Annotated in this window: 37 protein-coding genes, 2 tRNA genes and 3 pseudogenes (1 of these 42 cut by a window edge); 20 read left to right on the plus strand and 22 right to left on the minus strand. The window is 67.5% G+C overall.

Annotated features, from left to right (window positions below; genetic code table 11):
• A protein-coding gene (gene dnaA / locus H7U32_RS04330; protein ID WP_239457497.1) for a chromosomal replication initiator protein DnaA crosses the window boundary here: on the minus strand, window positions 1–718 show its start. It extends 839 nt beyond the left edge of the window; only the first 718 of its 1557 coding nucleotides appear in the window; it begins with the start codon at window positions 716–718; its stop codon lies off the left edge, out of view.
• Window positions 719–1108: 390 nt separating this feature from the next.
• On the opposite strand from dnaA, the gene rpmH reads away from it, so the two are divergent.
• The 5 genes from rpmH to H7U32_RS04355 all read left to right on the plus strand — a co-directional run bounded on the left by rpmH (window position 1109) and on the right by H7U32_RS04355 (window position 3706).
• Window positions 1109–1243, plus strand: coding sequence for a 50S ribosomal protein L34 (rpmH, locus tag H7U32_RS04335; protein ID WP_007054596.1), 135 nt, complete (start codon window positions 1109–1111; stop codon window positions 1241–1243).
• Window positions 1244–1272: 29 nt separating this feature from the next.
• Window positions 1273–1635 carry a ribonuclease P protein component gene (gene rnpA, locus H7U32_RS04340; RefSeq protein ID WP_204468395.1) on the plus strand — a complete coding sequence of 121 codons (363 nt, stop codon included), beginning with the start codon at window positions 1273–1275 and terminating at the stop codon, window positions 1633–1635.
• A complete protein-coding gene (yidD, locus tag H7U32_RS04345; RefSeq protein ID WP_204468397.1) occupies window positions 1632–1973 on the plus strand; it encodes a membrane protein insertion efficiency factor YidD in 342 nt (113 codons plus the stop codon). Before rnpA ends, yidD begins: the two co-directional genes overlap by 4 nt.
• A 2-nt stretch (window positions 1974–1975) precedes the next feature.
• Window positions 1976–2992 carry a membrane protein insertase YidC gene (gene yidC, locus H7U32_RS04350; protein WP_204468399.1) on the plus strand — a complete coding sequence of 339 codons (1017 nt, stop codon included), beginning with the start codon at window positions 1976–1978 and terminating at the stop codon, window positions 2990–2992.
• A gap of 192 nt (window positions 2993–3184) precedes the next feature.
• Window positions 3185–3706, plus strand: coding sequence for a Jag family protein (locus H7U32_RS04355; RefSeq protein ID WP_204468400.1), 522 nt, complete (start codon window positions 3185–3187; stop codon window positions 3704–3706).
• 251 nt (window positions 3707–3957) lie between these two features.
• Here the strand turns inward: H7U32_RS04355 and H7U32_RS04360 are convergent, their stop codons facing one another.
• On the minus strand, window positions 3958–5538 hold the full coding sequence (locus tag H7U32_RS04360) for an SIR2 family NAD-dependent protein deacylase (RefSeq protein WP_204468402.1): 1581 nt from the start codon (window positions 5536–5538) through the stop codon (window positions 3958–3960).
• Between the two features lie 427 nt (window positions 5539–5965).
• Here H7U32_RS04360 and rsmG point away from each other — a divergent pair, with 427 nt between their 5' ends.
• The 3 genes from rsmG (at window position 5966) to H7U32_RS04375 (ending at window position 9148) form a co-directional block, all read left to right on the plus strand.
• On the plus strand, window positions 5966–6655 hold the full coding sequence (gene rsmG / locus H7U32_RS04365) for a 16S rRNA (guanine(527)-N(7))-methyltransferase RsmG (RefSeq protein WP_204468404.1): 690 nt from the start codon (window positions 5966–5968) through the stop codon (window positions 6653–6655).
• A gap of 264 nt (window positions 6656–6919) precedes the next feature.
• Window positions 6920–7864 carry a ParA family protein gene (locus tag H7U32_RS04370; protein WP_204468460.1) on the plus strand — a complete coding sequence of 315 codons (945 nt, stop codon included), beginning with the start codon at window positions 6920–6922 and terminating at the stop codon, window positions 7862–7864.
• A 3-nt stretch (window positions 7865–7867) separates the two neighbouring features.
• Entirely contained in the window at window positions 7868–9148 is a 1281-nt protein-coding gene (locus tag H7U32_RS04375; protein ID WP_204468405.1) for a ParB/RepB/Spo0J family partition protein, read from the plus strand.
• Between the two features lie 426 nt (window positions 9149–9574).
• Here the strand turns inward: H7U32_RS04375 and H7U32_RS04380 are convergent, their stop codons facing one another.
• Entirely contained in the window at window positions 9575–10033 is a 459-nt protein-coding gene (locus tag H7U32_RS04380; RefSeq protein ID WP_204468407.1) for a hypothetical protein, read from the minus strand.
• A gap of 101 nt (window positions 10034–10134) precedes the next feature.
• Between H7U32_RS04380 and H7U32_RS04385 the strand changes: the two genes are divergently transcribed.
• Together H7U32_RS04385 and H7U32_RS04390 are read left to right on the plus strand one after the other, a co-directional pair.
• Entirely contained in the window at window positions 10135–11214 is a 1080-nt protein-coding gene (locus tag H7U32_RS04385; RefSeq protein ID WP_204468409.1) for a hypothetical protein, read from the plus strand.
• Between the two features lie 13 nt (window positions 11215–11227).
• A complete protein-coding gene (locus tag H7U32_RS04390; protein WP_239457508.1) occupies window positions 11228–12292 on the plus strand; it encodes a DUF7601 domain-containing protein in 1065 nt (354 codons plus the stop codon).
• Between the two features lie 28 nt (window positions 12293–12320).
• Here the strand turns inward: H7U32_RS04390 and H7U32_RS04395 are convergent, their stop codons facing one another.
• The 5 genes from H7U32_RS04395 to H7U32_RS04410 all read right to left on the minus strand — a co-directional run bounded on the left by H7U32_RS04395 (window position 12321) and on the right by H7U32_RS04410 (window position 20231).
• Window positions 12321–13391 (minus strand): NAD(P)/FAD-dependent oxidoreductase, encoded by a 1071-nt coding sequence (locus H7U32_RS04395; RefSeq protein WP_204468413.1) that lies wholly within the window; start codon window positions 13389–13391, stop codon window positions 12321–12323.
• A gap of 277 nt (window positions 13392–13668) precedes the next feature.
• Window positions 13669–15255, minus strand: coding sequence for a hypothetical protein (locus H7U32_RS10720; RefSeq protein WP_239457498.1), 1587 nt, complete (start codon window positions 15253–15255; stop codon window positions 13669–13671).
• Between the two features lie 115 nt (window positions 15256–15370).
• Window positions 15371–17047, minus strand: coding sequence for a murein biosynthesis integral membrane protein MurJ (gene murJ / locus H7U32_RS10725; RefSeq protein ID WP_239457499.1), 1677 nt, complete (start codon window positions 17045–17047; stop codon window positions 15371–15373).
• Complete coding sequence (locus H7U32_RS04405) at window positions 17044–19356, minus strand: DUF6049 family protein (RefSeq protein WP_323804576.1); 2313 nt, start codon at window positions 19354–19356, stop codon at window positions 17044–17046. The genes murJ and H7U32_RS04405 overlap by 4 nt, the downstream gene beginning before the upstream one ends.
• A complete protein-coding gene (locus tag H7U32_RS04410; protein ID WP_239457500.1) occupies window positions 19353–20231 on the minus strand; it encodes an NUDIX hydrolase in 879 nt (292 codons plus the stop codon). Before H7U32_RS04410 ends, H7U32_RS04405 begins: the two co-directional genes overlap by 4 nt.
• Before the next feature lie 84 nt (window positions 20232–20315).
• On the opposite strand from H7U32_RS04410, the gene H7U32_RS04415 reads away from it, so the two are divergent.
• Window positions 20316–21746, plus strand: coding sequence for a CCA tRNA nucleotidyltransferase (locus H7U32_RS04415; RefSeq protein WP_204468417.1), 1431 nt, complete (start codon window positions 20316–20318; stop codon window positions 21744–21746).
• 50 nt (window positions 21747–21796) lie between these two features.
• Here H7U32_RS04415 and H7U32_RS04420 read toward each other — a convergent pair whose 3' ends face one another.
• The 10 genes and pseudogenes from H7U32_RS04420 to H7U32_RS04465 form a co-directional block, all read right to left on the minus strand.
• Window positions 21797–22435, minus strand: a complete 639-nt coding sequence (locus tag H7U32_RS04420; protein WP_204468419.1) for a LytR C-terminal domain-containing protein — start codon at window positions 22433–22435, stop codon at window positions 21797–21799.
• Between the two features lie 45 nt (window positions 22436–22480).
• A complete protein-coding gene (locus tag H7U32_RS04425; RefSeq protein WP_204468421.1) occupies window positions 22481–23449 on the minus strand; it encodes a 4-(cytidine 5'-diphospho)-2-C-methyl-D-erythritol kinase in 969 nt (322 codons plus the stop codon).
• Window positions 23446–24435, minus strand: coding sequence for a 16S rRNA (adenine(1518)-N(6)/adenine(1519)-N(6))-dimethyltransferase RsmA (gene rsmA, locus H7U32_RS04430; protein WP_204468423.1), 990 nt, complete (start codon window positions 24433–24435; stop codon window positions 23446–23448). Before rsmA ends, H7U32_RS04425 begins: the two co-directional genes overlap by 4 nt.
• Before the next feature lie 132 nt (window positions 24436–24567).
• Window positions 24568–26031, minus strand: coding sequence for a G5 domain-containing protein (locus H7U32_RS04435; RefSeq protein WP_204468425.1), 1464 nt, complete (start codon window positions 26029–26031; stop codon window positions 24568–24570).
• 500 nt (window positions 26032–26531) lie between these two features.
• Window positions 26532–26619: transfer RNA gene (locus H7U32_RS04440), tRNA-Ser, on the minus strand.
• A gap of 461 nt (window positions 26620–27080) precedes the next feature.
• Window positions 27081–27154: transfer RNA gene (locus H7U32_RS04445), tRNA-Thr, on the minus strand.
• Between the two features lie 148 nt (window positions 27155–27302).
• Window positions 27303–28295, minus strand: a complete 993-nt coding sequence (locus H7U32_RS04450; protein ID WP_204468427.1) for a DsbA family protein — start codon at window positions 28293–28295, stop codon at window positions 27303–27305.
• A 195-nt stretch (window positions 28296–28490) separates the two neighbouring features.
• Window positions 28491–30488 carry a protein kinase domain-containing protein gene (locus tag H7U32_RS04455; protein ID WP_440201435.1) on the minus strand — a complete coding sequence of 666 codons (1998 nt, stop codon included), beginning with the start codon at window positions 30486–30488 and terminating at the stop codon, window positions 28491–28493.
• A gap of 18 nt (window positions 30489–30506) precedes the next feature.
• A pseudogene (locus H7U32_RS04460) lies at window positions 30507–31846 on the minus strand (GHKL domain-containing protein).
• The gene (locus H7U32_RS04465) at window positions 31843–32559 is read right to left on the minus strand and encodes a LytR/AlgR family response regulator transcription factor (RefSeq protein WP_204468431.1); all 717 of its coding nucleotides are present in this window, start codon (window positions 32557–32559) and stop codon (window positions 31843–31845) included. Before H7U32_RS04465 ends, H7U32_RS04460 begins: the two are co-directional and overlap by 4 nt.
• A 333-nt stretch (window positions 32560–32892) precedes the next feature.
• On the opposite strand from H7U32_RS04465, the gene H7U32_RS04470 reads away from it, so the two are divergent.
• The 6 genes and pseudogenes from H7U32_RS04470 (at window position 32893) to H7U32_RS04495 (ending at window position 44732) form a co-directional block, all read left to right on the plus strand.
• On the plus strand, window positions 32893–35784 hold the full coding sequence (locus tag H7U32_RS04470) for a glycoside hydrolase family 3 N-terminal domain-containing protein (protein WP_204468433.1): 2892 nt from the start codon (window positions 32893–32895) through the stop codon (window positions 35782–35784).
• A 461-nt stretch (window positions 35785–36245) separates the two neighbouring features.
• Window positions 36246–38168: a bilirubin reductase, long form gene (gene bilR / locus H7U32_RS04475; RefSeq protein WP_204468434.1), complete on the plus strand. Its 1923-nt coding sequence runs from the start codon at window positions 36246–36248 to the stop codon at window positions 38166–38168.
• Window positions 38169–38510: 342 nt separating this feature from the next.
• A pseudogene (locus H7U32_RS04480) lies at window positions 38511–40942 on the plus strand (glycoside hydrolase family 3 C-terminal domain-containing protein).
• Window positions 40935–41573, plus strand: a complete 639-nt coding sequence (locus H7U32_RS04485) for a hypothetical protein (RefSeq protein WP_239457501.1) — start codon at window positions 40935–40937, stop codon at window positions 41571–41573. The pseudogene H7U32_RS04480 and the gene H7U32_RS04485 overlap by 8 nt, the downstream one beginning before the upstream one ends.
• A 346-nt stretch (window positions 41574–41919) precedes the next feature.
• Window positions 41920–43047, plus strand: coding sequence for an ABC transporter ATP-binding protein (locus H7U32_RS04490; protein WP_204468436.1), 1128 nt, complete (start codon window positions 41920–41922; stop codon window positions 43045–43047).
• Between the two features lie 257 nt (window positions 43048–43304).
• Window positions 43305–44732 carry a DUF4032 domain-containing protein gene (locus tag H7U32_RS04495; RefSeq protein WP_306452350.1) on the plus strand — a complete coding sequence of 476 codons (1428 nt, stop codon included), beginning with the start codon at window positions 43305–43307 and terminating at the stop codon, window positions 44730–44732.
• Between the two features lie 110 nt (window positions 44733–44842).
• Here the strand turns inward: H7U32_RS04495 and rlmB are convergent, their stop codons facing one another.
• A complete protein-coding gene (gene rlmB / locus H7U32_RS04500; RefSeq protein ID WP_204468438.1) occupies window positions 44843–45847 on the minus strand; it encodes a 23S rRNA (guanosine(2251)-2'-O)-methyltransferase RlmB in 1005 nt (334 codons plus the stop codon).
• 439 nt (window positions 45848–46286) lie between these two features.
• Here rlmB and H7U32_RS04505 point away from each other — a divergent pair, with 439 nt between their 5' ends.
• Window positions 46287–47711 (plus strand): MFS transporter, encoded by a 1425-nt coding sequence (locus tag H7U32_RS04505; RefSeq protein ID WP_204468468.1) that lies wholly within the window; start codon window positions 46287–46289, stop codon window positions 47709–47711.
• A gap of 289 nt (window positions 47712–48000) precedes the next feature.
• Here H7U32_RS04505 and H7U32_RS04510 read toward each other — a convergent pair whose 3' ends face one another.
• The 3 genes from H7U32_RS04510 to H7U32_RS04520 all read right to left on the minus strand — a co-directional run bounded on the left by H7U32_RS04510 (window position 48001) and on the right by H7U32_RS04520 (window position 51436).
• Window positions 48001–49428, minus strand: a complete 1428-nt coding sequence (locus tag H7U32_RS04510; RefSeq protein WP_204468440.1) for an ATP-binding protein — start codon at window positions 49426–49428, stop codon at window positions 48001–48003.
• Window positions 49429–49532: 104 nt separating this feature from the next.
• Window positions 49533–50819 (minus strand): sensor histidine kinase, encoded by a 1287-nt coding sequence (locus tag H7U32_RS04515; protein ID WP_204468442.1) that lies wholly within the window; start codon window positions 50817–50819, stop codon window positions 49533–49535.
• Window positions 50786–51436, minus strand: coding sequence for a response regulator transcription factor (locus H7U32_RS04520; RefSeq protein ID WP_204468444.1), 651 nt, complete (start codon window positions 51434–51436; stop codon window positions 50786–50788). Before H7U32_RS04520 ends, H7U32_RS04515 begins: the two co-directional genes overlap by 34 nt.
• Before the next feature lie 170 nt (window positions 51437–51606).
• Here H7U32_RS04520 and H7U32_RS04525 point away from each other — a divergent pair, with 170 nt between their 5' ends.
• Together H7U32_RS04525 and H7U32_RS04530 are read left to right on the plus strand one after the other, a co-directional pair.
• Complete coding sequence (locus H7U32_RS04525) at window positions 51607–51921, plus strand: hypothetical protein (protein WP_204468446.1); 315 nt, start codon at window positions 51607–51609, stop codon at window positions 51919–51921.
• Window positions 51922–52160: 239 nt separating this feature from the next.
• Window positions 52161–52347 (plus strand): annotated as a pseudogene (locus H7U32_RS04530) (hypothetical protein); the annotation flags it as partial.

A 52347-nucleotide genomic window follows, 5' to 3' on the forward strand; every position in this document is an offset into this window, starting at 1 on the left:
GGACCTTGAGGCTCGGATCCTTGGCCAGCGCGTAGTTGCCGATCGCGTTGAGCAGATGCGTTTTGCCCAGGCCGGAGCCGCCGTAGATGCACAGCGGGTTGTAGTTGCTGCCGGTGCCCTCGGCCACCGCCATCGCGACGGTGCGGGCGAAGCGGTTCGACGAGCCCTGCACGAAGTTGTCGAAGGTGGCGTTCTTGTTCAGATGCGTCTCGGGATCCTGGATCACCCGGTTGTTGCCGGCCGGGTAGGCCGCCGGCTGGGGCGCCGCCATCGGCGCCGGCGGCAGGCTCGCGTCGCTTAGCGCATGGGACGGGTAGGAGGCGACCGCCTCGCCCTCCGGCATCGCCGGCGTCTGCCGGGGGAACTCGACCGACGGGGCCGGCGCGATGACCGGGGCCGGTTCGGCGGCGCGGACCGGCATCGCCTCGGGGGCGATCTTGAAGGCGGGGAACATGTCCGCCCCGCTCGCCATCCGCAGCGCCTCGGCCAGATGCTGGCTCATATCCGTCTGCAGGGCCCGCTGGGTCTCGGCGTTGGCGACGCACAGCACGATCGTCGTGCCGAACACCGCCTCGGGGACCACGCCCTCGAGCCATCCCTTGTCGCGCGCGCTCAGCGCGGAGTTGTGCTTGAGGAGCGTCAGGGCGTCGGACCAGATCCGGCCCGCCTCGACGGCGGGGTCGTGGGACGATTCGGCCACGTCGGCCCCCTTTCTCATGTGCTGCGCTCCCGTGCGCGGGATGCCGCCAACGGTTAAACACCTCATTGATACTCCGAGACGTGGAAAAGTGCGCGAGTTATCCACCGTCGTTATCCACAGGCTCGCGTGTTGTCCCGCCTCGATTGTGAATAACAACCGTGTAATTTGTGGATAACTCCGGCTCCGTGCGGAGCCGCTGCGGGCCTGTGCCGGGCGGCATGCGGGGCTGCGCGCGGCCGATTGGAGACGGCCCGCTGGCCCGACGCAAGCCCCCGTTCCCTCGCCGCCGCATCGCGAACACGCGGCCGTCCCGTTGACCGTAGGGTATGGGTGAGGGTAGGTTGATAGAGCTTGACTCACGTGAGAGCCGCGCGCGAGCGTGGCTGAACAGACCTAGGAGCAACAGAAATGAAGAGGACCTTCCAGCCGAATAACCGCCGCCGTCACATGAAGCACGGCTTCCGTCTACGCATGCGCACCCGTTCCGGCCGCGCCGTGATCAACCGCCGCCGCGCCAAGGGCCGCAAGTCCCTGTCCGCCTGATCCACAGTCCGGCGAGCGGCGCGACCACGGTGGAACGGCTTACCAGCCATCGGGAATTCGTCGCCGTGCTCAAGGGTCGGCGCAGGGCGGCCCGCAACGACATCGTCGTGCACTTCCTGGTGCGCGACGATTCGCATACGGGTGCCGTTGCGCCCCAGGCACGGCGCATGGGGCTTGCCGTATCCAAATCCGTCGGCAACGCTGTGACGCGCAACGCGGTCAAACGCCGCTTCCGCGTGCTGGCGCGCCGGCATGAGGAGCTGCTGCCCGCCGGCTGCGACGTGGTGATGCGCGCCATGCCCAGCGCGCGCGACGCCGCCTTCGACTCGTTGGACGAGCAGGTGGCCTCCGCGTTCCGGGCCGTCGCCCGCAAGGCGGCGCAGGCGCGATGAGCCGCGCGGCCCGGGCGATGATCCGCGGGGTGCGCTGGTACCAGCGTCGGTTCTCGGCCAACCGTGCCGTGCCGCGCTGCAAGTATTACCCGAGCTGTTCCAACTATGCGCTCGAGGCGTTGGAGCGCTACGGCGCCTGCCGCGGCGGATTGCTCGCCGCGCTGCGCCTGCTGCGTTGCCGCCCGTGGAGCTACGGGGGCATCGACGATGTGCCGCGCCGCTATTCCGTGTTCTACCGGTTCCGATGGTCCAAGGCGCACGAGGAACCGCGCCTGGTGCCATTGGCCTGGCAATCCCGGGAGGACCGGCCGGACCAGGAGAATCAGGGAAAGGCCTGAACATGCCAATGCAAGACCAATTCATGTTGGATCAGAGCTTCTTCGGATGGCTCTATAAGATCCTCACCCCGCTGGAATGGTTGATGACGCAGATCATGAACCTGTTCCATGAGTTCCTGAAGCTGCTGGGCATGAACCCGGTCGGCTTCTCGTGGGTGCTCTCCATCGTCTTCCTCGTGCTCGTGGTGCACGCGTGCATCTTCCCGCTGTTCTACCGGCAGATGAAGTCGATGCGCAAGATGCAGGCGCTGCAGCCGAAGATGCAGAAGATCCAGAACAAGTACAAGGGCAAGACGGACCAGGCCAGCAAAGAGGCCATGAGCCGCGAGATGATGAAGCTCTACCAGGACAACCACGCCAATCCGGCGGGGTCCTGTCTGCCGATGCTCATCCAGGGCCCGGTGTTCATGTGCATGTTCTACGTGCTCTCCGCCATCCCGTACATCGCGCGCGGCAAATACGACCGCGGCACGCTCGGCGCCTTCGACAAGGCCACGGCGCAGGAGTTCGCGCAGACCACGGTGTTCGGCGTGAACGTGACCGACACCTTCACCACCGCCGGCGTGACCGGCAAGGTCGTCATGGGTGTGTTCGTGGCGCTGATGTGCGCCTGCATGTGGTTCATGCAGTTCAACTCGATGAAGCGCAACATGAACCAGGAGACCCTGGTCGGCCCGGCCGCCACCACGCAGAAGATGATGCTGTGGGTGTTCCCGATTATGTACATCTTCTCCGGCATCATGATGCCCTTCGCCGTGCTCGTGTACTGGCTGACGAACAACATCGTGAACCTGCTGCGCTCGATGTGGCAGATCCACGAGTTCCCGACGCCCGGCTCCCCCGCTGCCAAGGAGAAGGAGGAGCGCGACCACCGCAAGGAGAACGCACGCCGCGCCAAGGCCGGCCTGCCCTCCCTCGAGGAGGAGGCCCTCGTCAAGGCCAAGGAGGAGGCCGAGCAGCGCGCCGCCCAGGGCTACCAGCGCCAGCAGCCCCAGCGCAAGCGCAAGAAGAAGAAGTGACCTCCGGGCCGCCGCGGACTCGCGCCGCGGCGGCCTTCGCTTCCCAGGCGCGGATCGATCCGCATGTTCCACGTGGAACAACGATCCAAGTCCCCGGCACGGCCGCCCCAGCGCGTTCATGGGAGAACGCCGGCGAGCCCTGCCGCGGGCGATTAGACTTGACCAACAACAGCCGACCCAAGGAGTAACGACATGGCTCAGGATGACGACCGCACGATCGATCAGCTCAACGACGAGGCTGACATCGCCGCCGATTATCTCGAAGGCCTGCTCGACATCGCCGACTACGACGGCGACATCGAGATGGGCATCCGCAACGGCCGCCCGATGGTGCAGATCGTGGCCGATGACAACACCGACATCAAGCGCCTCATCGGACGCAACGGCGAGGTGGTGGATGCGCTGCAGCAGCTCACCCGCCTGGCCGTGCAGCAGAAGACCGGCGAGCGTTCCAAGCTCATCGTGGATGTGGACGGGTACCTCAAGCGCAAGCGCCAGCGCCTGCACGACATCGCGCTCGACGCGGTGGACGAGGTGCGCGACACCGGCGAGCCGGTGGACCTGAAGCCGATGAACTCCTTCGAGCGTAAGGTCATCCACGACGTGGTGCGCGAGGAGGGGCTCAAGTCCCGCTCCCACGGCGAGGAGCCGCACCGCTACGTCACCATCTACCTGCGTGCGAATGCCGACACGGAAGACGAGGACGAGGCCTAATCAGCGCGTTTCGAAAGCATGCGGGCATCTTGCAGCTGCACAGCCTGCACTGAACGCTTTCCATCGACACGCCCGGTGAACGTTACGTAGCTGGCATATTGCTGAAGTTACCCAGAAGGTGGTCTAAACTATGAGGTGGACTTAGCGACTGGCGCGTGGTCGTAAGCCCATAGTCGGTGGTGCCCCCGCTGATTCGCTGGGTTCCTCCTATTTGAGAGGAGGAGCTGAGGGCGATGAATGTGGGGGCACGCTTATTTGTTCAAGTAGGGAATTCCGTATTTCAGGAAATCATAGATTCTGATATCCTTTCGAATATCTGAATCAAGTTTTTGTCCGCTCTCTAACATTGTGCGCGCAGTTGTTTTTATCATTTGCTCAAGAGCTGTGAGATCTATCTCACCGAATTTGAGCAGAGTGACGTGCTTGTACGCATTAACGCCGAATTTAAGCCTCAGCGATTCGATGCTCCATTCGCTGAGTCTATTTGTGTCTCTCCAATTCTTTCTTGTTTTCTTCTGAGTTTTGCTGAGATAGTCATCAAAGCATTGCCGTTGTTCAATCTCTTCGCGCGTCTTCTTGCCAAGAGGGCCGTCTCCGTATTGAGACAGATAATAGTACATCGGAACGCCACCTTGCGGTATATATCGCTCCAGATATTCCTCCACAACAAGATTCACTGCAAGATTCTTGTTGTGGAATAGTATGTCTTCGTATAGATCTTCGCTTGCTACAGGTTTACCGTATCCTTTGACACCAACTCCCACTACAATCTCGGCGTCCTGTGGAAGCTCATCCATATTCTCAAGATCGGAAAACACTATGCTTTGGGCTTTGCCACCAGAATAAGCCGCCTCGTAGAGTTGTTGCGTGATTTGTCGCAGTACTTTCGGTGCATATTTCATGTTTGTGGCGGCTATAGCTTTGTAGATTGGACCGAAGTCCGATGTGGCGATCTTGGTCATCTCCACATTCTGCCTTTCGGTGCCATAGATTGCCGTCTGTATCTCCTGCTCTGCGGAATACTCTACAAATATGAATCTTTCCGACATCTCGCGTGTGTGTTGCGTGCCAGCACATTGGGCTATTGCATTGATAATGTCACGAATGTCTTGGTCACTCATCGAATATCCAAGGAATATAATTGGATATTCGCCGAAAATGGTGAGGATCTTCGATAGAAGATATTGCTGTCGTTCTGCAAGCTGTTGATAATCTCTTTCGTTGAGAATCAGAGATTCTGGATTTTCAACAGAACCGTGAATCTTGTATATCTCGCCTATCCCTGTTAATTGAGAGAACAACAGGTCCTCTTGCTGAACATACGCTTGATATCCAGGAAATATGTAGTCCTCCATGAGTCTGTCATAATTTGTTGTGATTACCCCTGCCACATGGTGGGATGCCTTCTGGAGCAGATGCAGTTCGTCATTGTTGTGATCGGGCTTTGCTTCGGACAAATGGTCGGCAATGTAGATTTTCATTGCCGAGACTCCTTGATTCAGCTCATGAGCATGCTGTTGCGCCCACTCGACCATAGAGGCATTGCCGAGTGCGTCGGCAAAGTCCCGTTCCATCAGCGTTGTAATATATGGGTATATTGTATTGACCTCATCATATTGCTCAGCGCGAGCCCGCTGCATGTAGGAATAAAATGGCTTCATCGGAGCGCCCACGGATTCGCATACCCATTCAAGCAAACCTTGCCAGTTTTCCGTTCCCATGTAACGCATGGACAATCCTGAACCTACGAACAGAAATGGCACCCTGTTGACTTTGGCCAACAGCTTGCGCACGGTGGCTTTCACCCGTGAGTTAAAGTCTTCTTCGCTCATGTGATACCCCATCGTTATTGTTCCCTGTATCTGATGATATCGCTTCTTCGGTGTTTATTTGCTTGAATTCAGTGCTGCTGTATCTGTAACATGATGATTGATTGATTAGGTTCTCTGACAACTGGATTCGCGTGACATATGGTTGAGAGGGATTCCATGTTCTTCGGGGCATGTTTCACGTGAAACGGAGTTCGACGGAAACGATGGTGGACGGGATGTCTCTGCCCGCATGGCTCTGGATAGACGGGGTGGCAGACTGGTGAGTCGAACAGACTGGCAGCGAGAAGGAGCGTGTGCGGTGAACGGTCCGGTCGGACAGGAGACTCGGTCAGGGAGTGAAAACCTCCCGGAGAAGGCCCGGGACGTGGAACGGGAGACCGAGCAAGAGATCGGAACGGCGTCATCGCCTCGGGCTGTCAGCAATCCCGTGGAATCAGCCGACAGTGTCGTTCGGGATCAGCTGGACGGCTCCCCCGTGCTCGCCGAGGTGTTCGGCGACGCCCTGCCCAAGCTCGAGGCGTTCCACGTGAAACTCGCGGAGGAAGGCGAGCCGCGCGGCCTCATCGGTCCGCGCGACGTGGACATCATCTGGGAACGGCATATCCTCAACTCGGCGGCCATCGTGCCGTTCGTGCGCGAGGCGACCGAAGGCGAGCAGTTCAAAACCGTGGCGGACGTCGGATCCGGCGGCGGCTTCCCCGGCCTGGTCGCGGCGGCCTGCCTGCCCGACCATCGCTTCACGCTGATCGAGCCGATGGAACGCCGGGTGGAATGGCTGCGCGAATGCATCGAGACGATGGGGCTGGAGAATGTCACAGTGCTCCGCGCCCGCAGCGAGGAGGTCATCGCCAAGCTGCGCTCGACCAAGGGGATGCACCCTTACGCGGTGGTCACCTGCCGTGCGGTCGCGCCGATGACGAAGCTCGCCGGCTGGACGCTCCCCCTGCTCAAGCCGCAGGGCCGTCTGGTCGCGCTCAAGGGACGCTCCGCCCAGGCCGAGATCGACAAGGCCGCCAAGGAGATCGCCAAGCGCGGCGGACGCCATCCGCGCGTGTGCGAGGCGCCGGTCGGCCCGGGCCTGGAGCCCACGCATGTGGTGCTGGTGGACAAGCGCTGAAATCCAAGTTATCCACAATCGCAGATTCCCACAAAAGTTATCCACAATCCACCGGCGTGGATGTGGACAGTCGGATTCGGTTGGAATTCCAAGCATTCGGCGGTGGGGAACGCAATGGCTCCGAGCGGGTTATCCACCGTTATCCACAAAAATGTGGATAACGGTGGATAAGTCCGAGCGGGGCGTCGCCCATGTCCACGTGGGCGGTGAGACTGTTGAACGTATCACACAGGAGGAGGCAGCATGACTGATCGCGAGTCCCCGATGGAGTCCGCGTCAGAGACCATCTCCCGCATCTTCGGCAAGGGCGGCGAGTCCCTGGGAGCCGAGATCGCCATGGAGACGTCGCGATTCGCCGCGTTGAAGAACGCTGAGTTCCCGAAGCCCGAGCGCACCCGGCTTATTGCCGTCGCGAATCAGAAGGGAGGTGTCGGCAAAACCACCTCCACCGTGAACCTCTCCGCGGCGCTGGCCCAGAACGGCGCGCAGGTGCTGGTCATCGACATGGACCCGCAGGGCAACGCCTCCACCGCGCTTGGCATCAGCCACGCCTCCGGCGAACCCTCCGTGTACGACGTCATCGAGGGACGGATGTCGGTGGCCGAGGTGAAGCGCACCTGCCCGGACTTCCCCACGCTCGACGTGGTCCCCTCGTCCATCGATCTGTCCGGCGCCGAGCTCGAGCTCGCGGATATGGCGCGCCGCACCGACCGGCTCAAGGACGCGCTCGAAACCTTCCTGAACGGCAGCGACGTCCACTACGACTATGTGTTCATCGACTGCCCGCCCAGCCTCGGCCTGCTCGTCATCAACGCGATGTGCGCGGTGCATGAGATGCTCATCCCGATCCAGGCCGAGTACTACGCGCTGGAGGGCCTGGGCCAGCTCATCAACACCATCGGCCTGGTGCAGGACCACTACAATCCGAGCCTGACCGTCTCCACAATGCTGGTCACGATGTTCGACCGGCGCACCCTGCTCAGCCGCGAGGTGTACGCCGAAGTGAAGGGCCACTATCCCTCCATCGTGCTCGACACCACAATCCCCCGCACAGTGAAGATCTCCGAGGCACCGAGCTTCGGCAAAAGCGTCATCGCCTATGACCCCCACGGCGCGGGGGCCATCTCCTACGGCGAGGCGGCGCTGGAACTGGCACGCCGTTCGCCGCATGTCCTCGAAGCCATCGATGCACGAATGAAGGAGCGCTGACCCATGGCAAGCAAATCGCGTTTGGGCAAGGGCCTCGGCGCCCTGTTCCCCGACCTTCCCGGCGAACCGGTCGAGGAGACCAAGAAGAAGCCGGCTGTTCCACGTGAAACATCCGCGAAGGGGAAGGCCGTCGCGAAGCCGGCCGTCCCGGCTATGCTGCCGCTGGACAAGCCGGCGGCCGCCGAGCCCTCCGAACGCAAGAAGAACGGCGGCCGCGCCAAGGCCGGCCACCGCGCGATGATGCCCGCCCTCGACGAGATGGCGCATCCGAGCGACATGTTCTTCGGCGGCGCCGCCGACGCCACGCATCTGCCCGGCCTGGACGGCACCACGGCCACGGATGCCGTCAAGGGTGAATCCCAGGGCGCCAAGGCCGCCCAGAGCGACGCCAAGGCCTCCGGCAAGGACGCGGCCAAGAAGGAACCGGAGCTCAAGCCGGTGCGCGGCGCCTATCTGGACATCCTCGACGTCAAGGACATCGGCCCGAACGCGCACCAGCCGCGGACCATCTTCGACGAGGACTACCTCAACGAGCTCGCCTCCTCGATCAAGGAAGTGGGCGTGCTCCAGCCCATCGTGGTGCGCAAGCGCGCCCACCGCAAGGACGACGAGCCCACCTACGAGCTCATCATGGGCGAACGTCGCTGGCGCGCCAGCCAGATCGCCGGACTCACCGAGATTCCGGCCATCGTGCGCACCACCGCCGACGGCGATATGCTCCGCGACGCCCTGCTCGAGAACCTCCACCGCGTGGCCCTCAACCCGCTGGAGGAGGCGGCCGCCTACCAGCAGATGATCGAGGAGTTCGGCCTCACCCAGGCGGGGCTGTCCAAGGCCGTCTCGAAGTCGCGCCCGCAGATCGCGAACACGCTGCGTCTGCTCAACCTGCCGGCCAGCGTGCAGAAGAAGGTGGCCGCCGGCGTGCTGTCGGCCGGCCACGCGCGCGCCCTGCTCGGCCTGAGCGACGAGGCCGAGATGGACCAGCTGGCCACGCGCATCATCGCTGAGGGACTGTCGGTGCGCAGCACCGAGGAGATCGTCGCGCTGAAGAACAAGGAAAGCGACGCTCCACGCAAGCCGAAGACCTCCAAGTCGAATCCGTGGATGGGCTCCCCCCTCCAGCAGAGCCTGGAGAACCATTTCGACACCAAGGTCTCCATCAAGGGCACCCAGCAGCATGGCCGCATCGAGATCGTGTTCTCCTCCCCCGAGGACATGAACCGCATCCTCACGCTGCTCGTCGGCCCGGACGCCGACGCCCCCAAGCCCGCCGAGTGGGTCTGATCCGCCGAGCGCCGCCACGGCATCCGTGCCGCCCGAAATCCACGGGCGGCCGGGCTGTGGCGGCGTTTCACGTGGAACGCTTGCCGACCCGCGGGATTCAATGGCGAAATCTGCGGGACTGTCTCGAAGTGTGAAGGCTATACGGAATGTCGAGACAGTATTGTCATGGCGTATGTGTATACTACGCCGTGAGGATATGGCATAGGATTGGAACCGCCGCAAGGACTGAGACGGACCGTTCAACGGACCTATCATGGTAGAACACGAGTCATGGTCATCCCTCGTCTCCTGGCTGCAAAACAGACTGAGGAAGAGGACCCATGCGTAGGATGAAGCATCGTCAGCACAGGCCGGCGGCGCCGGCGACGACCCGCGGGGGGCGGGGTTGCGGAAGACAGCATCGAACGGCAGAACCGGCTGAGGCGGCTACTGCGGGTCGCGACGGTGGCGGTGGCGATGGCCGCGTCCGTCGCCATGGTGGCGCCGACCGCGGCCGCCGAGCCCGTGGCGGACGAGAAGACGTCCGTCGACACCACCACCGGTATCGTCGGCGAGCACGCGACCGACGAGTCGGTGGCCGACGGCACCGGGGAGACCGACGGCACCGGGGAGACCGGGGATGATGCCACCCCGGCCGACGAAATGACGGACGCCGATGCCGTCGACGGCGCCAAGGCCGGTGACGCATCCGGCGATGCCGTGGACACCCACGCCACCGCTGCCATCCCGGAGGCCATCCAGGGCATGTCGCCGCGCGGCACCACGATCAACCTGTTCGATTACTGGAGGATCGCGCAGGACGAGTCGGACAGCGAATGGGGCGATACCGGCATCAATATCCTGGACGGCATCAACAAGAACCATGCGCTCAAGTTCAGCAGCCACATGTCCGGGAAAGGTGGCAAGTGGAATTTCGATGAGTATTTCCCCGGGATGAAGTACGACTTCAACATGTACACGGAGTCCTCGGCGCCGTTTTCAACATCGTGCAGAACAAGCTTGGGGCCGACGGCTACCCGGTGCTCAACAAGGCGACCACCGACAGCGACGAGTCCCTCGCCTACCTGTTCAACGGCGACAACGGCATCGGCAAGCACGCCTACTTGGATGTCAAGGGCCTGCTGCAGGTGGATGACGAGCGGTACTACACGTACGACAGCACCAATCATTTCGCCGAATTCAACACCAGCACCAAGAACTTCACCTTGTATGAGGAGCCCGGTGTCTATGCCTATCCGGGCAAGAACCAAAAGCCGGTGCACCTCGGCCAGTTCTTTCCGTTCAACACCGCCGAGCAGGTGTTCACCAAGGATTTCATCTCCAACAACAGGCTTGTCAACCACTATTTCGGCGTGCATATGAACACGCGCTTCATCCAGCAGTATGAAGGACACACCGATAAGAACAAGACGTGGAAGGTCACGTACAACTTCTCCGGCGACGACGACGTGTGGATCTTCATCGACGGTGTGCTGGTGGGCGACCTGGGCGGCAACCACGACGCGCTGTCGATCCAGATCGACTTCTCCTCCGGCGAGGTGATCACCTACGAGGACCGTGACTCGGATAATCAGTACACGGATCAGGACGGCAAACCCCATAACACAACGACGCTTGCCAAGGCTATGGAAGGCACCGGCAAGCCGGGATTCAGGGACCACACCTTCGCCGACGGCACCTATCACACGCTGGATTTCTTCTACCTGGAGCGGGGCGGCATCAACTCCAACATGAGCCTCAAGTACAACCTGGTGAACCTTCCGGAAAGCGACATCGTCAAGATGGACCAGGACGGCAAGCGGATCCCGGGCGTGGGATTCGAGCTGTACCCGGCCACGGTCGTCAATGGCGTCTACACGGTTGCCGAGGATGCCAAGCCTCGCTGCATTGGCACGACGAACTCGGTCGGCGAGCTGGTGCTGATGGAGGAGCAGGCGAACGGCGGGAACATGCCGGTTCAGCTGTCCGCACTGGGCAAGAACACGCATTGGGTGCTGCGCGAGACCTCAACCCCCCCATGGACACCGCAACTCGCCCGACACCTGGATCACCATCAGCGAACATGAGCTGCCTGTGGTCATGAACAAGGGCACCACGGGCTCGTATGCGCAGCTGCAGATGACCTTCACCGCGCCGGCGGAGCTGTATGCCGCGAAGAACGGGAATCCGAACGAGCAGGGCGACTTCCTCGGCAACGCCGGCACGAAGGACGACAACATCTCCGTGACCACCGGACTGGGCCGGATCATCCAGAGCATGGTGGTGTTCGCGGCGAATGATTCCGTGGACGTGACGATGCACGACGTCATCGCGACCTTGCAGACCAAGGGGCATGGCCAGTCCCTCTCCGATGGCGAGTGGATTCCCTCGGATCAGAGCGCGGAATTCAAGTATGCGAATGGTGCGGCCGGGGCTGGTGGCTACGAGAATGTCAACGGCACCACGCCGCCGACGACGTTCACCGTGGACGAGGGATGGTCGCGCCTGAACATCACGCAGCGGCGCAACGCGGAAGGCCTCACGCCCGTGGTGGGTAACCCGATCGACTTCGAGATCGACGGCAAGATGAACGCCGCATTCACCGGTGAGGTGATCGTCAACCTGACCAATGACCCCATCGGCCAGCTGTCGATCAACAAAACCGTGGAAGGCACCGGCGCGGACATCCATCGGCAGTTCACGTTCACCATCACGCTGACGTTCAAAGAGGGCATGGACGTCGCGGAGACCTATCCGTACCAAGTCGTCTCCGATGGTGATTACATCATGCCGATGCTGGGAGAACTCGAGGTCGTGCAAGGCGAGAACAACCACACGATGACCCTCAAGCTGCCCCATGGGCAGAAGGCCATCGTGCTTGACCTGCCTGACGACATCACGTACACCGTCACGGAATCCCACGCCCCCGGATATCAGGCGAGCTACGTCGTCAACGCAATCCCGGTGCAAGCCGGGCAGCCTGCCACCGGTGTCATCATGCAGCACCAACCGTCCACGGTGGCGGTCATCAACACCTTCGTGGCGGTGGCCGGCCTGCCGATGACCGGCGGCCGGGGCACGGCGGCCAGGATCATCGGCATCGGCGTCCTCGTGTTGCTGCTGTCCGGCCTCGTCTGGCGGATGGCCAACAAACGCCATGTCTGACGGACCGCCTGCCGCGCCGGACGGGCCGTCAGGCGGTGAGGTAGGCCTGGGCGTCGAGGGCGGCGCGGCAGCCCATGCCGGCGGCGGAGATGGCCTGGCGGTAGACGCGGTCCACGCAGTCGCCGGCCGCGAACACCCCGGGCACGGAGGTGCGGGTGCCGGCGCCCTCGACCACGATGTAGCCGTCCGCATCCTTGGCCACCGCGTCACCGAGGAATCCGGTCGCCGGGGTGTGCCCGATGGCCACGAACAGGCCGGAGACCGGCAGTGTGCCGGTCTCGCCCGTGGCGGTGTTCCGGATCTCGACCTCGGTCACCTCGGCGGGCTTGGACGCCATCGCACCGCCCAGCTTCAGCTGGAAGCCGCCGGCTGCCGGCGCGGGGGCCGGCGCCGCGGCGGTGCCGTGCACCGCGGTGACCACGGTGTCCATGAGCAGGGTGATCTTCGGATTGCTCCTGACCCGGTCGACCATGATCTTGGAGGCGCGGAACTCGCCGCGGCGGTGGATCAGTGTGACCGACGATCCGAAGCGGGACAGGAAGTCGGCCTCCTCGCAGGCGGAATCGCCGCCGCCCACCACCACGATCGGCTTGTCCTTGAAGAAGAACCCGTCGCAGGTGGCGCAGTAGGAGACGCCGTGCCCCGAGTAATCCTCCTCGCCGGGCACGCCGAGCTTGCGCACCGAGGAGCCGGTCGCCACGATGAGCGCCCGGGTCCGGATGCGCTCCCCCGAGGCCAGTGTCAGGGTGTGCGCGGAATCGGCGGCGTCGCCGAAGTCCACGGCGGTCACGTCGTCGTACTCCAGCTCGGCGCCGAAGCGCTCGGCCTGGCGGCGCATCGCGTCCATGAGATCAGGGCCCATCACGCCGTCCGGGAAACCGGGGAAGTTCTCCACCTCGGTGGTGTTGACGAGCTGCCCGCCCGGCGCCAGCGCCCCGGCCACGATCAGCGGCCGGTAGCCGGCGCGCCCCAGATAGATGGCCGCCGTATAGCCGGCGGGCCCGGAACCGATGATCACCGCATCGCGCACCGCGGCGGTGGCATCCGGGGAGTCCTGCTGCTCGAGCGCGGCTCCCCCGTCAGATTGTTGCTTGCTCATGCCCACCACTGTAGCGGGCCGGCGCCGGGTTCAGCTGTCAAGGAACACGTCGCGCGCGATGCTGTGTTTCACGTGGAACAGCGGTTGCATGCAGGGCATGTTTCACGTGGAACAGTAGGTTTCGTTCGATACCACATCGTCGTGTGGGCATGTTTCACGTGGAACGGCAGTTGCGCTCAGGGCGTGTTTCACGTGGAACAGGTGTATGGCAGAGGGCCGTATCCCGCATGCTGCGACGTCGGTGCTTCGCTGGCAGGGGTTTGCTTGCCAGCTTCGCTTATTGCGCGTTCTGGCCGCCCTGCTGGGTCTGGCCGCCCTGGCCGGCCTGACCAGTCTGACCAGCCTGCCCGCTCTGGTCGCCCGAGGCGGGCGTGCCGAAGGGCACCTGCTCGAGCTCCTGCTGGTTGGGCCAGCTGTCCCGGTCCACTTCCTGCTTCGTGCGGCCGCCGCTGAGGCTGATGACCGCGATCGCCAGCGCGATGGCCATCAGCACCGCGACAACGATCATCACCACGGCCTTTGTGGTGAGTTTGCCGAACAGCTTGGTGTCCGAAAGATTGTCCTCGTCATCCGCCGCGGGCGCTGGCTCGGCGGGCGTGAAGCTCGGCGGCTGGACCGGGGCCTGCGCCTCGGCCTGGTTGAGCTGCACTGACAGCGGCGTCTGCGATCCGATGATCGGAATGCGCGTCGTCGCCTCGCCCGGGCCCAGCGAATCGGCCGCGCCGGCGCGCAGCTGGCTCACATCGATCGGCATCGTGGCCATCGCGCCCAGGGAATCGGCGTTGCCGAACTCATGGAACAGGCCGTCGGTGGTCGGCTCCTCCGGGAAGATGCTGCGCGTGACCTGCTCCTGGGCGGCCTGAGGGACCGGGGCCGGCTCGGCCTCATCCGCGTCCGCAGCCACCCCAGCCATTGCAGAAACCCCGGCCAGCCCGGCGACTCCGGCCGTCTCCTCGGCATCCGAGGCCTCCTCCGATTCCGCGGTGCCGGCGATGTTGAGCAGCGGCAGCCGCTCGGAGGTGACCAGCGACGCCGGCAGCTCGGCCAGATCGACGTTGTCCATCGGGCGCAGCGCGACGATCTCGATCGAGGGGGCGCCGGCGATGGCGGGGAAGACGATGTCCTGCGGCCCCAGATCGGGTACGGTGCGCCAGTAGCCGAGCAAGGCCTTGAGCTCGTTGACCGACATCATCGGCTCGGCGGCGCGGCCGCCCTCCTTGAGCTCGAGGCCGCGGGCGATGATGACGCGGAAGTCGCTGGGAACGTCCGCCGGCAGCATGTCCAGCGAGAACGTGCCGAAATGCTGGGACGGGGTGCGCGTGAGCAGCGCGGCGAGCACGCCGGCCAGCTGGCGCACGATGAGCTGCTCGCCGCCCATGCCCTCCGGAGCGTGGGTCGGGTCGGCCAGCAGCGGCTTGACGGGGGCGTCGGCCACGGAGACGCCCTGGGCGCTGATGCGGATGGTGTCGGTGCTCAGCAGCGCATCCTCGTGCGTGGAATCCATGGCATAGGCGACGTCGCCGATGATCGAGCGGATCGCGTCATAGGAGAGGATGTCGCGGCCGGGCCCCTCGAGGTATTCGGTGAGGGCGACGCCGGCGTCCGGATGCATGACGAGCAGCGCGCAGTCCTCCACGCGCTCGAACATCTGCACCGGGGTGAAGCGGTCGTTGCGGCTCATGGCCAGGGATGCGGCGATGGCGTCCACCTGATCGACGGCCCCGGGCACGGTGATGACCATGACCTGGCAGTCGCGCGCCAACACGCGGTCGTTGGCCTTCCATGCCTGCAGGCCGGTGCTGCCGCGGAGCGAGGAGACGAGGGTGTAGCGGTTGAACAGGGTATCGCCCAGCTGTGGTGTCATGGTTCCTTCGGCTCCGTGGTGCGGTGGTCGTGCCGCGGTTCGCAGGCGCGGCGCACCGGCCATTCTAGCCGCGGGGATGGCCGAGAAGGCGCAGGGAATCGCAGCCCGAGACCGATTATGAAACCATGCCGTCCGCACTGCGGCGGGAGCCCCGCAGCCGGCGTGTCACGCCGCGCACCAGCGAGGTGAATTCGTCCACGCGTAGCAGCCACAGCAGCGCGGCGTACGCAGCGGCCACGGCCACGCCCACCACGCAGCAGATGACCAGCGACTGGCCCCAGCCCAGCCGGCCGTCGGCGGAGGCGATGTCGGCGCCGACCAGCCGCGTCGCCAGCGGATTGACCAGCCATCCGACGGCCCACGCGCCCACGCCGGCCACCAGGCAGCGCAGATAGGTGCCGAGGATGCGGCGGCCGTCCATCCGGCCGCCGAAGCGGCGCCGCAGCATCCAGATGACCCACGGGAACGTGACGATGTACGACAGGCTCAGCGAGACGCCTACCAGCGTCGTCCAATGCTGCGGCGGCAGCACCTGCATGAGTACGAGCAGCAGCGCCACCTGGACGAGGTTCTCCACCAGCGCGAACAGGAACGGGCTGCGGCCGTCCTCCCAGGCGTAGAACGCGCGCTGCACGAACAGGAACGCGCTGATCGGCACCAGGCCGATGAGCAGGCCCATCAGCGGGCCGGCGATGAGCAGCGCCCCGTGCAGCGAGGTCGAGGGAATCAGCGCCTTGGTCACGGCCACCGGCATCGCCATCATCGCGGCCACGAAGAACACCATGACCAGGCCGTTCGTGCGCAGCGCGGAACTCAGCTCGGCGCGGGCGTGGTCGACCCGCCGCTCCCCCACCGCCTTCGACAGGCGCGGGAACATCGCGGTGGCGATCGAGGCGGCCACCACCGAATACGGCAGGATGTACAGCGTGTAGGCGTACTGGTAGGAGGCGTTGCCGGCGATGCCGAACAGGTCGCCGCCGGCGGCCGGCGCGCCGGTGGTCACCCGCGAGTTGACGATGCCCATGAGCTGGTTGACGACCACCATCGCGATGCTCCAGGCCGCCACCTTGCCCATCGACCGCAGCCCCAGCCCGCGCAGGCCGAAGCGCACCCGGTAGCGCAGGCCCACGCGCAGCAGCGGGATGAACAGCACCAGCGCCTGGAACGCGACGCCGGCCGTCCACGCGCCGGCCGTCAGCGCAATCCGGCCCGTGGTCCAGAAGTCCATCGGCTGGCGCGCGGCGTTGCCGAACAGCAGGATGAACGCGCCGAAGCCCACGCAGCTGATCGCATTCGCCCCCACCGAGCTCCACGCGTATGCGGCGAAGCGGCCGGAGGCGGCCAGAATCTGCCCGATGATCGTGTACAGGCCGTAGAAGAAGATTTGCGGCATGCACCACAGCGTGAACGCGTTCGCCAGCGCGCGCTGGGCCGGCGTCCAGCCGGAGCCCACGTAGATCGAGGTGAGCACCGGGGTGCCGGCCATCATGATCGCGGTGATGATGGCCAGCATCACCATCGCCATGGTGATGAGCTTGCTCAGCCGCTCCTCGGCGTCCTTCTCCTTGAGCGTGCGGACGATCTGCGGTACCAGCACCGCGTTGAAGATGCCGGTGGAGATGAGGTTGAAGATGACCTGCGGGATCTGCGCGCCCGCCTGGTACGCGTTCGCCGCCACGCCGGTGGTGCCCAGGGCGCCCACCAACGCGATGGTGCGCAGCTGGCCGGTCACGCGCGAGGCGATCGTGCCGGAGGCCATGATCAGGGAGTTGCGGCCTACCGTGGAGCTCATTCGTCGGGGTCCTTCTTGCGGTGGAACTGCCGCCACAGGCCGAGCGCGGCCATGACCACGGCGAGGCCGATGATCACGAAGCCGGTTTTGTCGCTGATGCGCAGGACGGAAGTGATGGGGGTGGTCTGCTGGGCGCCGAAGGGGTCGCCCTCGCGGTCGAGCAGCGAGAGCGTGGCGACCGTGGAACCGGAGGTGGAGACGCGGATCGCGAAGGCGACCTGGGCCTCGCCGTTGGCCGGGATGGTGACGGATGTGGTGCGCGAGGTGACGATCTCCATCGAATCCGTCTTCGAGGAGACCGTGACAGTGACCGGGTACGGGTGGCCGTTGCGCACCGTGACCGGCATCTTCGCGGTTTCGCTGACCACGGTCACCGCGTCGGTGGGCGTGATGGTCACGCCGGTCATGAGGCGGTTGGCGAAGTCACGCGCCTGCTCGGTGGCGTGGGCGCGCGCGGTGCGGGCCGCGCGCATCGCCCCGCCGGTGGAGCCGAGCCAGGGGCCGGCCAGCGCGTGCAGCGCGAGCGCGTCGTGCACCGCGTGGAGCCGGGCCAGCCAACGGTCGGCCCCGGAGCCCTCCCCGGCCTGCCCGCCGCCGCGGGCCAGGGCCTGCGCGTCGTCGGCGGCACCGGAGGTGCCGTCGAGCACGGCCGAGCCGAAGCGGTCGATCTGCGCGCGGCTGGCGGCCAGGTCGCTGAGCACGGCGTCCAGCGACGTAGCCTGCGACTCGGTGAGGGCGGCGTCCTGCGGCACGGTGCCCAGCGCCTCGTTGCCCGATTCGTAGGCGTCGCCGTCGGTGAGCTCGCCCAGTCCGGTGAGCTGGAGCCACGGGGCCTGCTCGATGGCGTCCATGAGCGCGTCCGCCTGGCCGTCCGCCACATCGCCGCCGAGGCAGGTGAGCAGGTTGCGCGCGAGGTACGGCTGCTCCATCTGGTAGAAGGCGCTTTGCGCGATGAACCGGGCGATGCGGCCCGCGGCCGTGCGCTCCCCCGCCGCCTTGGCGGCGGTGGCGCGGCCCTTGGCCAGCGTGCCGAGCTCGCGCTGCTCCACGAGTACGGTGACCAGGCCGGCGTCCGTGGAGACCTCGCTGTTCGCGCTGTGCACGGTGTCCGGCTGGGTGCCCTCGTAGTCGGAGCCGGCGATGACGGTGTCGTAGCCCTGCCGCTTCGCCTCGGTGAGCGCGGCGGCCGTCCACGCGCCGGCGCCCTGCGTGGCCACGACGGGCACCTGCGCCGTCGCGTCGCCCATCGCGGCGCGGTAGTCGGCCAGGGCCGCGTCCGCCGTCCACGCGGCGGTGCCGACGCCGGCCCGCTCGTAGGCGGCGGCGTCCGATTTCGCGGCGTAGGCGGTGATGTCGAAGCCGCCGGGCTGGGTGATGGCTGCGGCCGCGACCGGCTCCGGCAGCGCCTGCGCAAAGGTGGGGTCGACGATGACCTGGAGCTCGGGATGGTCGGCGGCGAGCTGCCGGGCCGCCTGCGCGCGCTGCTCGGCGGCGGCCTGGTCCGGGGTCACGGCGCCGCCGGCGTCGAGGCCGGCGGCGATCGCCTCCGCGTCCTCGCTGCCGGCGTCCTGCGGCAGCCCGGAAGAGAGGAGTTCGTCGGCGGTGGCGTTGGCGCCCCACTGGCCGCCGGTGAGCGGCAGCGCGACGGTGAGCCTGAGGGCCGGGGTGTCCAGCGCGGTGAGGCCGTCGGCGGAACGGGTCATGAAAGTGTGCAGCTGCGCGGAGGCGGCCTCCTGGCCGTCGCCGGGGTCGCCGGTCGTGGCGTAGTCGATGCGCACCGGCTTGGGACCCCAGGAGACGATCCGCGCGAGCGTGGGATCGTCGGCCGGGGCGTCGATGGCGACGGTGACGGATTGGCCGGGCTTGAGCGCGGGCACGTCCGCGCCGCCGAGCTCGGCGCGCGTGGGGATGGCGGTGCCGCCCTCCGCCCAATGCTGGATGTCGGAGCGCGAGCGGAACGTGAAGCCGGCGTTGGTCAGCGCGGTGAGCCGGCCGGCCGGCCAGGCCTTGCCGGTGGTGTTGGCGACGGTGACCTTGAGATGGCAGCCGGAGCTCGCGGTGACGGTGGGCGTGGCGCCGGCGAGGGACAGTGTTTCGGCGGACGACTCGTCGCTATCCTCCTCGTGCTCGGCCGCCGGGACCGCGGCCGGGGACGCCGGGTCCGTGGCGGGGGCGGTCTGCGCCGTGAGGTCGGTGGAATCGGTGGGGTCGGCGGCCGCGGCGGGCGCGGCCCCGGCCAAGGCGCATGCGGCCGCCAGCACGAGGCCGGCGAACGCGCGCCATCGCGTCCGTGCCTTGCTTGGGTTCACTCGTTTGCCTGCCTGTTCATCTTCCTGGCGTACAGCCATGCGATCTTGCGCTCGTTGAGATAGCTGAGCACGTCATCCAGGTCCTCGAAGCGCACCCAGATCGCGTCCTCGGCCTCGTGGTCCGGGTCGCCCTCCACCGTCAGGTCGCCGCCGATCTGGCGCAGCGCGTAGTGGTGCACGAGCTTGTGCACGCGCTGGGAGGTGCCGGTGAACCAGTAGTCGATGGTGGCGATGGAATCGACCACCTCGCCCAGGATGCCGGTCTCCTCGAACACCTCGCGCACCGCGGTCTGCTGCGGCGTCTCGCCTTTCTCGATATGCCCCTTGGGCAGGCACCACTCCAGGTGCCCGCTGCGCGAATGGCGGGCGATCACCGCCACGCGGCCCTGCTCGTCGAAGACCAGGCCGCCGGCCGAATACTCGCGCACCACCGGCAGCTCCTGGGCGTCCAGCGAGGCGAAGGTGGTCGGACCGTCCGAGGCGCGGCGGCGCGGCATCATGGCCGGCGTCGGCGCGCTGTCCTCCACCACGGCGGCGGCCTCGTCCGGCTCCACCGGCTCGGCCTCCGGCACCACTGCGTCGGAGGTGGCCTGGGGCGCGGCGGCCGGTCGGGCGGCCTTCACCTTGGCGAAGACACTCGCCGGCGTCGGCGGGGCCGGAGCCACAGACGGGGGGATATCCTTCCCCCCGTCATGCTGCTGGGCCCCGCCCTGGTCCGGCTCCGGGGGCTTATCCGGGGCCGGCGCATCCGGTGCCTGGCGTGACTCGGAGGTGTACAGCAGCCGGTCCGGCTCGAACGCGGGCCGGGCATGGTGGCCCGCAACGGTGGCGCTGGCATGGCTGAGCATGCGCGCAAGGTCTGCGGGCGTAATCATGCTTTCCACCATACCCACATGGGTGTGCATGTGGGGTGACGGTATGCTGGTAGGGCACAAAACAAACGGCGCGAAAGGGTTGGCGTGGATTTCGAAGTGTGGCCCGAGGCCATTGAGCTGGGACGGATGTTCGCCGAGGAGGGCTACGAGCTCGCGTTGGTCGGCGGTCCGGTGCGCGACCTGCTGCTGCGCCGGCCGAGCCACGACCTCGATTTCACCACCTCCGCGCGGCCCGAGGAGTTCGAGCCGATCCTGCGCCGCTTCGGCCGGGACGGCTTCTGGGACATGGGCCGCAAGTTCGGCACGCTGGGCGCGATGCGCCGCCGCCCCGACGGCACCGAGGTCAAGGTGGAGGTGACCACCTACCGCTCGGACCGCTACGACCCCGACTCCCGCAAGCCGGAGGTCGCCTACGGCGATTCGCTCGAAGGCGACCTGAGCCGCCGGGACTTCACCGTCAACGCGATGGCGCTGCGCGTGCCCGAGCTCGAGTTCGTGGACCCCTTCGGCGGGGCCAACGACCTGGCCAAGGGCGTGCTGCGCACGCCCGTCGATCCGCGCCAGAGCTTCGACGACGACCCGCTGCGGATGATGCGCGCGGTGCGCTTCGTGGCGCAGCTCGGCTTCCGCATCGCCCCCGAGACCGCCGAGGCGATCTGCGCGATGGTGGACCGCATCGAGATCGTGTCCGCCGAGCGCGTGCGCGACGAACTCACCAAGCTGCTGCTGTCCGACCGGCCGCGCGCCGGCATCGAGGCGCTGGTCGAATCCGGTCTGGCGGACATCGTGTTCCCGGAGATCCCCGCCCTGCAGCTGCAGATCGACGAACACCACCGCCACAAGGACATGTTCGAACACACGATGATCGTGCTCGACCGCGCGGTGGCGCTGGAAACCGACGACGACGGCCCGGTGCCGCGGCCCGACCTCACGCTGCGCCTGGCGGCCATCATGCATGACATCGGCAAGCCGAAGACCCGCCGCTTCGAGCCCGGCGGCAAGGTGAGCTTCCACCACCACGACGCGGTGGGCGCCAAGCTCACGCGCAAGCGCCTCAAGGCGCTGCGCTTCGACCACCACATCGTGCAGGATGTGAGCGAGCTGGTGAACCTGCACCTGCGCTTCCACGGCTATGTGGACGAGCCGTGGACCGACTCGGCGGTGCGCCGCTATGTCAAGGACGCCGGCCATCTCTACGAGCGGCTCAACCGCCTCACCCGCGCGGACACCACCACGCAGAACCGGCGCAAGGCCGCCATCTTCGCCCATGCGATGGATGAGATGGAGGAGCGCGTGCGCGAGCTCAAGAAGAAAGAGGACTTCGACGCGATCCGCCCCGACCTGGACGGCAACGAGATCATGGAGCTGCTGGGGCTGGAGCCCGGGCCGGCGGTCGGCCAGGCGTACCGGCATATGCTCGAGTACCGCCTGGACCACGGGCCGGTGGAGCACGACGAGGCCGTCGCTGAACTCAAGCGGTGGCACGCGGCGCAGCAGGGCGGCGCTGCGGCCTGAGCCGGGCCGCCCTGCCGGCGGCCGCGGGCTGCGGCCCGGCCGACGGGGCGTCAGTCGATCAGCGTGTGCTCCGGGGCCTTCGGCAGGCCCTGCTTCTTCATCTGGTCGACGCTCAGGCACCCCTCGATGTCCTTGATGGCGTCGCCGTCCTTCTTCATCTCTTTGTCGGAGCGCAGGTTGTTGAAGGTGTTGCCGATCACCACATCCACCAGGCGGTCGGGGCGGTCGTCCATCACGAGCTCGGCGTCGGAGAAGTTGCGCGCCAGCGCGTAGGCGTTGTTGATCGCCTGCTCGCCGAACACGATCATCGTGCGGTCCACCTTGTTGCTCGTGTAGTTGCCGGCCTGCAGCTCGGCCATCGTGAAGTGGCGGTTCTGCAGCTCCTCGTACACCGCGTTGCCCAGGCCCATGAACTCGGTGCCGTTGAGCACGCGCACCTTCGTGGTGTCGTTCGCGGGCCACTTCATCGGGGTGCCGTCTTGGTTCTTGGCCGCGCAGGGCGCCTTCACGCCGTAGTTCGGCTGCACGGTTTTGACGGTGTCGGGCTGCAGGTCGATGACCTTGGTGTACACCAGCGTGGCGAACACCAGCACCACGGCCATCACAGCGCCGGCGATCGCGAACACGATGCGCTGGCGGTGACGGATATATTCGCGGCGCGCCTCGCGCTCGTCCATGTGTTCAACCATGCGGTGGCTCCTCGGTTTCTAATGCGGCTGTTCGTTACCTTAGCGTCAGCGCGTGACGCTGACGGCCGGCTTGGCGGGGGCCGTGGCCGCGATGATGCGGTCCACCGCCTGGGCCTTCGTCCACGCCTCGACGACCGCCTCACGGACGGCCGCGGTGGGGGTGAACGCGATGACCGAGGGGCCCGATCCGGAGACGAAGGAGTGGCTCGCGCCGGCCCCAAGGGCCGCGGCGATGGCCTGCCCGCTGCGCGGGTGCAGGCCGACCGCCGCCCGCTGCAGATGGTTCCGGTCGCCTTCGCCCGCGCCGGTCGCGTCGAAGCAGGCGTACACCTCCGGCGTGCTCAGCTGGGCCTGGTAGGCGCCGATGAGCAGGTCGCCGGCGAATCCTTCGGCGCGCAGCCGCTCTGCCTCCGGCGAATCGGGGGCGATGGCCTCGATTCGCTCCCCGAACCCGGTGCCGTGCGCGTAGCCGCCGGTCAGGCAGAACGGCATGTCCGCGCCCAGCGTCGACGCGACGGCCTGGAGCCGGTCCATCGGCCAGTCCAGGCCCCACAGCACGTTCAGCGCGAGGATGGTGGCGGCCGCGTCGGCCGAGCCGCCGCCCAGGCCCGCGCCCACCGGGATGCGCTTGTCGATGGCCAGGGCCACGTCCGGCGTGCGGCCGGACGCCTTGGCCATCGCGAACAGGGCGAGCACCGCGTGGTTGCGGCGCATGTCGCTGCCGGAGGAGGCGAGGTCGCCCAGATGGGCGCCGGTGAGCTCCAGCGAGAAGCCGGCGCCGGCGGGCTTGGCGGTGGCGGTGACGGTGTCGGTCACGCCCACCGCGCAATAGATGGTGTCGAGCTCGTGGCGGCCGCCCCATTCGGCCCGGGGCGCGCCCACGCGCAGGGTCAGGTTCGTTTTGGCCGGGCAGTCCACGCGCACCGCGGACGGCAAGGCGGCCTCGGGGCGCGCGGCCGGGCGGGCGGCCGCGTGGGCGACGGAGGGGACGGGCGTCGGGGACGTCGGGGTCATCGGGCCTCCTCAATCTGTCCGGCGAGGGCGCGGCAGGCGGCGGCCAGGTGGGCGAACTCGTCGGCGGTGAGGGTTTCGCCGCGGCGCGTCGGATCGATGCCAGCGGCCTCGAAGGCGCCGGCCGGCACTAGCTTGCGGAGGGCGGCGTGCAGCGTTTTGCGGCGCTGGCCGAAGGCGGCGTCGATCAGGCGGAAGGTCTCCTCGCGCAGGGAGGCGTCGCGCGGCGTGCCGTCGGCGGCCGCGTCGGTGCGCACGAAGCGCACCAGCGCGGAATCGACGTTCGGCGCCGGCCAGAACACGTTGCGCCCGATGAGGCCCGCGCGCTCGGCGCGGCCGTACCAGGCGAGCTTGACGCTCGGCGTGCCGTACACCTTGGTGCCCGGGGTGGCGGCCAGGCGGTCGGCCACCTCCTTCTGCACCATCACCAGGAAGGATCCGAGGTTGGCGAAGCGCTCCAACAGCGTGAGCACGATGGGCGTGGCCACGTTGTACGGCAGATTGGCCACCAGCGTGAAGGGGCGGCCGTCCGCGAACTGCGGCAGCGTGGCCGGGCCCACGGTCAGGGCGTCGCGGTTCGTCACCGTGAGGCGGCCGGCGGCGGCCGGCATGAACTCGGCCACCGTGGCCGGCAGACGCTCGGCCAGCGGCGGGTCGATCTCCACGGCCGTCACCGTGGCGCCGGTCTCCAGGATGGCCAGGGTGAGCGAGCCCAGGCCCGGACCCACCTCGAGCACGCGGCTGTCCGCGTCCACGCCGGCCTCGTGGACGATGCGGCGCACGGTGCCGGGGTCGATCACGAAGTTCTGCCCGAACTTCTTCGTCGGGCTCACGCCGGCCTCGTCAGCGATGCGGCGGATGTCGGCGGCGCCCAGCAGGCGGCCCGGCGTGGCTACCGGGGTCGTCGGGGTGCCGGCGGGCGCCGCGGCGTCGGCGGGCGTCTGGGTGGCGCCGGCGGGGGAATCGGGAATGGGAAGGCTGTCGGTCATGGATGGGTGGTCCTTGGGGAAGGCAACGGGCGCAACCGCGCGGTCGGGGGCGCGGTTCGGGTCATCGTCCAGCATAGGACGGGGCGCGGAACCGGGCGGGCGGCGGCTGCGCGCCCGGCCCGGCAACGGGGGTCAGTACCAGTGCGGGTTGCGCCGGTTCCATTCGGACAGGGCCTTGGAGGGGGAACCGTAGCGTTGCGCGATGTAGCTCAGGCCCCAGTCGATCTGCACGGCGCCGTCGTCCTGCCAGCCCGGGCCCATCTTGGAGCCGGGCAGGGCCTGCGGGATGCCGTAGGCGTCGGACCAGGGGTTGTCCGCGTTCCAACGCCAGCCGGACTCCTTGTTGAACAGGTCTTCCAGCGCGGTCCACTCGGCGCCGGTCCAGCCGCGCTGGGCCGCGGCGCCGCGGGCGTAGGTCTTGGCCTGGGCAATGCTCGGGTGCCACAGGCGGCCCTGGCCGGTGGAGGGCTGCGACGGCTGGGACGGTTGCGAGGGCTGGGCCGGCTGGGAGGGCTGCGACGGCTGGGACGGTTGCGAGGGCTGCGATGGCTGGGTGGGCTGGGTGTTGCCGCCGGCGGGCTTCTGCGTGTCGGCGGGCTTGCTGTCCGGCTTGGACTGGGCGGACTGGTCCTTGCCGCCGTCCTGGGTCGTGCCGTTGTCCTTGTTCTGGTCCTTGCCTTGGTCGGTGCTCTGGTTCTTGCCGGCGTCGGCCTGGCCCTGGCTGGTGTCGTCCGGATCCTCCACCCGCTCCGGCCCCACGGCCACGATGCGGTCGATGGCGATCTTGGTCGTCCGCTCGCTGGCCAACTGCTCCGACTCGGGCTGCCCGTCCACATACGTCACGTCGTAGACGCGCTCGATCTCGCCGTCCTGGCCCTCCTGGCGGATCACGGTCTGGCCGGGCTCCAGCGAGGGGTCGATGATCGTGCGCGTGGTGAATGGCACGGCGGTGGTGCGCGTCTCCTGGCCGTGGGTCACGCGGCGCACGCGCAGCACGGTTTCGTCGCCGTCCTTCTCGACGCTGACGCGGTCCTCTTTGCCCACGACGATGCCCTTGGAATCGAGGATGGAGGCGGCCGGCAGCTTGCCGTCGGGCGCCACCGAGCTTTTGCCGTCGGCGATGACGGTGACCGGGCCGTTCTGGTTGATGACGATGCCGCCGGTGAGCTGGTTGTACACGTTCTTGACGTCGACGGTGACCTTCGCCGCGTCCTTCTCGTTGCTTTCGAAGAAGCCGAGGAGCTGTTCGGCGCTGTCCGCCACGGTCCAGAACGGCACTTCCTGGCCGTCGATGCTGATCGTGGTCTGGTAGGCGGAACGCACCGTCACCACCGCGCGGTTCTTGAGGTCGCCGCCGGAGGTGGACTGCACCAGGTCATGCGACTTGACCTTCACGCCCTGCTCCTGGAGCAGGCGGTCGACGGTCATCGCATAGGTGGACACGGTGCGCGTCTCGCCGTTGATGTTCAGCGCCACAGCCTTGCGCTGGGTGACGGCGAAGGTGCCGACGCTGGCCACGGCCACGGCCACGGCGCATGCCGCCACGCGGATGCGGCGCAACTTCACGAATCGCTGCGGAGTCCAACGCCGAGCCATCAGACGAACCTCGTTTCCTTGTGATGCTTATGGTGCATGGGCGGTGCGGCGCCGGACGTCGCCGTCCGCCGGAAGCGTCCGGATGCCTGGGCTGCCGGCGGTTCCGGGCTGCCGGGGTGGCCGGGCCTTCGACGGCACATGCGCCATCCATCGTAGCGGCTGGCGGCGGCATCGTCGCCTTGTCCCCGGCGAACCGTGCCCATTTCGACACATCCGATTCCGCATGGTGGTGACTCCCCCGCTGCCTAGCGCCCGGTTTGGCTCCCCGTGGGGAGCGGATTTGCCCGTTGGCGGCCCGCTGGCGTCTAGTTTGGCTCCCCGTGGGGAGCAGGTTCACCCGCTGGCGGCCCGTCAGCGTCCAGTCTTGCTACCCGCGGGTAGCGGTTTTGCCCGCTGATGGTGGCTGAGCGTCCAGTTTGGCTACCCTCAGGTGGTGAAAACGGACGCTGCATGGAAGCGTCGAAACGCAAAAGGCCCCGGCATAGAGCCGGGGCCTTGGATGGCGGAGGATACGAGATTCGAACTCGTGAGGCTGTTACACCAACACGCTTTCCAAGCGTGCGCCATAGACCACTAGGCGAATCCTCCATGCGCTTGTGATGCCCCTGAACAAGCAGGCACCGCACACAAGTTAGTCATGATAGCACTTGCTCTATAAAGTGCAACTCGTTGGCTTCGGCGTGTTGCAGTCAGGGCGGCATAGGGCGGAGCAACCGAGAAAGACGGTAGAAGAGGCGGAACCGTCAGGGGCGGAAGAACCGGAAGAACCGGAAGAGGCGGAGCTGTTAGTGGCAGTGGAACCATAAGAACCGCTTGCACGCAGGCGGGTAAAGAAAAAGGGGGCGGGAGAGAAGGGGATGTTCCCGCCCCCTGTGAAACGGGCCAGGCTGGTTGGGGGGAAGCCAGGCCCGTGTTCAGAAGCCAGAATCGGGGGAAGGCTTCCGAACGCTTACCCATGGTAAGAATTCCAACGCGCGCCCTCGTGCATGGCACAATCGGGGGCGTTCCCGCGTACACAGGTATTGTACGCCGGTTTCCCGGCGCACGGGAGCCTCTTGTCGGGATCGAACCGACGACCTACCGCTTACAAGGCGGTCGCTCTGGCCATCTGAGCTAAAGAGGCGAATCCCCCCGACGGCGTTTTTGGGCGTGTCGTCGCGGCGGACGTAAGCAAGCTTACCAGCGACATGGGGACATGCGATGCATGCGCCCGCCGTGCGCCCGCGCAGCTGCTCGCGGCTGGGCCCATGCGCCCGCCGCCGACCCGCGGCTCAGGCGCCGGTCACCGAAATCGGCTTGCCCTTGGCGCCGATGGACGGCATCTGCCCGGCCTTGCCCACCTGGTCCTCCTTGAGGCCCACGGAGGTCAGGAACCCGGTCTTGAGGTCCATATCCGCCACGCTGAGCTGGTTGAGGTCCCAGAAATGGCCGTTGATCTGCACGGTCGGCGTGGTCATCGACCCCTCGTAGCGGCCGGAGACGTTCCACAAATCGCTTCGCTTGGGCGTGTATGTGTTGATCGCGGACAGCCAGTCGTCGTACTCGCGCGTGAATGCCTTGTCCGCCACGGACGCGGGCACGCCGGCCTTGAGCGCCTGCTCCTTGAGCATGTCGTTGCTGGTCGGCACGTAGCTGGGGCCCTCCTCGGGCTGGAAGTCCTCGGCGAAGAGGTTCGAGATATACGCGAGCAGATGGTCCGGATCGTCGTCATGGTCGGCGATGTACAGCGCCGAGTTGGCGGAGCGGTTCGAGTACTCGTCGGTGCTCCAGCCGTTTGCGTCGCCAAAGGACATGATGTGCAGGTCCAGGTTGAGCTGGCCGGCGTCCATCATCGCGATAAGCGTCGGGTCGAGTTGGCGGTTGAGGTTGCCGCAGCCGGGGCAGATGAAGTCCATGTACACGCTCACGGTGGGCGCGCCCGGCGCCTTGGTGCCGTAGCCGTCCTTCGAGATGAGGATGCCGCCCTGGTCGTCGGCCCGCGCCGGCTTGACCGGTGCCTTCTGCACCTTTTGCTTGGCCTGGTCGACGGTCAGCTCCTTCGCTGCCTTCGTGGCCTGTGCGGCCTCGCTGTGCGTGGAGCGGTAGACCGCGATGCCGGCCACTGCGATCAGCGCGACGACCACCACCGCGACGATGGCGCCGACGATGGTCTGCTGCCGGCGTTCCTTCGCCGCCTGCTCCGCCGCGGCCTGGGCGGCGGCCTGCTCGGCGGCCTTGCGCTGGGCGCGCGTCATCCGCCTGTCCGTGTTGTTCTTCTGAGCCATGGCTCCCTGTGCGTCCTCTCCTTCCGGGGACGGCGGGTCTCCCGGAAACGTCGTGCGCGGGCCCGCCGATCGCGATGCGGGAACCTCCCGCGGGAAGGGGCGGAGGGCCCGACGGCTGCCGACCAGTCTAGCCCAGAGTCTGAAAGAGCCCTGGGGTTCCGGTGAACATCCGGTGAACCCAGGCGTCGGCCGCCATCAGGCGTCCGCCGCCGGCGGCATGCCCTGGGGCGCCCGCACGCTGCCACGCAGCGCTCCGGCGCCCAGCCGCAGCGTCGGGCTGTGCGGCCAGAACGCGGCGAGCAGCCACGCCGCGGCCGCCGTCAGCGCGCAGGCCACGCCGGTCAGGCTCAGCGGCCCCTCCACCAGTTGGGGGACGATGAGGTCCATCCCGAGCACGGTGTGCCGCAGGTTCAGCGTCGGCAGCTGCAGCGCCAGCACGGCCACGGCCAGCATCGCCAGATACTCGGCCGCCATCAGCGCCGCCCGCAGCACGGCGGACAGCAGCCCCTTGGCCAAATGCCACGGGAACGACGCCACGCGCAGCGCGCTGTCCGACCAGGTGTGCGCCCCGCCGCGGCGCCATTCGCGCTCCAGCGTCGCGCCCAGCCCGTAGCCGAGCGTCTGCATGAGCCAGAACGCCGCCGCCGCGAGCAGCGGCGCCAGCGGGGGCCAGACCATGCCGGCCACCGCCATCGGCACGGCCAACAGCAGCAGCGTGAGCCGCGACCGCTTGAGGTACAGGCCGCGGCGCACGTCCGCCGGATTCGGCGGCGCGGCCTGGCCTCGCGCGGCCACCCTGAGCTGGGCGTCCACGATTTCGCTCGGCGACGCCTCCCCCCGCAGGAAGTCCGGCACCGTGCCCGCCCCGGCCGGCGGCGCGGGCGGCAGCACGGCCGTCCCCTCCGCGGCATCCCGCCGCGAAGGGATCGCCGGCGCCGGCATGGCCTCGGTCCGGTCCCCGACGGCGGGGGCGACGACGGACGACGGTTCCGTCGCGGCCGCGGCGTTGGCGACGAGCCGTTGCAGCGGCACGGTGGCCATCGGCGGCCGCGGCGGCTCGGTCTCGGGCAGCACGGCGGTGGCGCGGGTGAGCGGCGCCGTGCCCGCCTCCAGTCGGGCGGTCGGGACTGTCCGGGCGTCGAGGGCGTCGCTGGGCAGGGCGACCGTGCACTGCTCCGGCGCCAGCGCGCGCGTGGCGGACGCGTCGTCATCGCCGCCCCACAGCAGACGTGGATTGCCCGCGCGGGCGGCCAGGTCAAAAGGGCGCACCACCTGCGTCCCGTCGTCGGCGGCCGGGTCGGCCGGCCCGTCCGCCGGCGGCAGGGAGGCGAAGGGGTTGAGCGCGTCGAGCGCGATCGCGTGGAGCATCTGGTCGGGCGTGCAGCGCCGCGCGCGGTCGGGGCTCAAGGCCGACCGGAAGGCGGCCAGCGTGTGCGGCGGCAGGCCGGCGAGGTCGGCGTTGCCGGCGGCGGCGCGCTCCAGCACCGCCATCATCGGCTTCGTGCCGAACACCGGCCGGCCGGTGGCGGCGAAGGCGAGCACCGAGGCGACCGACCACCAGTCGGTCGCCTCGTCGGACTCCGCGCCGTCGATGATCTCGGGGGCGATGAACCCGGGCGTGCCCATGACCAGGCCGGTGCGGGTGACGTGGCTTTCGCCGCCGGTCATCGCGATGCCGAAGTCCACGAGCACCGGGCCGGAGGCGGAGACCATCACATTCGTCGGCTTGATGTCGCGGTGCACGATGCCGGCCGCGTGCACAGCCTTCACCGCGTCGATGAGCTTGGCGGCGAGGCGTTCCAGATCCGCGCCCACATAGCGGCCGTTCACGGCCACGTCCTCGCGCAGGTTGCGGCCCTCGATGAGCTCGGTGACGATGAACGCGAGTGCGTCGTCCAGCTCCATATCCACGATCGCGCACACGCCGGGATGGTTCACCTTCTTCAGCGCCATCGCCTCGCGGCGCAGGCGCTCGCGGGCGGTGGCCTGGTCGCGCCGCTGCTCGGGGGAGGCGCCGGCGTCGTCCACCAGGGAGTCGCGCAGGATCTTCATCGCGTAGATCTGGCCGCCGCCGTCCCTGACGCGCCAGACGGAGCCCATCGCGCCCGCGCCGAGGCGCGAGACGAGCGTGTAGCCGCCCACCACCTCGCCGGGCTCGAGGTTCAACGCATTGAGGTCGCTCATGCCTGCCAGTCTAGGCGGCCCGGTGGCTCAGTCCCGCTTGGCGAGGGGCAGCGGCACGAGCACGCGCAGGTCGAACCACTGGCCGTCGGATTCGATGGTGAGCTCGCCGCCGTAGGCGCGGGCGATGTGACGGATCGATTTGACGCCGAAGCCGTGGTGTCGGCGTCCGCCTTCGTGGTGCGCAGCGCGCCGGCCCGGTCGCGGCGCAGCGGCGTGGCGTAGGTGTTCTCCTCGCGCACCGCCACGAACTCGCCCTGCCGGAACAGCGCGAGCTTGACGATCCGCCGCTCCGGGTCCTGGACGCGCGAGGTCGCCTCGATCGCGTTGTCGAGCACGTTGCCGAACAGCGAGGCCACGTCCATCGCGTCCATGCCGTCGAGCAGCTTGCCGTCCGCCACGCAGGTGAGCGTGATGCCGCGGTCGGCGCAGGCGCGCATCTTCGTGGTGAGGATGACGTCCAGCACCGGGTTGCCGGTGTGCTGCTGCGCCGAATACCGCGCCACCGACTCCTCGAGCTACGCGAATTGCCGCGAGGCCTGGCCGGGGTCCAGCTCGGCCCGCAGCGCCACGATCTGATGTTTGAGGTCGTGGGCGAGCCGGCCCATCGCCTCGATGTTCTCCTTCGACTGCAGGTACTCGGCGTGCTGCGCTGCCAGCCGCGCGTCAATCGACGCGAGCTCCAGCCGGGCCCGCGTCGAGCGGATCTGCTCCTGCTGCGCGTACAGCATCACGAAGCCGCACAGGTCCACCAGCGTGCGGATGTAGAACACCTCCTGACCCACGGTGCCGGAGAACGGGGTGTTCGTCGAGGCGAAGCTCAGGTTGCTCATCGCGAAGGTGACGATGGTGATGGCGGCGCAGGTCACCGCGTCGCGCAACGTCGGCGCCATCGGCTCCTCGCGGCTGAAGTTGCGCCGCTCGACCCCCCACGCCAGCGCGAAGCAGGCGGCGTAGGTGACGGCCAGCAGCACCGCGCTGGCCCACCCGGACGGCGGCATGCCGGCATGGGCGACCATGAAGGTCGCCAGCTGCCAGTGCAGGGAGGCGACCAGCTCGGCCAGCACGAAGGCCCGGGCCGTCAGATACGTCGCCTCGCGTTTGCGCGAGCCCGAGGCCAGCCAGAGGACGGCCCACATCGCCAGCACCGCCATCGCCATGCCGACGATCCACAGCGCCAGCGGCATCGCGCCGGCCGCGTACTGCACCCCCACGAGCAGGACCAGGCCGACGCCGCCCACCGCCAGCGTGCGGGCGCGCGGCACCCGCAGCGGGATGACCGCCAGGTAGACGACGCAGGCCAGCCACTCGCAGATCGCCGTGTAGATGCGGGGGATGTCCGGCAGGGCGTTCGTGATCGCGCCGGTCACCGCAGCCCTCCCACATGCGCGGTGAGCGCCGCCATGAAGTCCTTCTTGCGCGGCCGGGAGACGCGCAGGCGCTCGCCGTTGTCCATCACGCAGTCCTGGTCCTCCACCCCGGCCACATGGTCGAGGTTCACCAGATAGCAGGAGTTCGAGCGGAAGAAGCCGTGCCCGGCCAGCTGCTCCTCCATCTTCTTGAGGCTCGAGGTGATCGACAGCTTGCCTGATAGCGTGTGGATCACGATGGTGTGGCGGATCGACTCCAGGTACACCACGTCCGCCAGCGCCAGACGCATCGTGGAACCGCCCGTCTCCACGAGCAGCGCGTCGTCGGCGCGGCGGCGCACCTGCGCGATGCAGCGGCGCAGCTCCTGCTGGAAGCCGAACCACGGCACCGGCTTGAGCAGGTAGCTCAGCGCGCCCACCTCGTAGCCGTTGATCGCGTACTGCGCGGCCGAGGTGATGAACACGATCTCCACCTTGTCGTCGCGTTCGCGCACGTGGCGGGCAGCCTCGAGCCCGCCCATCTGCCGCATCTGGATGTCCATGAGCAGGATGTCGTACACCGGCTGGTAGCGCTCCACCAGGCGGGCGCCGTCGTCGAACACGGACACCGTGAACCGCTCGCCGGACTCCTCCTGGTAGCGGTTGAGGTAGTCCAGCAGGCGCTGGCAATGCACGGGGTCGTCCTCGACCACACCAATCCGGATCGCACGCATCGGTCCTCCTCGTTCTCGGTCGCCTGCACTTGACAGACTATGCGACCGAAATGACAGAACGGGGCGGGCATCGGGGGTGCCGCGGCGCGGGCGGCCGGCTAGGGCGGCGTGTGGGAGGTCGGCGGGGCGGCTGTCTGCAGGCCGCGCGCGGAACGCGACAGATTATGCGACGGAAACGACAGGATGGGGAGGGGGCCGGCGGCGGCCGGCGGGGTCCGGGATGATGGATGAAACGGCATGACGGCGTGCTGTCGTTGCGAGCCTCGATGGTGAAGCGGACGGTCGGCGCCCCATGCCGGAGGATTCCATTGAGAACCAAGAAGGAGGAAGGCCATGTTGGGCATCAATATGGATGACGTCGTCAACGTCATCATGTCGATCCTGCCGCAGCTCATCGCCATCGGCGTAGTGCTGGTGCTGGCCATTGTGGCGACCGTCGCGGTGAACAAGCGCACGGTCAAGGACGTCGCGGTCCGCAAGCTCGTGCATTCCGAGTCGTGGCTCGTGTTCCTGGTCGCGGTCGTGGTGGCCGTGTCCATGATGGTGTTCGGGCCGCTGTCCACGCTGCTCAACAACGCGACGGCCACCAAGTACGAGCTGTCGCAGAAGACCGTGGACGAGGCCAAGGCGCTGGCCGTGGACGTGCAGCGTGAAGGCGTCACCATGCTGCAGAACAACGACGGCAACCTGCCGCTGGCCGACACGAAGGTCAACGTGTTCGGCTGGGGCTCCACCAACCCGATCTACGGCGGCACCGGCTCCGGCTCCATGTCCGACCAGTACCCGACCACCTCGCTGCTCGACGGCATGAAGGAGGCCGGCCTGGAGACCAACGCCGACCTGTCCAAGCTGTACACCGACTACCGCGCCGACCGCCCGGTGGTGGGCATGTTCGAGCAGGACTGGACCCTGCCCGAGCTGCCGGCCGCCGACTATCCGCAGGATGTGATCGACGCCGCCAAGGACTTCTCCGACGAGGCCGTGATCGTGGTCTCCCGCTCCGGCGGCGAGGGCGCCGACCTGCCCACCGACATGACCGCCGAGGGCATCACCTACCACGACAACTCCAAGGACTACAAGGACTTCGAGCAGGGCGGCCACTTCCTGCAGCTGTCGAAGACCGAGCGCGACATGGTCGACCTGGTCACCAAGAACTTCGACAAGGTGACCTTCGTATACAACGGCGCCAACGCCTTCCAGCTCGACTTCGTCAAGGACTACCCGCAGATCAAGTCCGTGCTGTGGTGCCCGCCGGCCGGCCAGACCGGCTTCACCGCGCTCGGCGAGATCCTCGCCGGCAAGGTCAACCCCTCCGGCAAGACCTCCGACACGTTCCTGTACGACCTGACCAAGGCCCCGACCTGGAACAACTTCGGCGACTTCCACTACGACAACATGGATGAGTTCACCGCCAACGCGTTCGGCGGCGAGACCTCCCCGACCTTCGTCAACTACGTCGAGGGCATCTACGTGGGCTACAAGTTCTACGAGACCGCGGCCGACGAGGGCGCGATCGACTACGACGCGACCGTGCAGTACCCGTTCGGCTACGGCCTGAGCTACACCGCCTTCTCCCAGGAGATGGGCGACGTGACCTACGCCGACGGCAAGGTGAGCTTCGACGTGACCGTGACCAACACCGGCGACACCGCCGGCAAGGACGTGGTGCAGACCTACGTGAACCCGCCGTACACCGACGGTGGCATCGAGAAGGCCTCCGCCAACCTGGTCGCCTTCGAGAAGACCAAGGAGCTCGCCCCCGGCGAGTCCGAGACCGTGTCGATCGAGTTCGACGACGACGCGATGGCCTCCTACGACAACAAGGACGCCAAGGCCTGGGTGCTGGAGGCCGGCGACTACGGCGTGTCCATCAACACGGACTCCCACACCGCCATCGACACCAAGACCGTGACCGTGGACGACGAGACCGTCTACGACTCCGAGTCCAACACGCATGACGGCGACGCCGTGCCCGCCACCAACCAGTTCGACGAGGCCGCCGGCGACGTGACCTACCTGAGCCGCGCCGGGCACTTCGCCAACTACGACGAGGCGACCGCCGCCCCGGCCTCCATGTCGATGAGCGACGAGCACAAGGCCACGTTCGTGAACAACTCGAACTACAAGCCGGCCGAGCACAACAACGACTCCGACGAGATGCCGACCACCGGCGCCAACAACGGCGTGCGTCTGGCCGACCTGACCGGCAAGGAGTACGACGACCCGCAGTGGGACAAGCTGCTCGACCAGCTCACCTTCGAGGACATGGACAACCTCATCGCCAACGGCGGCTACGGCAACGCCGCGGTCGAGAAGATCGGCAAGATCCAGCTCACCGACGTGGACGGCCCGGCCTCGCTGAACAACAACTTCACGCGCGTCGGCTCCATCGGCCTGCCCTCCGGCGTCTCCTTCGCCTGCACGTGGAACGCCGACCTGGCCACCGAGTTCGGCGACATGATCGGCAAGATGGCGCACGAGATGCACGTGACCGGTTGGTACGCCCCGGCCATGAACATCCACCGCTCCGCCTTCTCCGGCCGTAACTTCGAGTACTACTCGGAGGACGGCTACCTGTCCGGCGTCATGGCCTCCAGCGCCATCGCCGCCGCCAGCGAGAACGGCGTGTACGCCTTCATGAAGCACTTCGCCCTCAACGACCAGGAGACCAACCGCAACTCGATGCTGTGCACCTGGTCCAACGAGCAGGCCATCCGCGAGATCTACCTCAAGCCCTTCGAGATGAGCGTCAAGATCGGCAAGACCAATGCGGTGATGAGCTCCTTCAACTACATCGGCACCACCTACGCGGCCGCCGACCCGGCGCTGCAGCAGACCGTGCTGCGCGACGAGTGGGGCTTCCGCGGCGCCGTGCTCACCGATTACTTCGGTGGCTACGGCTACCAGAACGCCGACCAGTTGATCCGCAACGGCAACGACTTCATGCTGGCCACCACGGACATCACCAACCACGTGACCGACAAGTCCGCCACCTCGGTCAAGGCGATGCGCACCGCCGCCCACAACATCCTGTACATGGCCGCCAACAGCTGGATGTACGAGAACGGCGAGCCGGACGTGCCGACCCCGATCTGGAAGACCATCACCTACGTGGTCTGGGGCGTCACCGCCGTGCTGTTCATCGGTCTGACCACGGTCTCCGTGATGAAGTTCACCAAGCGCCGCAAGGCCGCCAAGGTGACCGTCACCGCCTCCGAGCAGTGACCCTGACCGGGCAGGGCGCGGCCTGACCGCAGCGCCCCCGCCCGACATCGGGACCTGCCCCATCTGTTGCGGGCAGCTGTCCCACCTGGCATCGGGCCGCCGACCCCACCTCCCTCGGGTCGGCGGCCCTTTCCTATGCCCGGCGTACTGATGCGGCGTGCTGGTACGGCGAACCGTACTCTTAGCGCATGTGAGCGTACGGTTTATCGCAGTCTTACGGTCCTCATGCGGCGAACCGTACTTTTAGCGTGCGTAAGCGTACGGTTTGCCATATGGGGGATGTCGCTGTGCCCGCTGTGCCCCGTTGCTCCGCTGTGCCCGCCCGCCCGGCGTGCCCGGGCGCGGCGGGGCGGGCGGATGGGGAATAATGGCGGCAACGGCTCCGCGCGCACGTTTCGGCGTCACCGGCTGACGCGGCCCGGCGCGCGGGCATCATCGAACCCCAGGCAAGGAGGCTTGGCATGGCCCTGACCCGACTCATGGAACCGCTGGACATCCGGCATATGCGCCTGAAGAACCGCATCATGTTCCCGCCGATGACCACCGGCTACGAAGCCCGCGACGGCTCGATCACCGAACAGAGCATTAACTTCTACAAGCGCGTGGCCGAGGGCGGCGCCGCCTACATCGTGCTCGGCGACGTGACCCCGGTGTCCACCATCTCCCCCACCCCCAAGCTCGTCACCGACGAGCAGATCCCCAGCTTCGCGGCCCTCGCCGACGCCCTCCACGCCTTCGACTGCAAGCTCGGCCTGCAGGTGTTCCACCCGGAGTACGACACGGTGGCCGTGGCCGAGCTGTTCGCCAAGGGCGACATGGCTGGCGCCCGCGCCAAGCTGCACCACGACATGGCGCATTACGTCAACGAGGTCACCGAGGAACGCTTGGGCGAGATCCTCGACTCGATCACCGCGCTCGCCCGCCGCGCCACCGCCGCCGGCGCCGACGCGATCGAAGTGCACGGCGACCGCCTGGTCGGCTCGCTGTGCTCCCCGCTCATCAACGAACGCACCGACGGCTACGGCGGCGGATTCGAGGGCCGCACCCGCTTCGCGCGCGAGGTGGTGCGCGCCATCCGCGCCGGCTCGCCGGACATCTGCATCGACTATAAGCTGCCGATCATCACCGAGGATCCGCAGCTCGGCCGCGGCGGCCTGTTCATCGACGAGGCCGTGACGCTCGCCCGCCTGCTCGTGGAGGACGGCGTGGACACCTTCCATGTGGGCCAGGCCAACCACACCGGCAACCTCAACGACACGATCCCGGCCATGGGCACGCGCCCCGACTGCTTCATGGAGCGCTACTCGCGCCAGGTCAAGGAGGCCGTGGACGTGCCGGTGAGCACGGTGGGCGCGATCCCCACCGCGGCCGAGGCTGAGCGGCTCATCGCCGAGGGCGCCTGCGACTACGTGGGCCTGGGCCGGCCGATCCTGTGCGACCCGGACTACGCGAACAAGGTCGCCGCCGGCCAGGAGGACCTCATCCGCCCGTGCATCCTGTGCAACCACGGCTGCACCGACGCGATCGCCTCCCGCCGCTTCATCTCCTGCGTGCTCAACGCGGAGAACGGCTACGAGTACCACCGCACCATCACGCCCGCCGACTCGCCGCGCCGCATCGCGGTGGTCGGTGGCGGCCCGGCCGGCATGGAGGCCGCCCGCGTCGCCGCCCTGCGCGGGCACGACGTCACGCTGTTCGAACAGGCCGACCGCCTGGGTGGCCAGCTCATCATCGCGTCCGTCCCGCCGCGCAAGGACCGCATGATGACGGCCGTGCGCTGGTACGAGCGCGCGCTCGCCGCCGCCGGCGCGACGGTGGCGCTGGGCCGCCGCGTCGACGCCGCCGAGCTGGCCGCCGCCGGCTTCGACCAAGTGATCGTGGCGGTGGGCGGGCGCAACGCCGTGCCGCCGATCCCCGGCGCCGACGGCCCGCAGGTGATGGACGCGTGGCAGGTGCTTGCCGGCGCGCAGCGGCCGACGGGCCGCATCGTGGTCATCGGCGGCGGCATGGTCGGCGCCGAGACCGCCGAATACCTGGCGCAGGATGAGGGCAACCGGGTCACGATCGTGGAGATGGCCGGGCAGGTGGCCGCGGAGGAGTCGCAGACGATCCGTCCGGTGATGATGGAGGACTTCCTCGACCACGATGTGACCGTGCTGGTGAACACCCGCGTGGATCGCATCGAGCCGGGCCGCGTGGAGGCGACGCAGACCGTGAACCCGCCCGCCCCCGCCGGCCGGCCGGGTGCGGCGCCCGCGGCGTTCGACACGGCTCCGCTGGAGGCCGCCGGCATCCCGGTGACGCTGGTCGGCGACTGCAACGGCCGCGCCGCCGACATCAACCGCGCCGTCGACGAGGGCTACCTCGCCGTCGTCGCCGCCTGACGCGCCGTCATCGCCGCCCGACGCGCCCGCCGTATCGCGGGCGCGCGTCGGGCGTCCGTGATGCGGCGCGCGGTGGCCATCCGTCCCCCTGCGGCGCCCCCCCATACGGCAAACCGTACGCTTGCGGCGCGTAAGCGTACGGTTTGCCGCATGGGGGCGGCACGTCTGGACGCACTGGCGCGTCCGGACGGCGCGCCAAACGGAACCGGGCGCGCCCGGGCGGGACCAATCGTGCGAACAAACCGACAGGTTGTGCCATCGGGCCCGCGCCCTCCCCGCGGGCCTGATTGAATCTAAGGTATCGGCGTTGATGTCAGCAGAGTGCAAGGGAGGACCCGATCCATGGAAGTCGAGCAGTTGTCAGTCATCGAGAAGGCGGCGTTGCTTTCCGGTGCCTCGGAATGGGATTCGCGCGGCAACGACCGGGCCGGCATCCCGAGCTTCGTGATGAGCGACGGCCCGCACGGCGTGCGCCGCCAGCTCGGCGCCGGCGACCACCTGGGCCTGGGCCAGTCCAAGCCGGCCACCTGCTTCCCCACCGCCGCCACGGTCGCCACCTCGTGGGACCCGGCGCTGGCCGAGGAGATGGGCGAGGCCCTGGGCCGCGAGGCCCACGACCTCGATGTGAACGTGCTGCTGGGGCCGGGCCTCAACATCAAGCGCAACCCGCTGTGCGGCCGCAACTTCGAGTACTACTCGGAGGATCCGATGCTGGCCGGGCGCATGGCCGCCGGCCTGATCCGCGGCATCCAGTCCAACGGCGTGGCCGCCTGCCCCAAGCATTTCGCCGTCAACAGCCAGGAGCTGCGCCGCCAGGCCTCCAACTCCGTGATCGACGAGCGCACGATGCGCGAGATCTACCTGACCGCTTTCGAGATCGCCGTGCGCGAGGCCGCGCCCTGGACGATCATGTCGTCGTACAACGAGATCAACGGCGTGTACGCGCACGAGAACAAGCACCTGCTGCAGGAGATCCTGCGCGACGAGTGGGGCTTCGACGGCCTGGTCGTCTCCGACTGGGGCGGCTCCAACTCCGCCGTGGCGGCCGTGAAGGCCGGCGGCACGCTGGAGATGCCGAGCCCCGGCTACACCTCCGTGCGCGAGCTCGTGGGCGCGGTCAAGGCCGGCACCCTGGCCGAGGCCGACCTCAACGCCCGCGCCGCCGAGGTCGCGAAGATCGCCTCCCTCACGCGCTTCGAGGGCGTGGGCCGCGACGACCTGCTCAAGGACGACGTGGCCGCCGCGCACCACGAGACCGCGCGCAAGGTGGCCGAGGGCTCGTCCGTGCTGCTGAAGAACAGCGGCGCCACGCTGCCGCTCAAGGCCGGCACCCGCGTGGTCGTGGTCGGCGACATGGCCAAGACTCCGCGCTTCCAGGGCTCCGGCTCCTCCAAGGTCAACGCGCCACGCGCGAGGAGAACCTGCTCGACGCGCTGCGCGCCGCCGACGGCGTGGAGGTGACGGACTGGGCGCAGGGCTACGACCGCCAGGGCGCCAAGAACCCGGCCCTGGTCGAGGAAGCGGTCGCGCTCGCCTCCCGCGCCGACGTGGACGTCGTCGTCGCCGTGGTCGGCCTGGACGAGCGCTCGGAATCCGAGGGCCTCGACCGGTCCACGATGGCGATCCCGGCCGCGCAGAACGACCTGATGGAGGCGCTCGCCGCCGCCGGCAAGCCGGTCGTCGCCGTGCTGGTGGCCGGCTCCCCCGTCGAGCTGCCGTGGTTCGCCGACGTGGACGCGCTGCTGTACATCGGCCTGTCCGGCCAGGCGGGCGCCTCCGCGGCCGCCCGCGTGCTCACCGGCGCGGTCACCCCCTCCGGCCACCTGGCCGAGACCTGGCCGCTGCGCTACGACGACTGCCCGAGCTCCGGCTGGTACCCGGCCATCGGCCGCGACGCGATCTACCGCGAGGGCCCGTTCGTCGGCTACCGCTACTACGGGACCGCCGACGTGCCCGTGCGCTTCCCGTTCGGCTACGGCCTGAGCTACACCACCTTCGCGTACGCTGACCTCAAGGCCGACGACACCGGCGTGGAATTCACCGTGACCAACACCGGCGCGTGCGCCGGCTCCACCGTGGCCCAGCTGTACGTGCGCGGGCCGAAGGGCGGCGTGCTGCGCCCCGACCGTGAGCTCAAGGGCTTCGCCAAGGTGTGGCTGGAGGCCGGCGCATCGAAGACCGTGCGCATCGACTTCGACCGCTACACCTTCCGCCACTTCGACACGGCCGCCGACGCGTGGCGCGTGGAATCCGGCCAGTGGACGCTCATGGTGGGCACGGACGCCGCCAGCATCGAGCTGCAGACCACGTTCGCCGTGGCCGGCGACGTGGACCCGGTCCCCGCGGACCCGGCGCTCGGCGCGTACCTGACGGGCCACGTCAAGGACGTGACCGACGCGGAGATGCGCGCGCTGTTCGGCCGCGAGGTCATGGCCCCCGGCAAGCCGACGACCTTCGGCGCCAACGACCCGATCTCCGCGTGGAGCGGGTCGAAGGGCTTCGTCGCCCGTCTGGTCGCCAACACGCTGACCAAGCGCGAGCGCAAGGTGCGCGAGAAGACCGGCTCGCCGGACCTCAACACCCTGTTCATCCTCAACATGCCGCCGCGCGCGATGAGCAAGATGACGCAGGGCATGATCGATTCGCGCATGGTCGACGCGGTCGTCAAGATCGCCAACGGCCGCACCTTCCGGGGCGCGGGCTCGTTCATCGCGGGATTCTTCCGCAACCAATCCGCCAACAAGCACACTGCAAAGGAGCTCGAGCATGAGTGACGTGGAGAAGAAGCAGAACCCGTTCATGGCGTGGTGGATGCCCAAGTGGGAGGGCTTCGCCTCCGGGCATCCCAAGCTGGCCAAGTGGGTGTACCAGATCTTCTATTTCTTCGTGTTCAGCATGGGCGTGACGATCGTCCAGTACCTGATCTTCACGTTCCTGCCGCCGATCCTGGGCACGGGCCTGGCCGGCACCGAGTTCATGTGGCCGCAGGTGGACATGCACCTGTTCGGCGTGGACTTCACGTGGAGCCTGCTGGGCTACAACGTGGTGTACGACTCGGCCGGCGCGGTGATGATCGGCGGCGGCCTGGGCTACTTCATCAGCTATGAGATCGGCTCGTTCATCGCGCAGTGCATCAACTTCCCGCTGCAGCGCAACATCACGTTCAAGAGCCGCGGCAACCCCGTGTACCAGGCGATGTGGTACTTCATCGCGTGGGTGCTGATCTCCCTGATCTGCAACGGCTTCAACAACCTGTGGATGCCGATCGCGCAGGCGTACGTGCCGCTGGCCCTGTACAACATCCTGGTGACGTTCATCACCGGCGGCGTCTCGATGATCATCTTCTTCTTCGTCTTCAAGATCATCTTCCCCGAGGGCGAGGCGAAGAAGGACGACGCCAAGTGACCGGCCGGGCGCGGCCGCAACGGACGCGCCCGTCGCCGACTCTGGTCCGGGAGGGCCGCACGGCACGACCGTGCGGCCCTCCCGCCGTTTGTGAAGGGGGCGTAATCGGGGAATCGGGGCCGCGGATTCCCGGCGCGTCGCTTGACCATGTCCGGTTCCCGTGTATAGTGAGTCGTGGTTCGACGAAGAAACGAACGCTCTCCGGAGAGCCGCAATAAGTAAACGCCGAGGTTTGCGGTTTGCCCGACGTGCAGGGATGCAGGGACGGCTTTCAACTGATCGAGGCAACGAAATCCCTTTACAACGGATCGTGAGGCACGTACCTGCCTCTGAAAGGATTGACACTATGGCAGAAGTCGTTTTCGACCATGTCACCCGCATCTACCCGGGCAACGACAAGCCCTCCGTGGATGATTTGAATCTTGACATCAAGGACGGCGAGTTCCTCGTCCTCGTCGGCCCGTCTGGCTGCGGCAAGTCCACCACGCTGCGCATGCTGGCCGGCCTCGAGGAGGTCAACAAGGGCCGCATCCTCATCGGTGGCAAGGATGTCACCACCATGCAGCCGAAGGACCGCGACATCGCCATGGTGTTCCAGAACTACGCGCTGTACCCGCACATGACCGTCGCCGATAACATGGGCTTCGCCCTGAAGATCGCCGGCACTCCGAAGGAGGAGATCCGCAAGCGCGTCGAGAAGGCCGCCGAGATCCTCGACCTGACCGAGTACCTCGATCGCAAGCCGAAGGCTCTGTCCGGTGGTCAGCGTCAGCGTGTGGCCATGGGCCGCGCCATCGTGCGTGAGCCGAAGGTCTTCCTCATGGACGAGCCGCTGTCCAACCTGGACGCCAAGCTCCGCGTGCAGACCCGTACCCAGATCGCCGCTCTGCAGCGTCAGCTGGGTGTCACCACCCTGTACGTGACCCACGACCAGACCGAGGCTCTGACGATGGGCGACCGCATCGCCGTCATCAAGCTCGGCATCCTGCAGCAGGTCGGCGCTCCGACCGAGCTGTACGACCGCCCGGCCAACGTCTTCGTCGCCGGCTTCATCGGCTCCCCGTCGATGAACCTCAACACCCACCCGGTGGTGAACGGCAAGGCGAAGATCGGCGAGGACACCATCGATCTGCCGACCGAGGCCGTCAGCAAGCTGACCGCCGAGGACAAGGGCCAGATCGTCGTGGGCTTCCGTCCGGAGGACGCCGACCTGGCGCCGGCCGACGATCCGAACGCGTTCTCCCTGAAGGTCGTGAACGTCGAGGATCTGGGCTCCGATGGCTACATCTACGGCAACATCATCACCGATGGCTCCGCCGCCGAGGCGTCCACGATGATGTCCGACCAGAACAAGCTCACCACGGTTCGTGTGAACCCGCGTGCGCTGCCGAAGGTCGGCTCCGTGGTCAAGATCAAGATCGATCCGACCAAGATGCACCTGTTCGCTCCGTCCACCGAGCTGCGCCTCAACTGAGCGAACCGAGGGTGACCAACCGCCGCGTACGGCACGCCGGGCGGCGGGTGGCCGAACCAACACTTGGTGGGGATCCGTCCCCACCAACCATTAGACGGAACGTCTCTCTTCCTCTCTAACCGTTCCGTCGGAAAAGCCCCGCTGCGCTGCGGGGCTTTTCTTTTGCCCGCCGCAGGCCCGGCCCCGCCCGGATCAGCCAACTCGGCCGGCCCGGCCCGGCGGTCTTCTCCCCCTTTCCGATTAGATTGGTACGCATGATGGAACCCACGATGGAATCGCAGATGGATCCCCGCGCCATGAAGGCCACGTCGGTCAAGGCCGCCGACGACGCGGCCCACGCCGAGCCGCAGGCCCTGACCATCACGGCCGCCAGCTCCAACCCGAAGATGTTCACCCTGCCGTGGCACAAGCCGCTGGCCACCTGGCCGGCCGACCTGCTCGCCAACCTGCCGCGCGGCATCTCCCGCCACGTCGTGCGCTTCGTGCACGTGGGCGACGAGGTGTACGCGATGAAGGAGATCACCCGGCAGATGGCCGAGCGCGAGTACGAGATCCTGCGCCGGCTGCAGAAGCTCGACCTGCCCGCCGTCACGCCGATCGCCGTCGTCACCGGCCGCCATGACCGCGAGGGCAACCCGCTGGAGGCCATCCTGGTGACCCGCCACCTGCGCTTCTCCCTGCCCTACCGCGCGCTGTTCGCCCGCAACCTGCGGCCGGACACCGCCGAGCGCCTCATCGACGCGCTGGCCGTGCTCATGGTGCGCCTGCACCTGGCCGGCTTCTACTGGGGCGACGTCTCGCTGTCCAACGTCCTGTTTCTGCGCGACGCCGACGCCTTCTCCGCCTACCTGGTGGACGCCGAGACCGGCGACCTGCAGGTGAACCTCACCGAAGGCCAGTGCGAGTACGACATCGACCTGGCGCGCACGAACATCATCGGCGAGCTCATGGACCTCTCCTCCGGCAAGCTGCTGCCGGACGACGTGGACGAGATCGAGGTGGGCAACCGCCTGGTCGACCGCTACCACTCGCTGTGGAGCGCGCTGACGGACACCGACAAGTTCGGCCCGGACGAGATGTGGAAGATCGAGAAGCGCGTCAACAAGCTCAACGAGCTCGGCTTCGACGTGGACGAGCTCGAGATGAAAACCGCCGAGGACGGCAAGCGCGTGCTCGTGCGCCCGCGCGTGGTGGACGCCGGCTACGCCAGCCGCAAGCTGCTGCGCCTGACCGGCCTCGACGTGCAGGAGAACCAGGCCCGCCGCCTGCTCAACGACCTCGACGCCTACCGCGCCTCCACCTGGCGCGAGGGCGAGGACCTGGAGATCGTGGCCACCGACTGGATGCGCGAGGTGTTCGAGCCGACCGTGCGCATGATCCCGCGCGAATATCGCACGCAGATCCAGCCCGCCCAGTTCTTCCACGAGGTGCTCGACCACCGCTGGTTCCTCGCCGAGAAGGTGGGCCATGACGTGCCGATGGCGCAGGCCGTGCAGAGCTACATCAAGAACGTGCTGCCCAACTACAAGCTCGATTCCAAGGCCGTCGCCGAGCTCAACGCCGAGGCCGACTCCGGCGTCATCGACGACGAGTTCACCTACGACTCCCCCGCCGGCCACTCCGGCGACCCGGACGACGACTACAACCCGGACTACGACCCCGACGCGGCCGTCTGGAGCCACTGAGCCGGCCGGTTCCGCCGGTGGCCGGCCCACCGGCGGAACCGGCGTCGTCGTCGGATATACGACGGGCCCCCGCGCGCATGGCGCGGGGGCCCGCGGCGTTCGTGGCCCGCTTACTTGGCGTCAGCGGCGAGGCCGGCGCGGCGGCGTGCGTCGGCCACCGAGTACAGGCTGATGCCGGCGGCCACCGAGGCGTTGAGCGATTCGACGGCGGAGGAGATCGGAATGCCGGCGATGGCGTCGCAGGCCTCGCGGGTGAGGCGGCTCAGGCCGGAGCCCTCCGAGCCGAGCACGACGACCAGCGGGTCGGTTTCGAAGCCGGTCTCGCCGACGAGCTTGGTGCCGCCGCCGTCCAGCCCGACGACGTAGTAGCCGCGCGCCTTGAGCCCCTCCAGTGCCTTGTTGAGGTTGACGACGCGGGCGACCGGCATATGCGCGGCCGCGCCGGCCGAGACCTTCCACGCGGCGGCCGTGACGGAGGCGGAGCGGCGCTCGGGTAGGATCACGCCGTTGGCGCCGAACGCGGCGGCGGAGCGGATGACGGCGCCCAGGTTCTGCGGATCGGTCACGCCGTCGAGCGCGATGAACAGCGGACGCGCGTTGATGCGCGCCGCGGCGGAGTTCGCGGCCTCCATCGCGCGGGCCTTCTTGTCCGCGCGGTCGGCCAGCTCCGCCAGCGAGGAATACTGGTAGGGCTGTACCCGGAGGATCACGCCCTGGTGGTTGCCGGAGCGGGCGATGCGGTCCATCTCCAGGCGGTCGGCCTCCAGCAGGTGCAGGCCGTTGGCGCCGGCGATGCGCACGATCTCGCGCGTGCGGTCGTCATGCTCGATGCGCGAGAGGATGTACAGCGTGGAGCTGGGCACGCCCACGCGCAGCGCCTCCAGCACGGCGTTGCGGCCGAACACTAGGTCCGTGGTGTCGTTCGAAGCGAACTTGGCGACGCGGCGGCGCGCCGCGAGGCGCGGGTCGGCCGCCTGGCGGCGTTCGGCGGCCTTCTTGGCCCGGTAGGCCTTGTGGTAAACGCGGTCCTCGGCCTTGGGCGTCGGTCCGTGGCCCCTGAGGGCGTTGCGATGCTTGCCGCCCGACCCCTTGGTCGGTCCTTTCTTCTGTGCCATGACGACCATTGTCCCGGCATCCCCCGACCGGCGGGGCGGGCGTCGCGGCCCGGCAGGCCCACCGTGCGGTGGTCCTCCCACCGTGCGGTGGTTTTCCCACCGTGCGGTGGTCCCACGATGCGGTGGCCCGGAATTCCAACGATGCGCGGCACCGCATCGTGGGGGAACCACCGCATCGTGGGGGGACTACCGCATCGTGGGGAAGGCACCGCATCGTGGGGGCCTGCGGAGGCGGCCGGGACGCCGCTATAGTGTGACTGGCCGACCAACAGGCGGTCGGTCGGCGGACGGCGAGTGACGGGAGAGCGGTATGTCCCAGAGCAGGCGTGGTCGCGGCGAGGCGGCGACGGCGAGCGGGCCGCCGGTCGGCACTTCAGGTGCCGGGCGGGCGCATGCGGGCGGGCCGTCGATCGGCGGACGCGGCCTGTTCGGGCTGCCGATGCTGTACTGGGGACTGTGGCTGGCGATCCTCATCCTGTGGATGGGGCGCTTCGTCATGTCGTTCCTGTCGATCTACCTGGTCTCCGACCTGCACATCGACGAGGGCGCGGTCGGCACTGTCGTCTCGATGTACGGCTTCGGTGCGATTCTCGGCTGTCTGTTCGGCGGGGCGCTGTCCGACCGGTTCGGACGCCAGCCGATGATCGTGATCGGCGAGCTCGGCGCAGCCGCCATACTCGTCGCCATCGCGTTTCTGACGTCTCCGGTGGCCCTGGGCGCGGCCCTGTTCGCCTACGGCGCGGTCGCCTCGCTGCCCAGCCCAGCCATTGCCGCGTACATCGCGGACGTGGTGCCGGCCGCGAACCGGCAGCGCGCGTACACGCTGCAATCATGGGCCATCAACTTCGGCTATGCGATCGGGCCGATCATCGCCAACCAGCTCGTCAAGATCTCCTACGCGCTCATGTTCTACGTCGAGGCGGCCATCCTGGTGGGCGTGACCGTACTGCTCGCCGTGTTCTTCCGCGAGGTCGGGCACCTCGGCATCACGGTGCCCGGTCCGCGCGGGCGGGCGGCTGTGCGCGGGCCGGTTGCGGGCCGTCGCGCGGCGGGCGGGCGCGCGGGGACGGGCCATGCGGACGGGGTGCAGCGGGCGGGCGCCGGCGCCAGCCCGGAGGCGAGCCGTCCCGACGCGGACGCCGGCATGGTGTCGGCATCGGCGTCGGCTCCAGCTCAGGCATCGGCTCCGGCCTCGGCGTCGTCGTCGGACTCCCCGGCATCCCCCGCGCGGGTCTCGCTGCTCGGCAACTACCGTCGCGCCGTCACCGACCTGCCGTTCGCGGCGTTCGTACTGCTCGTCTTCGGCTACCTCATCGTCTACTACCAGTCCACCTCCGGCCTGCCAATCGCGATGACCGACCTGGGCATGGGCACGGCGGAGTATTCGGTGCTGCTCACGATTAACGGCGGCATGCTCTGCCTGCTGCAGATTCCGGCGATGAAGCTGTTCCGGCGCATGGGCAACTCGCGCGTGCTCGTGGCCGGGCTGGCCGTCACTGTGGTCGGATACGCCGTGCAGGTTTTCGCGACGGACTGGGCCGGGTTCGCGCTCGCCGTCGTGCTGTGGACGCTCGGCGAGCTTGGCACCTTCCCGATCGCCGCGACCGTCGTGGCCGCGATGGCGCCAGCCGACGCGCGCGGTACCTACCAGGGCCTGTACAACATGGCGATGTCGCTGGCGCTGGCCTTCGCGCCGATGGCCGGCGGCGCCATCATCGCCGCCTCCGACGGGCGCACCCTGTGGACGGTCTGCACCGCCGTGCTCGCGCTGGTGACGCTCGGCCTGCTCCTCACCCGCCATGGCCGCGAGCGCAGCATCGCCCGCAATCTCACCGCCGTCGAGGTCGATGTCGAGGCCGACTGACCGGTCGACTGACCGGCCGCCATGCGGCAAACCGTACTGTGGCGCCGCGTCAGCGTACGGTTTGCCGCAGAGAGACGGTGCCCATGCGGCGAACCGTACGCTTGCGACCCGTAGGAGTACGGTTTGCCGCATGCTGATGCAGCCCGTGCCTCTCAACGGCGGCAGTTGCGTGGCAATGGCTGCAGCGCGGTGACGCACAGGGTGGGTATGGGCATCCGCAGGACATGCGGGGAACGTCGCAAATGTTCTCGGCGCCGGAACAGATGCGACGTCGACCTGGCGGTGGCGCTCAGCGGTCGAACAGCTCGGTGACGCTGCGCACTAGCAGCGCGTCGCCGTACCGCTGGCGCGCCACCTGCGCTAGCTCCTCCGTCTTCACGAACAGCGCCAGATGGCGTTCGTCATAGCCGGGAAGGATCTGTGCCCGGGATCGGAGCGTGTCCACGGTCGCAGCCACATTCAGGCTGTTGCGCCACTTGCATTCGCCGGCGAGCAGCGCCCGGTGCCGGGGATTGGCGGCGATGACGTCGATGTCGGTCTGCTCGCGTGCGCGCGGGTCGGTGCCCCACCATTTGCCGAAGCGGGTGGCGAGGAATGGCAATTGCCCTTCACGATTGGCTCGGAGCAGCCACTGGAGGCAGACGGTTTCGAACTGCTGACCGACATAGGTGTCGAAGGCGTCAGTGAAGGCGGCGTCCTGCGCGGCGGCGTGGCCAGCTCCGGTCTCGATGGATTCCGTGTTTTCGTTGACGAAACGGTACCAGTATGCGAAGAACAGGTCGCGGATGACGTAGCGGCCCTTGCGGGATTTCGATGGCACATCGCCGAACGGTACGATTCGTGCGGCCAATCCCAGTTCCTCTAGGGTGCGGGTGTACTTGCCGACGGAGGTGTATTCCACGCCGGAATGCTCGGCGATGGTCTTGAGGCTGCTCGCCCCGTTGGCGATCGCCTGCAGGATGGAGTTGTAGAGCGCGGGCTCGCGCAGTTCTTCCCGCAGCAGCATCATGGGTTCGTTGAACAGCAGTCCGGATGGGGAGAAGCAGAGTTCGAGCAGGTTGTCCTGGTAGCTGATGGATTCGTCGATTTGCTCGAGATAGTATGGCGTGCCTCCGAAGGTTGCATAATATTCCACGGCGCGTTCGGGTGGTGTGCTGGGCAGCATGAGCGCCGCGTCGGCGTAGTCGAATGGCTGCAGCTTGATCTGTGCGGTGCGGCGTCCGTACAGGGGGCTTTTCTCGCTCAGGACCTCGCTTTCCATGAATCCCTCGTTACTGCCGGAAAGAATCATGGTCGCGTCGGTATCTTTGAACCCGTGGTCGATGGCAATCTGCATGACCGAGGGCAGGGAACGGTTCATAGCTGCTGCGTAGGGGAATTCATCGAAGACAAACACCATGGGGCCGGCTTCGGCGTATCTCGGATGACTCATGGCGTGCTGAGCAATGTAGTCCAGCGCGTCGGGCCAGGTGCCGAACAGTGGCGTGCTGGCTGGCAGGTCGAAGAACGCGATGATCTTGCGGGAGAGCTCCCGCAGGTTGAGGACGTCGCTCTGTTGCTTTGCTGTGAAGTACAGTGTGGGTTTGTCCTTGGCGAATTCGTCGATCAGCGTGGTCTTGCCCACGCGCCGGCGCCCGTACAGCACGACCATCTGGAAGCCGCGCTTGGCGTACAGACGGTTCAGGGTGCCGAGTTCCTGTGAGCGTCCCACGAACATGACTATGCCTCCCCGGTGAAGGTCCCGATACCGATGATGCTGTACGCAGCTAATATACTTACGATTAATATACTTTGGAGTATATAAAGATCGACGCAGGGTGCCTACACGGGGATGACGGCGCGGAGCAGCCAGGTGCCGTCGGGTTCCGTTCCGGTGGACAGTGTGCCGCCGAGCCGTTCGATGGCTGCGCGGTGCAGTCGCAGGCCACGGCCCGAAGGGGCGATGACGGCGTGACCGGCGGAGCGGCTCCGCGTGTTCATCTGCGTCACAGTGATGGCGCCGCCGGCGATTGAGACCTCGCACGCGTAGTCCTCGCCCGGTGCACAGTGTCGCCGGATGTTGGTGCACAGCTCTCCGACCAGGCCGAGGGCTTCGCGCGCTGCGTCGGCGGAAATCTCCGCGCCGGAATCGTCTGGCGTGGCGGGTCCGGCGACCGAGACCTGCCCGTGGATGCCGAGCGCGTCCAGTTCCGCACGTCGCCGGTCCAGCAGTGTGTCCAGCCTGCGGCACAGTTCGCCGGCGGTTATCGGATGGGCGACGCGGTGTTCGCCGGCAGAGGCAGCGGCGTCCGCGGCAGCAGTGTCATCGCCGTCGTCGTGAGCCTCCACCCGCTCACCGCTGAGGATGTCGATGACCTCGTGCGCGATGCCGAGCGACGCGTCCATGCGGTCGGCGACCCGCCGCCAGCTGGCGCGCTGCGAATCATCCTGCGCCTGCTCCTGTTCGTTGATGGCGAGCATCATCACGGCCGAGAGATTGCCGGTCAGACTGTCGTGCAGGCGGGTGGCTAGTGCCGTGTCGCGTCGGAGTCGTGCGCTGCGCTCGCGTTCCAGTTCCAGATTCGCGCGCATCCGCTGCATCGCCGCCCGCTCGTAGGAGTGACGTATCGCCAGCCCGATGATCGTCGCGACGAGCAGTTCCAGGGCAATCGTCGCACCCGTGGCCAGCAGGTCGGTCCGGGCAGCGGAATCGAATGTGCCCAGGATGCAGCAAACTGCAATGATGCCCGCGCACGTCACGGCGAGCGAGGCATACGCATACCTCAGCGACGCGTTGACGAACAGCAGGGCGATACAGCCACACACGGTTACCACGTATGGCGCGCCATTGAACGTCGGCGTCAGCTGGGCCATGACCCACCCCAGCGGGATGAGCAGGCACGATATCTGCAGCGTCATCCGGAACGCCAGCAGGAGCATGAGCCCGTCCGCACAGCAGAGGAACGCCAGATTGAACGGGTCATGCGAGAGCAGCAGGGCGGTCATGGTCTGCAGCACGGCGAGGATGAGGACCACGGTACGCAGATGCCGGGAGCCGGTGGTTTGTGCGGTTTTGTTCGGTACCGATGACATCGTTACCGCCTGTGCGTCGGCTGCTGCTGCATCCACAGGACGACGAGCTGCACACGATTGCGCGCGCCGACCTTCCGGCACGCCCGTGCGATATGCGTGTTGACCGTCGCGGCCGTCATGTCCAGCTCCTTCCCAATCTCCCCGGACGTCATCCCCTCCCGGCAGCGCCCGATGATGTCGCATTCCGTCCCGGTCAGCAGTGCGATGCCGGTCGGCTGCTCCTGCAGCAGACGCCGGTGAGCGGCCTGCGGGGAATCGAAGGCGACGGTCACGCCGTCGGGAACGAAAGGATGATTGCTCCGGGCGGTCCGCACGGCCTGGACGATGTGTGCCGGGAACCGCTTGGACACGATGGTCTGCGCGCCGGCGCGGGCGGCGTCGGCGGCATACTCTGTCAGTGAGAACGATGTCATCGCGATGATGGCGACATGATTATCGCGCTCGCGGATGCTGCGGATCAGCGCGACGCCATCCATGTCAGGCATCGACATATCTGTCAGCACCACGTCCACGGGCGACTGACGCAGCAGATCGCGCACCGCCGCCGGATCAGCTGCGGTCCAGACGATTCGCAGTGATGGGATGTGCCGCGTCAGATATGTGGACAGCGCGGCCAGTACCAGCGGATCGTTGTCCACCAGGCCCAGACGCACCGTGTCATCCGAAGCTCGCATACCCGTATCGTCTCCCCCTGCCTGCAGCCAGTCCCACTGGCTGTACGAAAAACAGTACGGACGTTGGCAGACGCCGGACGGCAGCCGATAGCGTGCGGAACCGCAGTGCATGATGTGCCGAACCGGCGCATGGCCCGGAAGGAGCGGGGATGACGAAGAAGGAAGCGACGGGGAACAGTGCCGCTGCCCAGTCCCGTTCCGCGCGTCTCGCGCTGTGGTGGCGCCGGCTGCCGGCCCTGTGCGCAGCATTCCTGAGGGAGAGCTGCGCGCAGCCGGCGGGATTCGTGCTGTCGCTGGTGCTGCCGTCGGTGGTGTTCGTGATGAACAACTTCCAGTACGCGGGCGTGGCGGGGGTGCGGACGAAAGGTTGGACGCGTGGGTGTCTGGATTGGAGTCCGATATGTGTGGCGAGGAGCAGCGTCGCGGGGCGGTCGATCTGTATTTCCGGGATGGCATGTCGTTGAGGAGGACGATCGCGGTGCCGGGCTATCCGTCCGAGGCGGGGCTGGCGAACTGGGTGTCCCGCGATCCGCGGTGTTCCGGGAGGCGGCGTGTGTCGTATACGCTTGATGCCAGGGCGGGGGCCGCCAGGCGCGTGATCGCCGGGGAGAGCCGCGCCGCCGTCGCCAGGGACGCCGGCTGCTCGCCGACGGGCGCGGGGAGGTGGGCCGAGGCGTTCGAGGGGGAAGGAATCGGCGGGCCCATGGCGAGGGAGCGCGACGTCCGCGCCGCTCGGCCGGACGACGGCTGCGACGATCCGGCCGAGCCGAGGCGGAGGATGGCGGAGCTGCGTCCGGAGAACGCGGTGACGAGGGAGACCATCGGCATTCCAAAGGCCGGCGACCCGCGTCCCGTCCCGGAGGGGCCGGCGAACCGGGAGAAGACGCGGG

Origin of the sequence: Bifidobacterium pullorum subsp. saeculare, from assembly GCF_016899725.1 — a bacterium.
In the GTDB taxonomy this organism is placed as follows: domain Bacteria; phylum Actinomycetota; class Actinomycetes; order Actinomycetales; family Bifidobacteriaceae; genus Bifidobacterium; species Bifidobacterium pullorum_C.

What these genes read in the sequence shown, in the direction of transcription:
- yidD (WP_204468397.1), top strand. Translation starts at nt 1,632, where the DNA reads ATGAGCCGCGCGGCCCGGGCGATGATCCGCGGGGTGCGCTGGTACCAG.
- yidC (WP_204468399.1), top strand. Translation starts at nt 1,976, where the DNA reads ATGCCAATGCAAGACCAATTCATGTTGGATCAGAGCTTCTTCGGATGG.
- H7U32_RS04470 (WP_204468433.1), top strand. Translation starts at nt 32,893, where the DNA reads ATGTTGGGCATCAATATGGATGACGTCGTCAACGTCATCATGTCGATC.
- H7U32_RS04425 (WP_204468421.1), bottom strand. Translation starts at nt 23,449, where the DNA reads ATGACCCCGACGTCCCCGACGCCCGTCCCCTCCGTCGCCCACGCGGCC.
- H7U32_RS04465 (WP_204468431.1), bottom strand. Translation starts at nt 32,559, where the DNA reads ATGCGTGCGATCCGGATTGGTGTGGTCGAGGACGACCCCGTGCATTGC.
- H7U32_RS04490 (WP_204468436.1), top strand. Translation starts at nt 41,920, where the DNA reads ATGGCAGAAGTCGTTTTCGACCATGTCACCCGCATCTACCCGGGCAAC.
- H7U32_RS04420 (WP_204468419.1), bottom strand. Translation starts at nt 22,435, where the DNA reads ATGGTTGAACACATGGACGAGCGCGAGGCGCGCCGCGAATATATCCGT.
- H7U32_RS04370 (WP_204468460.1), top strand. Translation starts at nt 6,920, where the DNA reads ATGGAGTCCGCGTCAGAGACCATCTCCCGCATCTTCGGCAAGGGCGGC.
- H7U32_RS04395 (WP_204468413.1), bottom strand. Translation starts at nt 13,391, where the DNA reads ATGAGCAAGCAACAATCTGACGGGGGAGCCGCGCTCGAGCAGCAGGAC.
- H7U32_RS04360 (WP_204468402.1), bottom strand. Translation starts at nt 5,538, where the DNA reads ATGAGCGAAGAAGACTTTAACTCACGGGTGAAAGCCACCGTGCGCAAG.
- rlmB (WP_204468438.1), bottom strand. Translation starts at nt 45,847, where the DNA reads ATGGCACAGAAGAAAGGACCGACCAAGGGGTCGGGCGGCAAGCATCGC.
- murJ (WP_239457499.1), bottom strand. Translation starts at nt 17,047, where the DNA reads ATGAGCTCCACGGTAGGCCGCAACTCCCTGATCATGGCCTCCGGCACG.
- H7U32_RS04375 (WP_204468405.1), top strand. Translation starts at nt 7,868, where the DNA reads ATGGCAAGCAAATCGCGTTTGGGCAAGGGCCTCGGCGCCCTGTTCCCC.
- H7U32_RS04505 (WP_204468468.1), top strand. Translation starts at nt 46,287, where the DNA reads ATGCTGTACTGGGGACTGTGGCTGGCGATCCTCATCCTGTGGATGGGG.
- H7U32_RS04435 (WP_204468425.1), bottom strand. Translation starts at nt 26,031, where the DNA reads ATGGCTCGGCGTTGGACTCCGCAGCGATTCGTGAAGTTGCGCCGCATC.
- H7U32_RS04355 (WP_204468400.1), top strand. Translation starts at nt 3,185, where the DNA reads ATGGCTCAGGATGACGACCGCACGATCGATCAGCTCAACGACGAGGCT.
- rsmA (WP_204468423.1), bottom strand. Translation starts at nt 24,435, where the DNA reads ATGACCGACAGCCTTCCCATTCCCGATTCCCCCGCCGGCGCCACCCAG.
- H7U32_RS10720 (WP_239457498.1), bottom strand. Translation starts at nt 15,255, where the DNA reads ATGACACCACAGCTGGGCGATACCCTGTTCAACCGCTACACCCTCGTC.
- H7U32_RS04510 (WP_204468440.1), bottom strand. Translation starts at nt 49,428, where the DNA reads ATGTTCGTGGGACGCTCACAGGAACTCGGCACCCTGAACCGTCTGTAC.
- H7U32_RS04485 (WP_239457501.1), top strand. Translation starts at nt 40,935, where the DNA reads ATGAGTGACGTGGAGAAGAAGCAGAACCCGTTCATGGCGTGGTGGATG.
- bilR (WP_204468434.1), top strand. Translation starts at nt 36,246, where the DNA reads ATGGCCCTGACCCGACTCATGGAACCGCTGGACATCCGGCATATGCGC.
- H7U32_RS04450 (WP_204468427.1), bottom strand. Translation starts at nt 28,295, where the DNA reads ATGGCTCAGAAGAACAACACGGACAGGCGGATGACGCGCGCCCAGCGC.
- H7U32_RS04495 (WP_306452350.1), top strand. Translation starts at nt 43,305, where the DNA reads ATGGAACCCACGATGGAATCGCAGATGGATCCCCGCGCCATGAAGGCC.
- rpmH (WP_007054596.1), top strand. Translation starts at nt 1,109, where the DNA reads ATGAAGAGGACCTTCCAGCCGAATAACCGCCGCCGTCACATGAAGCAC.
- H7U32_RS04390 (WP_239457508.1), top strand. Translation starts at nt 11,228, where the DNA reads ATGAACAAGGGCACCACGGGCTCGTATGCGCAGCTGCAGATGACCTTC.
- H7U32_RS04525 (WP_204468446.1), top strand. Translation starts at nt 51,607, where the DNA reads ATGACGAAGAAGGAAGCGACGGGGAACAGTGCCGCTGCCCAGTCCCGT.
- H7U32_RS04410 (WP_239457500.1), bottom strand. Translation starts at nt 20,231, where the DNA reads ATGATTACGCCCGCAGACCTTGCGCGCATGCTCAGCCATGCCAGCGCC.